Below are 54,806 nucleotides of genomic sequence, written 5' to 3'. Positions count from 1 at the left end.
GCCCGGATGGAGGCTCTCGGCATCCGCACCGGCCGGGACCTGCGCGAGCAGAGCCTTCCCTTTCTCACCGAGCACTTCGGCAAGGCCGGCGCCCACTTCCACGCCATCGCCCGCGGCGTCGACGAGCGGCCCGTCGTGCCCGACCGCCCCCGCAAGTCCTCCGGCTCCGAGACGACCTACGACCGCGACCTCGCCACGCCCGGAGAGGTGGAGGTAGGGCTGCTGGCGCTGGCCGATGAGGTCTGGGACTGGTGCGAGCGCAGCGGCACGCTCGGGCGCTCGGTGACCGTCAAGCTCCGCTACAGCGACTTCCGCCAGATCACCCGGAGCCGCACCCTGCCCGCGCCCGTCGCCAGCGGCGCCGACCTGCGCCAGGTCTCGTTGACCCTCCTCCGCGCCACCTTCCCGCTGGCCAGGCCGGTGCGGCTGCTGGGTGTCACCGTTTCCGGTTTCGCGGCGGATGCCGGCGATCCGGCCCAGCCGAGCCTGGACCTGGGCTGAGCGGTCCAGGTCCTGGCGGCGGCCCGGACCTTCTCCAGGCCCGGCTCCCGTTCCGCGTTCCAGCCCCGGATATCGGCGGGAAAGGTCTCATCGAAGGCATGGAGGACCGGCCGCTCCAGAGCGGGGGCGCTGAGGGGTGTTGCGACCAGGGCGTGCGACGCATCCCGTTCCAGGTAGCGGGACAGGTCGGGCAGTTCCGGTTCGCAGGCGGAGACCTTGCCGGCGAGGGCACGGATACCGGGCAGGCTCGCGATGCCGAGCGCGCCGCGCAGGAGGCTGCACGATTTCACCATCGGCCCATCATGCCGGCGCCGCCGCAGCACGGTCGGATGTTGACGAGGAAGAGAATGCGGGGGCTGTTGACCAATCGGCACGGGGTTGCCCCGGCGCCCTTGATCATCCGCGCCGGCCAGCCGATCCTCCCCCAAAATAGTCGGGGGAGGCGTTCATGCGGCGACTGGCCGTGCTGGCGGGGCTGCTCGCCGTTGCGACACCCGCGCTGGCCGAGGTGACCCGCTTCGAAGTGACGGAGGACGTGCCCGCTTTCGCGGGGCGCAGCTTCGGGGATGTGGGCGCCTATCGCCGCATCACCGGCCGGGCGACCCTCGCCCTCGACCCCACCGATCCGCGCAACGCCGTCATCGCCGATCTCGGCCAGGCGCCGCGCAACGCGGAGGGGCGCGTGGAGGCGACGGCCGATGTGGTGATCCTGCGCCCGGCCGATCCGGCGCGCGGGAGCGGAACCCTGTTGCTGGACGCGCCGAACCGCGGCCGGAAGCTCGCGCCGCAGCTCTTCGACGATGCGCCACAGCCCGGCGCCAACAATCTCGCCACCGCCGAGGATGCCGGGATCGGGTTCCTGGCCGGGCGCGGCACGACGATGGTGTGGGTGGGCTGGCAGGCCGACATCCCCTCCGCCCCAGGCCAGCTCGCCCTGGCCGCGCCCGTGCTGCGCGGCGTGACCGGGACGGTGCGGGAGGAGTTCGTCTTCGACAACACCCGCAACCCCGCCTCCGCCACCCTCTCCTGGCCGCTGGCGGATCCGGCGAGCCTGAAGGTGACCGTGCGCCAGGTCTGGTCCGACCCGCGCCAGATGCCGGAGGGGCTTTCCGCCCGGGCCGTGGACGAGCGGCGCATCGAGGTGTCCCGGCCCGCCCAGGGCTTCGACGCGGGCGCGCTCTACGAGGTGACCTACACCGGCCGCGATCCTGCGGTGCTGGGCACCGGCTTCGCCGCCGTGCGGGACGTGGTCTCCTTCCTGCGCCGCGACGGGTCTCCGGCCAATCCTCTGGCGGTTGGCGGGCGCCCGGCCGTGCAGCGGGCGATCGGCTTCGGCGTCTCCCAGTCCGGCCGCTTCCTGCGGGACTTCCTCCATCTCGGCTTCAACGAGGATACGGAGGGGCGGGTCGTCTTCGACGGGTTGATGCCACACGTGGCCGGGGCGCGGCGCATGGCAACCAATGTCCGGTTCGGCCAGCCCGGCCGGAATGCCCGCCACCCGCAGGACCCGGCCTGGCAGGCCGATACCTTCCCCTTCACCTATGCCGTGCTGGACGACCCGCTCTCCGGCCGCCGCGACGGGCTGCTGCTGCGCTGCCGCCTCTCCTCCACCTGCCCGAAGGTGATGCAGAGCGACAGCGAGCATGAGTGGTGGGCCTCGCGCGCCTCGCTCCTCGTGACGGACACGGCCGGACGCCATATCGACCTGCCGTCCGACGTGCGCGCCTACATGATCGCGGGCACGTCGCATTTCGAGGCGCCGGGCGGAACGGCCGGACGGATCGAGGCGGCCGCCCTGCCGACGAACCCGATGCATGCGGGCCCGCCCATGCGCGCGCTTCTGGCGGCGATGGAGAGCTGGCTCGCCGAGGGGCGGGAGCCGCCGGCGAGCCGCGTGCCGATGCGGGCCCACGGCACGCTGGTGCCTGCCGTTGCAGCGATGCCGGCGCCCATCCCCGGCCTGCCCTATGCGGGCATCCACACACCGGCTGCCTATTCGGACCAGTCCGTCATGCCGCCACGCGAGGTCGGGCGTTACCCCGTTTTCGTGCCCCGGCTCGATGTGGACGGCATGGCCGTGGCGGGGGTGCGGGCCCTGCAACTGGCCGTGCCGCGGGCGAGCTACACCGGCTGGAACCCGCGGGCCGAGGGCTTCGGCCCGGCGGCGCTCTACCCGCTGCAGGGCGCGGTGGTCCCCTTCGCGGCGACGAGGGAGGCCCGGACGGCAGCCGGCGATCCCCGCCCCTCCATCGCGGAGCGCTACGTGGACGACCCGGCCTACGTCGCCGCCGTGCGGCGCGCGGCAGCGGATGCGGTGGCGGAGCGGCTGCTGCTTCCAGCCGATGCCGAGGCGCTCATCGCGCGGGCTCAGGAGGGGCGGCTGGCCCAGTTGCGCTGACAGGCAGGTGGTCGCGCGCCCGCTCCTCACATCCCGATCGCTGGGCAGCCTTCCGGCGGCCAGGCAATGGGGTGGCGCTTCGCCGCCCCATGCCGACTCCCGCCAGGCCTGGCTACAGGTGGCGCCCGCCATCCACCACGATGTTGGTGCCGGTGCTCAACCGCAGATGCGTGATCGCGGAGAGGATCGCCAGCGCCACGTCGTCCGCCTCCGCCACGGTCCGCAGCGGCGTGGTGGCGGCCTGCTTCTCCACCGCCGCGCGCCCGCGCCCGGGCACGAAATCCGTTGCCACCGCCGCGGGTGAGACGCCCAGCACCCGGATCTCCGGCCCCAGCACGCGGGCCAGCGAGAGCCCCATCGTGTCCAGCGCCGCCTTGGAGGCGCAGTAGGCGATGCTGCTGCCAAGCCCGGTGCTGCCGGACAGGGAGGAGACGTTGACGATCACCGAATCCCCGCCGCGCCGGAGCAGCGGCGCGAAGGCGCGGATGGTGGCGAAGGGGCCGCGAACATTGGTGATGAGGATGCGGTCGAAGCTCTCGTCATCCATCGCCTCCAGGTCCGCGTGCGGCACAGGCTTGGTGGTGCCGGCGGAGTTCACCAGCACGTCGGCCCGCCCGAAGCGCCGCTCCACCTCGGCCGCCGCCGCACGAAGGGCCGCGCTGCTCTCCATCGGCAGGTGCAGCGGCAGGTGTTCCTCGCCCGGCAGCTCCGCCGCCAGCGCCTCTGCCCGCTCCCGCCCGGCGCCGTAACCGATCACGACCCGCGCGCCACCTTCCGCCAGGCGCCGCGCCGTCGCCGCGCCGATCCCGCTGCTGCCGCCGGTGACCACCGCCACCTTCCCGGCCAGCGGGTACACGCCCAGCCCACCCGCACGAAGCTCGCCCATGCCGTTTTTCCTCCGCTAATCCTTCTACGACTAGGAGGATTGCGGACGCGTCGGCAATCCCCCTATCCTTCCCGACATGAAAGGAAACGAGATGGTGCGGGCATGAGCGGGATCCCGCTCCTCAGCCCCGCCCCGGCCGAGCTGAGCCAGCATATCCCCCTCTGGTACCAGGTGGCGCAGCACCTGCTGCAGACCGTGCGCGGCCGCGCGGCCGACGCGCCCCTGCGCCTTCCCACGGAGGAAGCGCTGGCCCGGCACTACGGCGTCGGCGTCGTCACCCTGCGGGAAGCCCTGGCCTGGCTGGAAGGCCAGGGCCTCATCTCCCGCCACCGCCGCCGCGGCACCTTCATCAACCCGGACGCCGCGCTCGGCGCGCCGCTCGAACTCGCAGGCACGCTCGAGTCCCTGTTCGCGCAGCAGCAGGCCGAGGAATCGGAGCTGCTCGAACGCACCGAGGTGCCCGTTCCCGCCGAGCTCTCGGCGCGCTTCCCCGGCCTGGACCGGCTGGCGATGTTCCGCCGCCTCCGTCACCAGGGCGGTGCCCCGGTGAGCCTGGCCGTGAACTGGATGCCGCCGGAGATCGGCCGCCGCGTGCCCGCGCAGCGGCTGGCGAAATGGCCGATGACCCGCGTGCTGCGCGACGCCCTGAACCTTCCCGTCGCCCGCATCGAGGACACGGTGGAGGCAGGCCTCGCCTCGCCGGAGGCGGCGCGCCTGCTCGGCGTGCCGCTGCTCAGCCCGATCCTGCTCGTCACCGGCACCACCTTCGACGACACGGGCCGGGTGATCGACCTCGCGCAGATTCAGTACCGCGGCGACCGCTTCCGTTTCCGCGTCAGCTTCGACGTGCCGCCGCGCGAGGAACGCCGCCCGCCCTAGCCCAGCCGCGCCCAAGTCCAACAAGGAGGAAACATGAAAAACATCGTCATCACGGCCCTCGCGGCCGCCTGTCTCGCCATCGGCGTGGCCTCGGCCCAGCCCGCCGCGCAGCAGGCCTGGCCGGACCGCCCGGTCCAGATCGTCCAGGGTTTCGGCGCCGGCGGCAACGCGGACACCATCGCCCGCGTCATCGCCGCCCCACTCTCCGAGGCGCTGGGCAAGCCCGTGGTCGTGGAGGCGCGCACCGGCGCGGGCGGCAACATCGCCAGCGAGTACGTCGCCCGCGCGAGGCCGGACGGCTACACCCTCGGTCTTCTCACGGGCGGTCACGCCGTCTCCGCCGCCGTCTACCGCAACCTGCGCTTCGACCCGGTGAAGGACTTCGCCTTCATCTCCACCGTTTCCGTCTTCCCCTTCGTCGTCGCCACCCGTGCGGACGGTCCCATCCGCAGCATGGCCGATCTGATCGTCGCGGCGCGTGCCCGCCCGGGCGAGATCACCTTCAGCTCCGTCGGGGTCGGCTCCACGCAGCACCTCACGGGCGAGTTGCTGGCGCAGATGGCCGGCATCCGTCTGGCACATGTGCCCTACCGCGGCGGGACCCAGCCGCTGACAGACCTGCTGACCGGCCGCATCGACCTGATGGTGGATTCCATCACCGTGGCCGGCGGCGCCATCCGCGCCGGCTCTGCCCGGGCGCTGGGCGTCACCAGTGCCGCCGCCTGGCCCGGGCTGGATGCACCGCCGGTCGGTGAGGGCGTGCCGGGCTTCGAGGTCGTCTCCTGGGTCGGGCTGGTCGCCCCGGCCGAAACCCCCGCCCCGATCATCGAGCGACTCCATGCGGAGCTGACGAAGGTACTGGCGCTACCCGAGGTGCAGAAAACCCTGGCCACACTCGGTTCCCGCGCCAGCCCGAGCACGCCCGATGCCATGCAGTCCTTCGTGGCCGGCCAGATCCGGCAGTGGCAGCAGGTGGTCGCCGAGGCCGGCATCGAGCGGCAATGACGCCGATCTGACCCGGGTCGCCAGCGTGCTGGCGGCCCTTCAGGCCTCCCGGAACCGGCCGGGCTCCTCGATGCCGAGATCGGCCCCCTTGGCGTCGAAGGCCTCGTCGTAGATCTGCGCCAGACGGCCTTTCGGCACCTCTCCGGCCTCATCCCCTCCGATCAGTTTCTGCAGGGCGGGCACGCCCGCCTCGACGGCGACGGCCAGCAGGTGGGATGCCTGCGCCGCCAGGCCCGCGGAATGCATCGTCTCCACCGCGAGCTTCGCCTCGGCGATGGCGAGCTGCTGCTCGAACGCTGCCACCTGCCGTTCGAGGCCATCGGCCCGCAATCTCTGCTCGGCGGCAGCGGCCCGCAACTCGTCCATCCTCGCCGTGATGGCGAGCACCGCCTCCTCCAGACGGCTCACGGGAAGCGCGTCGAGGCTGACCTGAACACCTCCCGTCGATGGGGGGACTGCGGCTTGATGCTCGGGCATCGGAACCTCCTGGGCGGAACGGGCGCCAGCCATAGTGCGATCCCACCGTGCGGGAAATGCCGGCCGCGCCACCCGGTCGATGCGCCGGCCCGGCATCCACCGGCGTGATGGCGACGGGTGAGAGGCCGGAGGAGACCATCCCAGCCCGGCCGGCCCCTCAGCGCTCGAGCATGGAGCCGTGGATCCATCCCATCGGCTCGGTCTCCCCGACCTGGTACCACCCGCCTGGTGCCTCCGCGAAGACCCGGAGCCTCGTCCCTCTCGGCACCACGCGCAGCACCGCGCCGCCCCCGGCCGGGTTGCTCCGGAGGTTGACCGGGTGGGCGGCGGTCGTCGTGACCGATCCCTGCGCGGGCATGCTCCCGGCGGGCGAAGCCGGCTGGGCCGGCGGCGGTGCCGATCCGGCCGCCCCTGGCGCAGGCGGCGGTGGCGCGGCCGCGGGCGCCGTCGCCGCCGTGTCGGGCACGGGCGGGAGCGGCAGGACGGAACGGGCGGAGGTCGGTCCGCCTCCGTCGAAGCAGCGGGTGTTCGTCTCCACATAGGTTCGGGTGGCCTCCGCGCTGCCGGTGGCGACGAACTGCTCGATCCGTTCACCGTTCGCGCTGACGACGGAGACGAAGGGCAGGTACGGGTCCTCCATGGCGCCGGTGAGGTTCACCTGCCCGCAGACGGCGTAGCCGCCCAGGGCCTGCCGGTGCGCGGTCACGCCCCTGAGCCGGGCGGCCGGCGTGATGTTGCGGGCGGTCGCGCGCAGCCGCTCCTCCGCCGCCCGGCTCGCGGTCCCGGCCTCCGCTGCCACGCGCGCCGCCTGTTCGGCCTGGAGGCGCCTCCTCTTCGTCTCCGCATCGTCGCAGGCCGCCGTCAGCAGGGTCAGCAACAAGGACGCTACAAGCCTCAGGCGCATGCATCTGCCTTTCGCGGTGGGGATCGATACGAGGGAGTGGGCGAGATGGTGGGGCCGGGATATCTGATGATCTCCGCCGGCTTGTTCCACCCGGCGCCTTGCCGCTGCTCGGAGCCGGCGGTCCCGGCGTTTGGCGGAACCGCGGATGCCGCCGACCTGCGTGGCGGAGCATCCCCGGCCAGCCTTCGGCGCTGTTAGCGAGTTCGCCCACCGATCGGGAGCGTCTGCCATGACGAATGCGGGTTACCTCGAAAGCCTTTTCTCTCTGTCCGGCAAGACGGCGCTGGTGACGGGCGGCGGCACGGGCATCGGCCGCATCATCGCGGAAGCCCTGGTCCGCGCCGGGGCGACGGTGCTGATCGCCTCGCGTAAGGGGGAGACCTGTGCTGCGGTTGCCGAGGCGTTGAACGGCCTGGGGGCGGCAGGGCATGCCGAGGGCATGGCCGGGGATGTGGGAAGCGAGGCGGGCGTGCAGGCCCTGGCCACGGCCATAGGGGAGCGCGCGGCGCGGCTGGATATCCTCGTGAACAATGCGGGCCGGAGTTGGGGAGCGCCGATGGGGTCCTTCCCCTTCAAGGCCTGGGAATCGGTGATGTCCGTCAACGTCGCCGGCCTGTTCAGCCTGACCCAGGCGCTTCTGCCGATGCTGAGCGCGGCGGGGACCGCGGACGACCCGGCGCGCATCATCAATCTCGGCTCCGTCATGGGCACGCAGCCCATGGGGAACCGCGCCTATTCCTACGCCGCATCGAAGGCCGCCGTGCACCACCTCACGCGCATCCTGGCCCAGGAGCTGGTGGAGCGGCACATCACCGTCAACGCCCTCGCGCCAGGCCCCTTCGAGACCCGCATGATGGCTTTCGCGACCGCCAGCGCCGAGGCGCGCGCGCGCACGGAAGCCGGCGTCCCCATGCGGCGGCTTGGGCGGGCGGAGGATATCGCGGCCGCGCTGCTCTTCCTCTGCGGCAGGGGCGGCTCCTACACGACCGGGGCGGTTCTGCCGATCGACGGTGGAAAGCACGTCATGACCGGGCATCGCTACTACCTCGACGACGAGGGCTGAACGCGGGAAGCAAGGCGCATCGGCGACCGGCTGAAACCTTCTCCAGGCCGGCCGCCGGCGGTTCCGGTGCGCCGAAGCGCCGTTCCGAACCCTGGCTCCCGCCGTCTCCGCCGACCTACGGGGCCTGCAGCGCGCCGAGGACGAGGACCTGCGCCAGGCACATCTGTGCCACCAGGGAACGGAAGCCGAAGAGTTCCGCATCCCTGACGTCAAGGGAGACCGAAGCGGAAGCGAGGAGCGGGCTGAGTGGCCCGTCGGACAGCGCCACCACGGAAACGCCGTGCGCCGATGCCCAGGCCGCGGCGTTGATCGCCTCCTCGGAATAGGGGTGCAGGCTGATGACGACGAGCGCGTCGCCCGGGCGCATCGTCTCGACCTCGTCCCGGAGCATGCCGGCCGCACCGGACAGCAGCCGGGCCGCCTTGCCGGAGCGGGTCAGGCCATAGGCGATATAGCCGGCCACAGGATGGGAACGCCTCTGCCCGACGACGTGCACCAGCGGGGCGGCCGCCAGGATGGCGACGGCACGGTCCAGGGCGGCTGGATCGACCGTGTCGATCAGGTTCTGCAGCGAGATCTGGTTCAGCTCTCCCGCCTGTCGCAGCAGGCCCGTCGCGCCCTCCCCCGCCCCAGCCGCACGGAGCTGGTGCACCCTTTCGCCGTAGCTCGACGATGCGGTCGCCAGCGCATCCACCAGCACCTTCTGCATGTCGGAAAAACCGGGGAAGCCCAGCGCCTGGGCCAGGCGGATGAGGGTCGAGGGCTGCACCCCGGCCGCCGCGCTCAGCTCCGTGACCGTGCTCAGCGCGGCCTGGTTCGGATGGTCCAGGACATGCCGTGCGGCCTGTTGCAGACGGGGGCTGAGACCCGCGTGCCTTTGCCTGAGCTCGTCCAGCAGGCTGTCGCGCCGGGCATCCGGTGTCATGGCACGCCTCATCCTTCCCGCCCCGATGGAACCAATTTTCCATAAACCCAAAGTTGAAATATCTTCTTCATCGGTCTAGCCTCGGCGCCGGGAAGGAAACCAGGAAAGAATGGAGTACACATTCCAGTTCGGGGTGGTCTTCGCGAGCCTCGGCCTGCTCGCGAAGGGCGCTTGGCTGACCGTGCAGCTCTCGGCGGCGGCGATGGTGGCCGGGCTGGTCTTCGGCACCCTCTTCGCCGTGCTGCGCGGCTTCGGAGGGCGCTGGGCTGACCGGCTCATCGGCGCCTATGTCGAGGTGATCCGCAACACGCCCTTCCTGATCCAGCTCTTCCTCATCTATTTCGGCCTTCCCTCGATCGGCATCTCACTGGATCCGGTCACGGCCGCGCTGATCGGCATGTCCATCAACTGTGCCGCCTATACCACGGAGATCATCCGCGCCGGCATCATGGCGGTTCCGCGCGGGCAGATCGAGGCCGCGCGGGCGCTGGCCTTCTCTACAATGGACATCATCCGCCACATCGTCCTCTTCCCCGCGCTGCGCGTGGCGGCGCCGGCGCTGGGCAGCCAGTTCATCCTCGTCATGCTCGGCTCCAGCGTCGTCTCCACCGTCTCGGCGGAGGAGCTGACGGCGGTGGGCCACGTGCTGGAGACGGAGACCTTCCGGCCCTTCGAGGTCTATATCGTCGTCACCCTCATCTACCTGGCCATCGCCTTCGCGATGAAGCTGCTCTTCGCGTGGCTGGACATGGCCTGGTTCGCGCGCCGGGGGCGCCTGTGATGCGCAGCTTCGGCACCCCCGAATTCCTCTTCATGCTCCAGGCGGCGCGCTGGACGGTGTTCCTGTCGCTCATCGCCTATCTCGGCGGCGGGGCGCTGGGGCTGCTGCTCGCCTTCATGCGCGTCTCCGGCAACCGGCTCGCCAGCGGCTTCGCGCGGGCCTGGATCCTGCTGTTCCAGTGCACGCCGCTGCTGATGCTGCTCTTCCTCGTGTTCTTCGGGCTGGCCCTGACGGGGTTGGGCCAGAACGCCTACTTCGCCGTCACCGTCGCCCTCTCCTGCTATGCCGGCGCCTATTTCGGGGAGATCTGGCGGGGCGCGATCGAGGCGGTGCCGGGCGGCCAGTGGCAGGCCTCCGCCGCGCTCGGCTTCACTCGGATGGAACAGTTCCGCCACGTGATCGTGCCGCAATCCATCCGCATCGCGATTCCGCCCACGGTGGGCTTCATGGTGCAGATCATCAAGAACACCTCGCTCGCCTCGATCATCGGCTTCCAGGAGCTGACCCAGGCCTCGCAGTTCGTGAACAATCTCACCTTCCAGCCGATCAGCGTCTACCTCGTCGCAGCGGCCATCTACTTCATCCTATGCTTCCCCCTGACCCTGCTCAGCCGCCGGCTGGAGAAGAGGCTGCATGTCGATCGTCCAGGTCCAGTCACTGCATAAGCGCTACGGCAGCCAGACCGTGCTGGATGGCGTGTCGCTCGACATCGCCGCCGGCGAGGTCGTGGCCATCCTCGGCCGCAGCGGCTCGGGCAAGAGCACCCTGCTGCGCTGCATCAACGGGCTGGAGACGATCGAGGGCGGCAGCATCACCGTTGCCGGCCACAAGGTCAGCCGCGACCCGAAGGCCCTGCGGGCGCTGCGCCAGGACGTCGGCATGGTGTTCCAGAGCTTCAACCTTTTCCCGCATCTGACGGCGCGGGAGAACGTGGTCCTGCCGCAGACCGTGGTGCTCGGCCGCGGCAAGGCGGAAGCACAGGCCATGGCCCAGACGCTGCTGGAGCGCGTCGGCCTTGCCCCGCGGGCCGACGCCTATCCCTCCGCCCTGTCCGGCGGGCAGCAGCAGCGCGTGGCCATCGCGCGCGCGCTGGGCCTGAAGCCGAAGGTGATGCTCTGCGACGAGATCACCTCCGCCCTCGACCCGGAGATGGTGGGCGAGGTGCTGGAGGTGGTGCAGGACCTCGCCGCCCGGCACATGACCATGCTGCTGGTCACGCACGAGATGAGCTTCGCGCGCCGCGCCGCCAGCCGCGTGATCTTCATGCATGCCGGGCGCGTGCACGAGGAGGGCACGCCGGCCGAGATCTTCGAGCGGCCCCGGTCGCCGGAGCTCATCCAGTTCGTCCGGGCCGTCAGCGTCCGGGATTAAAATCGTACAAAGGGAGGATAGAACCATGAACCGCCGCAGCCTGCTGGCCCTCGCGCCGCTCCTGCCGTTTGCCGCCGTTCCAGCCCGCGCGCAGCCCGCCGCGGTGACGCTCGACGCCATCAAGCGGCGCGGCAAGCTGTTGATCGCGATGGACACCAACAACCCGCCCTGGGGCATGCTGGACACGTCCATGCAGCCGGACGGCTACGATATTACGGCCGGCAAAATGCTGGCCCAGGATCTCGGCGTGCCGATGGAGCTGGTGCCCGTCACCAGCCAGAACCGCATCCCGTTCATCCTAACGGGCAAGGCCGACCTGGTGATGGCCACGCTGACCATCACCCCGCAGCGCGCCGAGCAGATCCTCTTCTCCAAGCCCTACTGCGCGCAGGAGAGCGTGATCATGGCGCCGCAGGCTACTGAGATCCGCAGCTTCGAGGACCTGCGCGGCAAGCGCGTCTCCGTCGTGCGCGGCGCGATCCAGGACCCGATCGTGGTGGAGAAGGCGCCGGGCGCGGTCATGATGCGATACGACAACGACGCCAGCACCATCCAGGCGCTGATGTCCCGCCAGGTGGATGCCTGCGCGACCGGCTTCCTCATCCCCGCCCAGACCAACCGGCTGCAGCCCGGCCGGAACTACGAGAAGAAGCTCTCCCTCGGCACGCAGATGATCGGCATCGGTATGCGCCATGGCAGCGAGGAGCTGCACCGCGCCGTCAACGGCTTCATCGACAAGGCCAAGGCGGACGGGCGGCTGGCGGAAGCCTTCAAGCGCTACACCGGCGTGGACCTGCTGCCCCTGGCGGATGCCTGATCCGCATGGCAACGGTCGCCTGCGTCGGGATGACGGTGCACGACCGCATCCTGTCGGTGCCGTCCCTCCCGACCCAGGCGACGAAGCTCTATGCGACGGCGGTGGCGGAGGCCGGAGGCGGCCCCGCCGCCACCGCCTCCGTTGCCATCGCGGCGCTGGGTGGCGAGGCCCGGCTTTTCGGCCGCGTCGGCGCGGACGACACAGGGCGGGTCATCCGCGCGGAGCTGGCGCGCTACGGCGTCGACATCGCGGGAGTCGCGGAGCTTCCGGACGCGCAATCTGCCTGGTCCGCCGTGGCCGTGGATGCGGCGGGGGAGCGGCTGATCCTGAACTTCCCCGGCCGCAACCTGCAGGTGGCGCCCGACTGGATCGATCGGGAAGGGATCCGGGGCTGCGGCGCGGTGCTGGTGGACATGGGATGGCCGCTCGGCGGGGCCCGCGCCCTCTCCCTCGCGCGGGACCATGGCATCCCCTCCGTGCTGGACGCCGATCTCGCCCCCCTGCCCGAGGCGGCCGCGCTGATCGGCATGGCCGGGCACGTCATCTTCTCGGAACCGGCGCTGCGGCACCATGCCGGCGAGGAGGATCCCGAGGCGGGGCTGCGCGCGCTGCGGCGGCGCCTGCAGGGCGTGATGCTCGGCGTGACCGCGGGGCCGCAGGGCTACTTCTGGATGGATGGGGAAACGCTGCACCACCTGCGCCCGCCGGCGGTGGCGGTGGTGGACACGCTGGGCGCCGGCGACGTGTTCCACGGCGCCTACGCGCTCGGCCTTGCCGAGGGGATGAAAGTGGCCGAAGCGGCCCGCCTCGCCGTGGCGGCGGCGACGCTGAAATGCACCCGCCCCGGCGGCCGGGCGGGCGTCCCGTCCCGGCCGGAGGTCGAGGCCCTCCTGGCTCAGCCCTGGTAGGTCTGCAGGAAGTCCCGCCCGCCTTCCAGCGCCAGCCCCCCCGCGAAGGCGGGCTTGGTGGCCCAGGGCCGGCCGTGCTGCGCGAGCAGGGACTGCACCAGCGAGACATAGGGCAGGCCGTGCTCCCGCACCCGGGTGCGGAAGGCGTCCCAGTCCGGGTATTCCAGCGCGGCCGGCCACCAGATCGCGCGCCCCGCCAGATAGCCGCTGGCCCCCGCGCGGAAGGCGTAGGTGAGAATGCGACGGAAGGGCTCCATCGCCGCGCCTGCGGAGAGCATCACCCAGGGGCGGTCCAGCATGGCGTCGATGCGGTTGAACCAGTCCTGCGTCTGCGCCGCCTCCGCGCTGCCGTCGTCGGGATCGACAATCACCTTGGCAGCGATGGGCGTCTCCAGCTTGAAGATGTCCACGCCGTAGCGCTCCTTGCGGAACTCCTCGACGGTCGCGATCACCATCTCCGGCCGCTTGCCGGAATCCTCGTGGTAGGAATCACCGGCGGCGCTGCCGCCCAGCGGATAGACCAGCGGTTCCAGCAGGAAGGCGATGTCGTGCTCCCGGCACTCGCGCCCGACCTTCTCCACCAGGGCGTGCTGGTGGGCCAGCACCTCCGGGGAGGCGTCCGGGCGGTACCAGAGCATCAGCTTCACCCCATCCGCCCCCAGCCGCTTGATCTTGGCGACCGACCAGCCCGGGTAGATCAGCGTCTTCCGCCCACCTGGCCCTTCCTCGCAGGCGAACTGCTCCAGCGTGATGAGCAGGCCACGGGCGGGATCCACGGCCAGGTGCGCGTAGGGATAGGCGTATTGCGGATCCAGCAGCATGGCCGAGGCGTGGGGCGAGAGCTCCTCGATCAGCAGGCGCTTGATCTTGCCGATCTCCTCCCAGTCAGGGCTGCCATGGCGCTCGGCCACCAGCTGCTCGACGCCCGGGCGCTGGTCCACCGCGATCATCGTGAAGAAGCCGCGCCGGTCGGAAAGCCGCCGCAGCGACCAGAGCTTGCCTGCCGAAATCCGCATCGTTTCCCCCCGTGCCGGTCGCATCGTTGTGGCGCATATTTTCCAAATATGGAAGAATGGAATAAATAGTCCATATCCTTCGGGAGGGGTCCATGGCGAAGCGGGTCGGCTTCATCCACACCGTCGGTTTCCTGGTGGAGAGCTTCCGGGAGCGGATGCGCGCCGCCCATCCGGAAGCCGACAGCTTCCACATCCTGAACGAGAGCCTGCTGCAGGACCTGCTGCGCGGCGCGCCGAAGCCGCTGGTCTACCGGCGCGTGGTGTCCCAGGTCGTCCTCGCCGCGGAGGCGGGGGCGGACCTCATCGTCGTCACCTGTTCCTCCACCTCCCCGGCCGTGGACATCGCGCGCCAGATCGTCCCGCAGCCCGTGCTGAAGATCGACGATCCCATGGCGGCCGAGGCGGTCCGCCGCGGGCCGCGCATCGGCCTGCTCTGCACCGCCTCCAGCACGGTCGAGCCGAGCACGGCGCTGCTGCGCGCGCACGCGGCCGGCCAGGGGCGCGACGTGACGATCACGCCGCTGGTGAAGCCCGATGCCTATACCGCCCTCATGGCCGGGGACCGGGAACGGCACGACGCCATCATCCGCGAAGCGGCCCGCGAGCTCGGGCAGGGTGTGGACGTCCTCGTGCTCGCCCAGGCCTCGCTGGCTCATCTCCAGCCGGACCTGGACGCCGCGCTCGCCACGCCCGTCCTCGCCAGCCCGCCCCTGCTGATGGAAGCCATCGCGGCCGCACTGCGGGAGGACTAGCGGCCCATCTTCGGCGCCTGTCCCTCAAGAAGGTCCAGGCGAAGGGCGTGGCGGCGCAACCCGCCACGCCCGCCTTGAGACTAGTTCGTCACCAGCGAGCAGCCGCCCTCGGACAGGGGGCGGAAAGCCCGGTCTGCAGGGGTGGTGCCGACCAGCTTGAGGAGATCCCACGGCCCCGTGCTCTCGGAGGGCTTCTTGGCCTCGAAGAGATACATGGGGTGGATCTTGCGCCCGTCCGCGCGGACACTCCCGCGCCCGAAGCAGTCGTCTTCGGTGGGCATGGCCTTCATGGTGGCCACCACCGCGCGCCCGTCCGCCTTGGCGCGGGCGACACCCAGTTCCGATACGGCCTTCAGGTAGTGCAAGGTGGAGGAATAGGCGGCGGCATGGTCCATGTTCGGCATGCCCCCGTTCGTCAGGCGCGGCTTCAGCCGCTCCGTGAAGGCGCGGGTGCGGTCGTTCAGGTCCCAGTAGAAGCTCTCGCTGATCGTCAGGCCCTGTGCCACATCCAGGCCGAGCGCCTTGATGTCCTGGATGAAGGCGACCAGCGCCGCGGGGCGGATGCCGGAGCGCGCCAGCCCGAACTCGGCCGCCTGCTTCACGCAGTTCAGCGTATCCGCCCCGGCATTGGCGAAGGCGACCACGTTCGCCCGTCGCGCACGCGCCTGGACGAGGTAGGAGGAGAAATCGGTGGTGCCGGGGAAGGGATGCACCGCCGATCCCACGACCTGCCCGCCGCCCGCTTCCACGATCCGCGTGGCGTCGGCCTGCATGGCCTTGCCGAAGGCGTAGTCGGCCGTGACGAAGAACCAGCGGTTGCCGCCGGAACTCAGCAGCGATTGCGCGGCGGAGTTGGCGTTGGACCAGGTGTCATAGGGCCAGTGGATCGTGTTGGCGTTGCAGGACTTCCCCGTCAGGTCGGAGGAGGCGGCGCCGGTGTTCAGCTGGATCTTGTTTCGCTCCGTCACAAGGCCGCCGGCCGCCAGCCCGATGGCGGAGTTGCCGACATCCAGGATCACGTCCACGTCGCCGCGATCGAACCATTCACGGATGATGCCAATGCCGACATCCGGGCGGTGCTGGTGGTCGGCCACCAGCACCTCCACGCGCATGCCTTTCTCGGCAGCGCCGAAATCGGCGATCGCCTGGCGCGCGCAGATGGCGCCCGTCTCACCCGTGATGTCCTTGTAGGGACCGGACAGGTCCGTGAGGAAACCGATGCGGATGGCCGGTTGTCCGCCCTGGGCACGCGCGCGCCCGGCCGTTCCCGCCCCCGCCAGCAGCGCCCCCGCGCCCAGCCCCGTCCCCAGCAGGGCGCGCCGGCCAAGGCCCTGATCCCTTTCCACCATCTCTCCGTCTCCTCCGCTCGTGTTTCTTGCTTCTCAGGGCCGCATTGCCGGAGCGCGGAAGGGAGGAGGGTCCCGCCCCCGCCCCGCACGCGGCGCCCGGTAGCCCGGGCGACCCGGTCCGGGTGGAGCAGCGTGTCGGAAGATCAGCGGGCGGTGTAGCCCCCCATTTCGCTGGCAGGACAAGGCCGGTGGTTCAGGAGGGTCATGGAAGGCGAGCCGTGCAGCAGGATACCGTCAGGTCCGGACGGATCGCGCGGGCCAGGCAGAGAGCGCGAAGCGAGCCACCTTCATCAGTTTCTCGCGCGGCGCACCGTCGCGCGCCAATGTCGAGAGACCCTGGATGACGGAGGTGACGTAGGCGGCCAGGGTTACGGCATCGGTCTCCGCGGGCAGCCTGCCACACGCCATGTCCGCGAGAATCTTGTCCCTCAAAGCCGCCTCGACGCCCAGGCGGATAGCCGCCAGTTCGCGGCGCACGTCGTCCGCCTCGACGGAAACCGCGATGGCGGAACTGGCCAGGAGGCAGCCCGGTGGAGTCGCCTCGCCGGTGAACATCGCCGCCGCGCCCTCGAGCAGCCAGCGGGCCGCCGCGGTGGCGTCCTCGGCCTGCGCGACCATGTCGGCCGGTGGCAGGGGCTGGGCGAGGTAGCGTGCGACCGCTTCCCGGAACAGGCCCTTCTTGTCCCCATAGGCGGCATAGATGCTCGGCGATGTCACGCCCATGGCCCTGGTCAGCTCTGCCAGCGATGTCGCCTCGTAGCCGTGACGCCAGAAGAGGAGCATGGCCTGCTCCAGCGCGGCCTCACGATCGAAGGAGAGAGGGCGTCCCGTCCTCCGGCGCGACGGTGGGTCAGCGTCTTTCATATCGATCAATATGAAATTCTTGACCTTCCCGGGCAAGAGGTCCAAGGAGTTTCATATCGATCGATACGGAAAATCCCGGCATGTCCCTTGACGACTACCGCACCCTCGGCCGCTCGGGCCTTGGCGTCAGCCCTTTCGCGCTCGGCACCATGACCTTCGGGACGTCGCGCTGGGGCATGGACGAGCGGGGAAGCCGCGCGGTCTTCGACGCCTATGTCGAAGCCGGCGGGAACTTCATCGACACGGCGGATGTCTATGCCGGTGGCGAGAGCGAGGCGATGATCGGCCGTTTCCTCTCCGATCGGGGTCTCCGTGACCAGGTTGTCCTCGCGACCAAGTCAGGCTTCGCGACGGGCAATGGGCCGCATGCCGGGGGCAACGGGGCCAAGCACGTCCATGCCGCGATCGAAGGTTCGCTCCGCCGTCTCGGGACGGACAGCATCGATCTCTACTGGGTCCATGTCTGGGATGGAGTCACCCCCGCGGAGGAGCTGCTGGAAACGATGGCGGGCCTCGTGAGGTCCGGGAAGATCCGTTACTGGGGCCTGTCGAACACGCCCGCCTGGTACGTCGCCAAGCTCGCGACCCTTGCCTCCCTGCGCGGCCTGCCGGGGCCGATCGCCCTGCAGTACTTCTACTCCCTCGTGAACCGGGAGGTGGAGGACGAGCACATCCCGCTCGCGGCCGAGTTCGGCATGGGAATGGTGCCCTGGTCGCCGCTTGCCTACGGGCTGCTGACCGGCAAGTACGACCGTGCCGCCATCGAGGCGGCCCCGCAGCGCGGGGCGGGCCTGCCGAAGGACGCGGCCCGTGCCGGAGAGAAGCGGCCGGCCGGCGACAAGCGCCTGGACGGCGCCAACCCGTTCGGCGACAGCCTTTTCTCCCCGCGCAACTGGGACATCGTGGAGGCGGTGCGCCGGGTGGCGGAGGAGGTCGGGCAGTCGCCGGCCCGCGTCGCGCTGGCCTGGGTCATGGCGCGCCCCGGCGTTGCATCGACGCTGATGGGGGTCAGCCGGGCCGCCCAGGTGGCCGACAACGTGGCGGCGCTCGACCTCGCGCTCTCGCCCCAGCACCTCGCCGCACTGGACTCCGCCAGCGCACCGGCCGAGCCGCGCCTGATCTACGGACCCTCCCGACCGGCGATGCGGCAACAGGTCGTGTTCGGCGGCAGCAGGGTGCGGCGTTCATCGCAAGCAAGCCTCTGGGAGGGCTGACCGACACTTTCGCGCGCGCCTACGCGGCCCGTCACTCCCAGCGGCCCTTCGGAGAAGGCGTGCCCGGCCCAAACTTCTCCGTGATCTCGTTTTTCTGCAGACCGGAGCGAGCCGAGATCCCGCTGCAAAGGCGGGGTGGTTCGGTGAAGCGAATTCCTCACCAGCGTCCTGTTGCAAGATTTCAGGACCGGGACGCCCCTCTGTCGTTCCTGTCGAACAGATCCCTTCCGCCTGACAGGAGCAGCTTTCAGAAACCTTGGCCAAGGTATCTGAAACGACCGCCGGGCGCGTGCAGGTCTCCACGGTCCATCCTCGGGAAGGCCCGCCTCTTCGCGCCGTGCATTCCCTTGAATTGTTCGGGGAACAGCGGAAAACGGCGGCGATCCCGGTCGTCCACGATGGGCGCGGGGTAGGATGATCGCCACTTGTCTGCGCTGCCCGGAGAGGCGGCGACGTGAACGGAGGATTCTGTTTTGAACGTCACGAGACGTGCGCTCGCCGCGTCGGTCGCGGCCCTCGCCGCGCCCGCCCTGCCCCGGCCTGCCCTGGCACAGGGCAGCAACTGGCCGCGCGAGCGCCCGGTCACAGTGATTGTCCCGCACGCGCCGGGCGGCGGCGTGGACCAGATGGTCCGGATGATCGCGCCCCATGTGCAGCAGCAGGTCCCCGATCTTCGTATCGTGGTGGAGAACCGCCCCGGCGCGGCGAGCCAGCTGGGAACCGAGGTCGCCTACAATGCGCGGCCGGACGGCTACACGCTTTGCGCCTCGGTCATGCCGACGCTGATGAGCATGCCGCTCGAGCGCCGCGTCCGCTACGACGCCAAGCGCTTCGTCTACATCGCCAACGTGGTTGAGGATCCGGGCGGACTCTGGGTCAACGCCAATTCCCGCTTCCCGACCCTGGCCGCGATGCTGGAGGCCGCGAAGGCCTCCACGGGCGCCGTCTCCGTCGGCACAACCGGCATCGGCTCGGACGACCACCTGCTGATCGCGCAGCTGCAGCAGATGGCGCCGGGCACCGAGTTCAACCATGTGCCCTTCAACGGCTTCGCGCCCGTGCAGACCGCCCTCATCGGCGGCCACATCGATGTCGGCTGCTTCAATATGACGGAGGGCCTGCCCGGGCTGCGCGACGGGCGGCTGCGCGCCCTCGGTATCGGTGCGGCCGAGCGCATTCCCGTGATGAAGGACGTGCCGACCTTCAAGGAGCAGAGCTTCGACCTCGTGGCCGGATCCCAGCGCGGCATCATCGCCCCGCCGGGCCTGCCGGACGAGATCCGGGACCGGCTTGTGGCCGCCTTCGGCGCGGCGATGAGCTCGCCCGGTTTCCGGGCCGATGCGGCGCGCGTCGATCTTCCGGTGGTGCCCGTGCTGGGCGAGGACTTCCGCAAGCAGGTCATGTCGGCCGAGGTCTACCTGGACCGCCTCTGGGAGAAGGCGCCCTGGCGGAACGACTGATTCCCGTGCCGCCTCGCCCCTGCCGGGGCGGGGCGGTCCGGCCAGGCCCCGCGTGAGACAGACCGGACAAGGAGCTTGATGCGCCCCTGATCGCCGCCCAGAGTTCGTACACACGATGCCGCTGGCGCAGTCCGGTGCCGGCGGCCGTGAACGATAAGCGGGGAAACGCCGATGACGAATGGTACGGGGGCGCCGACGCGCCGTGATCTCATGGCCGGCGCTGCCTTGATGGCGGCAAGCCTGCCAGCATCGGCTGCCCTGGCCCAGCCCGCTTCCGGCGGGGCCCCGCGCGGAGCCGGATTTGCCTATGTCGGGTCCTTCACCACCGAGCAGCGCAAGGCCCGGGGCGACGGCATCAACGTCTATTCCATCGATGCCGGAACGGGGGCGTGGCGGCATGTCCAGCGGCTCGGCGACCTGACGAACCCGTCCTTCCTCATCCTCAGCGCGGACGGGCGCTTCCTCTATTCCGTCCATGGCGACCTGGACTACGCCACGGCCTATGCGGTGGACGCCGCCACGGGCGAGATCCGCGTGCTGAACCGCGCCGCGACCGGTGGGCGCAACGGGGTGCGGCAGGCGATCGATCCGTCGGGCCGCTTCATGGTGGTGGCCAACTACGCCAGCGGCAGCGTGGCGGTGCTGCCGCTGCGGCCCGATGGCGGCCTATCGGACCAGCACCAGCTTCTTCCGCTGGAGGGCACGAACGGCCCCCATCGCGCGGAGCAGGCGAGCTCCCACCCGCACGACGTGGTCTTCGACCCGACCGGCCGCCACGTCATCATCCCCGACAAGGGATTGGACCGCGTCTTCGTGTTCCGCTTCGACCCGCAGGCCGGCAAGCTGACGCCGGTGAGCTCGGTTGCCAGCCGGACGGGTGCGGGCCCCCGCCATCTGGCCTTCCACCCCCGGCTGCCCGTGGCATGGGTCCTGAACGAGCTGGACAGCAGCGTGGCCACCTATCGCTGGGACGCCGCGGCCGGCACGCTGACGCCGATGCAGGTGCTCACCACCCTGCCCGCGACCTTCTTCGGCGCGAGCGTCGCGGCGGAGATCGCGGTCACGCCGGATGGCGCCTACGTCTACTGCTCCAACCGCGGCGATGACAGCGTGGCGGCCTTCGCGGCCGACAGCGGCACCGGCGCGCTGACCCCGGCCGGCTGGACATCGACCGGGGGCCGGGATCCGCGCTTCATCGCCGTGGACCCGACCGGCCGCTTCCTACTGGCCGCGAACGAGCAGGGCGATACCATCGTTCCGTTCCGGCTGGATGGCGCGAATGGCCGGTTGTCGCCGAACGGGCCGCCGATCCGCAATGGCAGCCCGGTGACGATCGCCTTCTCCACCACCCGGAGCTGAGAAGCCCAGGCGCCGGGAGGAGCGAGCCTCCCCCGGCGCTTGCCTCAGCCAAAGACCTTGTTCAGCTCCGCCACGTCCTGACCCTGCAGCATGCGGACCGGGGCGCCGCGCAGGGTGACCAGCAGCTTCGCCGTCTCCTCCAGCTCCTCGGCCGCGTAGACGGTGGAGATGAAGTCCTTGCCACTGACGACCGGCCCGTGATTGGCGAGGAGCGCCGCCGCGTAGCGGCCTTCCAGCGCACGGATCAGGTCCCCGCCGCGCGCATCCCCCGGGCGGAAATAAGGAACCAGCTTCACCCGCCCGACGCGCATGACGACATAGGGCGTGAGCGGCGGGATGCAGTCATCCGGATCCACGTCCGAGAGGCAGGACAGGGCGGTGGCGTAGGTAGAGTGCAGGTGCACCACCGCGCCCGTGCCGGGGCGCGTGTCGTAGAAGGCGCGGTGCAGGAACACCTCCTTCGACGGCTTGTCCCCGGCCACGTGGTGGAAGTCGTTGTCCAGCTTGCTGATCCGTGCGGGATCGAGAAAGCCGAGGCAGGAGTTGGTCGGCGTGATCAGCACCCCGTCCTCCACCCGCGCGCTGATGTTGCCGGCGGAGCCGACGGAGAAGCCGCGGTCGAAGAGCGACTTGCAGAGCCGCGCCATGTCCTCGCGGAGCTGGTTCTCGTTCATGCCGTCCCTGCTAGGCGCGCCAGCGCCTTCTCGAAGAAGTCCACGCTGCCGAAATTGCCGGACTTGAGCGCGAGCCCAATGGCGGGCGTTCCCTGGGAGACGAGCACGGGGACGCCCGGATCGATCTCCTGCCCGACCGCGAGCGCGCCGAGGTCGAGCGCGCTGACCACGGCCCCCGAGGTCTCGCCCCCGGCGACGACAAGGCGGCGGAGGCCGGCATCGATGAGCCGCCGCGCCAGGCGGCCGAAGAGCCCTTCCAGGGCCTCGGCCACCTCGTTGCGGCCGTAGCGCTGCTGGGCGGCGGCCACCACCGCCGGATCAGCGGAGGAGTAGATGAGCGGCGCACGCCCCTCATTCTCCAGGACGAAGGAAACAAGGTCCTCCAGCCCGGTCCGGCCGGCCATGACGTCGTCCGCATCCACCATCAGCGCGGGATGGCCCGCCGCGTGGTGCGCGATCTGACCGCGCGTCGCGCGGGAGCAGCTGCCGGCGAGGATCGCCTCCGGCCCCTGCACGGCGGCCGCGGCCGCGGTGCCGCCCCGGGCCTCCCCGCGCGCGATGAAGTTGTGGGGCAGCCCGCGCGCGATGCCGGACCCGCCGGTGACCAGCGGCGCGCCGTCCAGCGCCCGCCCGATCGTGCTTAGGTCGTCATTCTCCACGGCATCGACGATCACCAGCACCTCGCCGCGGGCGGCGGCCTCGGCCAGGGCCTCCGCCACGGCCGCGTGCCCGGCGGCGACGGTAGCGCGGCCGACATGGCCGACCGGCGCCGCGGTCTGCGCCCGCAGCACGCGGCGGATATCCGGATCCGTCATGGGCGTTAGGGGATGGTTCTCCATCCCGGATTCGTTCAGCAGCCGGTCGTTCACGAAGAGATGGCCCTGGAACACCGTCCGCCCCGCGCCGGGAAAGGCCGGGCAGGCTACCACGCCGGAGACGCCCAGCGCCTTCGCCAGCGCCTCGCCCACCGGGCCGATATTGCCCTCCGCCGTGGAGTCGAAGGTGGAGCAATATTTGAAGACGAACTGCCGCGCGCCCTGCGCACGCAGCCAGTCCAGCGCCGCCAGGGACTGCCGCACGGCCTCCGCCGCCGGGATGGACCGGCTCTTGAGGGAGACGACGCCCGCCTCCACCCCGGCCGGCGCCGGGCCGTCGGGGATTCCCAGGAACTGGGCGGTCCGAAGACCGCCTTCCCCCTCCAGCCCCTTCGCCAGGGTGTTCGCGACGTCGCTGGCACCGGTGAAGTCGTCCGCGATGACCCCGAGAAGCATGGTCAAGCCCCGACCTTGCTGCGGGCCATGACCAGCTCGCGCATGGCGTCCACCGCGGCATCGGGGGCGGTCAGCACGGGCACCTTCACCACGGCCCGCACCGCCTCCGCCGCGCGGGAGGTGGAGAAGTGCGCGAGCATGATGGCGTCCTGGTCGGCCAGCTCAGGGGCGCGCTCGGCCACCAGGCGGTTGTGGGTCTCGGCGTCGCCGCCCTTCAACAGGGCAATGGCGCGGTCCACCAGCACGGTCTTCAGGGCGGCCGGCCGGTTGCTGCCGGCGACGAACTCGTCGAACTCGTCCGTCATGGTGCCCACGGCGGGGCCGAATGTGGCGAGCATGCCGATCCGCTGCCCCTGCGCGATCGCCGCGCGGAACATCGCCTCGTTCGGCTTGAGCACGGGGATCGGGAGGGAGGCGGCAAGCCGGTCGATCGCCGGGCCGAAGGCGGAGCAGGTGACGAGGATGCCGTCCGCGCCCATCCGGTAGCCATAGGTGCCGAAGGCCACGAAGCGCTCGATCAGGGCCTCGGAGAGTTCGTCCTCGCGCGCCCGGTCGATGGAGAGCCCGTCGTCCAGGAGGTTGACCGTCTCCGCCTCGGGCCAGCGGGCAGCAAAGGCGGACTGGATGGGCCCCATGGCCACGGGCGTGGCGTGAAGCAGGACGATGCGGGGGGCCATGTTCTCGACCTCGGCTCTGGGACGTTCGGGCTTGTCTTGGCGGGCCTGGCATGGCGGCCACCCCGGGGAAGGGTGGCCAGGTCCGGTTCGCCCGCAGACATGCTCCTGTTGGAAAAATCTTGCAACCGGTTTCAGGCCGGGCATCCCACCTTGCCGGGCGGGCCCGTGCTGCCCCGCAGGATCAGTTCCGCGTCGATCTCCGTCAGCCGCACGGCGGGGCGACCGGACATCCGGGCCACCAGGTGCTCGGCCGCGGCCCGCCCGATCTCGGCCGGGTGGATGCGCAGGGTGGTGAGGGATGGCTCCAGGAAGGGGGCGTAGTCGGCATCGTTGAAGCCGATCACGGAGAGGTCCCGGGGCAGCACCATCCCTCGGCCCCGCGCCTCGATCATGGCGCCGAAGGCGATCTGGTCCGTGCCGCAGATGATGGCCGTCGGCGGCGCCTCGTCCGAGGCCAGCATCTGCCGCAGCGCGTCCCGGCCCGCCGCGATGCCGTAGGCATGCACCTCCACGTCGTGCGCGGGATGCAGCGCCAGCCCGCGCGCCGCCAGGGCGTCCATGATGCCCTGCAGGCGCGCCCCGCCCCGGTCGTTGTCCCGCCGCGTCCCCGTCACGGCCCCGATCCGCCTGTGGCCGAGGTCGAGCAGGTAGCCGGCGGCACGGGCGCCCGCCGCCCGGTTGTCGAAGCCGACACAGGCCCTTTCCCGGGACAGGCTGAAGGTCTGCACCAGGGGGATGCGCTGGCGGTCCACCCGGTCCAGCAGCGCCGGACGGTGGATGTCCCCCACGAGCATCAGCCCGTCGATCCCGCGGTCCAGCAGGAACCCGGCCTCGCGCTGCTCGTCGTCCAGGTCGTAGCCGGCATGGCTGAGGAGAAGCGTGTACCCCGCCCGGCGCAGGCCCTCCTGAAAGGCGGAGAGCGCGCGGATGAACACCTCGTTCTCGATGTTGGGGATCACCGCGCCCACGGCCATGAAACGGCGCATCGATAGGGCGCGGGCGGCGCCATTGGCCACGAATCCCAGCTCCCGCGCGGCGCGGATCACCGCCTCCCGCTTGTCCGGCCGCACGCTGGCCGTGCCGTTGAACACCCGGGACACGGTGGATGTGGAAACCCCAGCCAGCCGCGCCACGTCCCTGGCGACCGGCGACCGCGCGTCCTCGTCCTGCTGAAGCCCCGACATGGGAACCGCCTCCCTGGCGGGCGCTCGGGCGTGTTGACGCTGCCGGGCCCGCATGCTTCCTTGAAAGCACTTTCAGAGAGGCTTGGAAACAGCTTCCTGAAAATCAGAGCATCGAGCGAAGGCGCCCCAGCGGCGCCGGAAGGGCCGGCCGGAGCCTGGGAACAGGCTCGGCCCTGGCTTCTTCCCCGGGGAGGTTCCGTGTCCACGTCCCAAGACCACCCGTCCGGCACCGTGCTGGATCACCGCGCCCCGCCCGCCCCGGCCGGGGAGGCGCGTGAGACGGCCGCGGTGGACCGTGCCGATGCCACGGCAGCCGGTATCGAGGCGTCGCCCCCCGCCCTGTCGACGAGCGTGCAGCGCGGCGCGGATGCCACGCCACGGCGCTTCCGGGACCTCCTGGCCCTGGACGACTTCGAGCGCCACGCGAGGCGCCGGCTGCCGCCCATGATCTTCCAGTACGTCTCGGGCGCGGTCGAGACGGGCTCCGCGCTGCGCGGCAACCTCGCCGCCTACCGGGAATACGCCCTGGTGCCGCAGCTGATGCGCGACACGGCGGCCCGCAGCCAGGCCGTGACCCTGTTCGGCCGGCGCTACGACGCGCCCTTCGGCGTGGCCCCGCTCGGCGGCGCGGCCTTCGTGGCCTACCGGGCGGACCTCGTCCTCGCCGGGGCGGCGGCCGAGATGAACGTGCCGATGATCCTCAGCGCCTCCTCGCTCATCCGGCTGGAGGAGGTGCAGGCCCGCAACCGCGATGCCTGGTTCCAGGCCTACCTCGCCGGCGACCAGGCACGGATCGACAGGCTGGTGGATCGCGTGGCCCGCGCCGGCTACGGAACCCTGGTGGTGACGGCGGATACGCCCGTGCTGGGCAACCGCGAGCACAACACGCGCAGCGGCTTCAGCATGCCCATCCGCATCACGCCGCGCGTGGCGGTGCAGAGCGCGCTGCATCCGCGCTGGCTCCTCGGCACGGTGGCGCAGACCTTTCTGCGGCACGGCCCCCCGCATTTCGAGAACACGGAGGCGGAGCGCGGCCCGCCGATGATGTCGCAGAACTCCCTGCGCAACACCACCGCGCGCGACAGGCTGGCCTGGAGCCATCTGGAGGCCATCCGGCGGCGCTGGAAGGGCACGCTGCTGGTGAAGGGCCTGCTTGCGCCGGGCGACGTGGCCATGGCGCGGGAATGCGGCGCGGATGGCGTGATCCTGTCCAACCATGGCGGACGGCAGCTGGACCACGCGGTGGCGCCGCTGGACGTGCTGCCCGAGGTGGTGGCGGCCAAGGGCGGGATGAAGGTGATTGTGGACAGCGGCATCCGCCGCGGCACGGACGTGATCAAGGCCATGGCACTGGGCGCGGATTTCGTGCTGCTCGGGCGCCCCTTCCTCTATGCTGCCGCGCTGGGCGGCCAGCATGGCGTGCTGCACGCCATGCGGATCCTGAAGGAAGAGATCAACCGCGACATGGCCCTGATGGGCCTGAACAGCCTGTCGGAGCTCACGCCCGACATGCTGCGGCGTCGCACGGCGCCGCTGTGAACGGGCGGCCGGACCGGACAGGCAGGGAAGAGGAAACAGAGCAGATGGCGGATGCGAGCCAGACCTTGCGGATGAAGTGCGCGCTGGTGCTGCGCGAGGCCTTCGACCGGGTCATCGGCCCGGCCTTCGCGGCCGAGAACGGCTACGCGCCGGAGATCGACTGGACCCCCACCACCGTCATCATGCAGAAGATCGCGGCCGGCGAGAGGGTGGACGCGCTGGTGCTGATCGCGGATTCCATGGACCGGCTCGTGGAACAGGATCTCGTGGACCCGGCCACCCGCATCGAGGTGGCGGATTCCCGCGTCGGCATCGCGGTGCCCAAGGGCGCGCCGCATCCCGACATCTCCACGCCCGAGGCCTTCACCGATGCCCTGTTGGCGGCCCGTTCCGTCGCCTATTCCAAGGCCGGGGCCAGCGGCATCTACTTCGAGAAGATGATGGCGCGGCTGGGCATCACCGAGGCGATCAACGCCAAGGCCACGGTGATCCCCGCCGGCTTCACCGCGGAGAAGCTGACCACCGGCGAGGCCGACCTCGCCGTGCAGCAGCTCAGCGAGCTTCTTGTCGTGCCGGGGATCGAGATCGTCGGGCCCTTTCCGGGCGACCTGCAGAACGTCACCCACTTCTCCGCCGCGATCATGCGCGAGGCGAGGAACCGCGAGGGCGCGGAGCGGTTCCTGGCGATGCTGACACAACCCCGGGCGATCGAGGCCTACCGCGCCAGCGGCCTCGATGCCGCGACGCGCTGAGGGGGGACCGGCCATGCCGAGGTTCTGCGCCAACCTGAAGTGGCTTTTCACGGAACTGCCGCTGCTGGAGCGCTTCGACGCGGCGGCACGGGCGGGGTTCGAGGCCGTGGAGTATCCCACGCCCTACGAGGAGCCCGCCGGGATTTTGCGCGCTCGCCTGAAGGATTCCGGCCTGCGCCAGATCCTCATCAACACCCCGGCAGGGGATCCGACAAAGGGTGAGCAGTCCGGCATCGCCTGCCTGCCCGGCCGGCAGGCGGCTTTCCGGGACGATTGGCGCAAGGCACTGGACTACGCGGCGGCGCTGGACTGCAAGCTGGTTCACCTGCAGGCCGGCATCCTGCCGCCCGACGTGTCACGCGACCGCGCGCAGGCCGTTTACATCGGCAACGTCTTCTGGGCGGTGGAGCTGGCCGCCTCGGCCGGCGTGCGCGTCGTCCTGGAGCCGATCAACCAGCGCGACATCCCCAACTTCTTCCTGCGCACGCAGGAGGAGGGCGCGGCGATCGTGGAGGCGGTGGGCCGGGACAAGATCGGCCTGCAATTCGACCTCTATCACTGCCAGGTGCAGCAGGGCGATCTCGTCCGGCGCATGGAAACGCTGATGCCGGCGATCGACCACATGCAGATCGCCGACAATCCCGGCCGCCACGAGCCGGGAACGGGCGAGATCGCCTGGGACTTCGTGTTCCGCCGCATCGAGGAACTCGGCTACCAGGGCTGGATCGGGTGCGAGTACAAGCCCGCCCGCGAGACGGTGGAAGGCCTGGCCTGGCGGACCCGCTACGGCGTCTGACCCACGGGTTCGCTGCGCGCCTGTCCTGGTTCAGGGCGGCGCGCAGCGCGAAGCCCCTGCCTACTCCGCCTGGATGCCAAGGCGCTGGATCAGCCCGGACCACCGGGCCAGCTCGGAGACGGTGAAGGCGGCCAGCTCAGCCGGGTCCATGTAGGCGGCGTAGGTCCCGCTCTCCTCGCAGCGGCGGCGGAATTCCGGCGTCGCGACCACCCGCCCGATCGTGGCGGAGAGCCGCTCCACCGCCGGCTGCGGCGTGCCGGCAGGCGCATAGACGGCGAACCAGGCCTCCAGCTCGAAACCGGGGAAGCCCGCCTCCGCAGTGGTCGGGACATCGGGCAGCAGGGGGTGGCGGACCGGCCCCGCCATCGCCAGGGCCCGCACGGACCCGTCCCGCACGAGGCCGGCCACGGCGGGCGGCGTGGTGATCATCAGGTCGATGTTCCCCGCCACCAGGTCGTTCATCGCCGGCCCCGCGCCGCGATAGGGCACGTGCACCATGGGGGCGCCGACGAGCCGGGCGAACTGCTCCCCGCCGATGTGCTGGATCGTGCCCGCGCCGGAGGAGGCATAGTTCAGCCGCCCGGGGCTGCGGCGCGCGTATTCCGCCAGTTCCCCCAGCGTGCGCGCCGGCAGGTCCTTCCGCACGACGATGACGTGCGGCGCCCGCAGCACCAGGGCGACGGGCGCGAAGCTGCGCACCGGATCCCAGGCCAGGTTGGGGAAAAGCGCGGGATTGGCGACATGGGTGCCGGAATAGGCGAGCAGCAGGGTATAGCCATCCGGCGCGGCCCGGGCCACGGCGGCGGAGGCGACGTTGCCGCTGCCCCCCACCCGGTTCTCGACGACGAAGGGCTGGCCGAGCGAGCGGGTCAGCGCCTCGCCGAGGAGGCGGGCCGTGAAGTCACCGCCCCCGCCCGGCGCCGCTGGCACGACCAGGGTCACGGAACGCTCGGGATAGCGGCTCTCGGGATTGCGGCTGTCCTGGGCAAGGGCGCGGCCGCCCACGGCCAGGACGCCCAGCACCATCACGCCGCGCCTCGTGCTGCCCGCCATGACCATTCCCCGCCTTCTTCCCGGCCCCGTTCTGCCCCGGCGCCTTGCGGGCGGCACCGTAGCGCGCCGGTGCGGGAGCGCCTATGCGCCGGGCCGGTCGAAGGCGCGGGACCGGCGCCAGCGCAGGCGGCTGTGCCGCAGGTGAAGCCCCGCGAGCATCGCCGCAAGCCGCAGCGGCGCGCCGATCCCCTCCACCACGGGCACGCCGACCTCGCGCTCCACCACCGCCGGATCCAGGAGCACGGGGCACTGGGTGACGCCCATGGCGAGGATCACGTCGCAGCCCTGCTCCCGCACCAGGCGTCTCGCGCCCTCGATGAAGTTCTCCGCCATGACTGCTGCATTGGCGCTGAGGTCCGGCAGGTCGAACCCCGTCGCCCGCCATCCCACCACCTTCTCCTCCATCCCGTAACGGCGAACGATGGGCCGGAGCAGGGGGATGAGGTCGTCGTGATAGACGATCGCCCCGAAGCGGTCGCCGAGGAAGCTTGCCACGTGCAGCATGGCCTCGGTGGGCGCGATGACGGGAATGTCCACCACCGAGCGCCCGCCATCCACGCCGAGGTCGAGCGTGCCGAGCGGCACCACGGCGTCGTAGCCCTCCTCCTCCGCCTGCCGGAAGGCGGCGATGAAGGCGGGAGCGGCAAGCTGGACCTCGGCGGGCGTAAGGCCGTGCACGAAGGGCGAGGCGGGCGTGCGGACGATGCCGATCTCGACCTCCGGGGATGCATAGGCCAGGGCGGCCCGCTCCCGCCGCCGGAACTCCTCCTCGGGGTAGTCGCCGATGACGAAGGCGACCCGCACGGGGCATCGCAGGCCGCGTCGTGTCTCGCTCATTCCGTTTCCTCTCGCCGTGTGGAGGGACCCTAGACCTGGAGTGAACCGGCCCCAAGGCGACGCGGCCGCGCCCCCCGCCTCGGAGGCGGCCGTTGGCATGGGGGCCCTTCTTCGATCTACCCTGGCCGCCAACGAGAACCATCCCGGGGGAACGACCAAGGTGACAGACCGCCGCGCCATCCTGCTCACCGCGCTGGCCGCCCCCTTGCTGCCGGGGACGGCGCGCGCCCAGGGACATGCGGCGGGCACGCCCCCCTTCCCCAACCGCCCGGTCCGCATCGTCATGCCCTACGCGCCCGGCGGGCAATCCGACACCGTGGCGCGCCTGATCGCCCCGCGCATGGCGGCCGTGCTCGGCCAGTCCGTCGTCGTGGAGAACCGGACGGGCGCGGGCGGCTCCATCGGCGCCGGCATCGTCGCCGGTGCCCCGGCGGACGGGCACACCCTGCTCTTCGACACGCCCTCCATCCTCATCGTTCCCTTCGCGGTGAAGGACCTGCCCTTCGACTACGAACGGGATTTCCTCCCGCTCGGCATGGCGGTGTCGCAGCCATACGTGCTCGGCGTCACCTCGGCCTTCCCGGCGCAGGACATCGCGGGCCTGGTCGCGCATGGACGCACCGGCAAGTCGATCGGCTTCGGCACGCCGGGGGTCGGCAGCATCGGGCACCTTGCGGGGGCCCTTCTCGGCCACCGGGCCGGGATCGCCATGGAGCACGTCGCCTATCGCGGTGGCGCCGATGCCGCGCGCGACCTGGCGGCCGGCAACCTGGAGGCCGCGATCATCACGCCCAACTCCCTGGACGTGGTGGTGCAGACCGGACGCGCCCGCGCCCTGGGGCAGACGAGCGAGCGGCCGAGCCCGCTGCTGCCGGGCATCCCGACGGTCGCCTCGGCCGGCCTGCCGGGCTTCGACCTGACGAGCTGGAACGCCGCCTTCGTCCGCGCGGGCACGCCGGAGCCGGTGGTCGAGGCGCTAGACCGCGCCTTCCGCGCCGCCGTGGACGACCCGGAGGTGCAGGACGCGTTCCGCCGCATGGGCGGCGAGCCGGGCCGGGAGAGCCGCGCCGTCTTCGCCGAGCGGGTGGCGCGGGAACGAACCCTGGTCCGCGACATCGTCCGGCAGACCGGGATCACCTTCTGATGGCGGCCCCCCTCTCGCTCCGGATCGCTGAATTCGTCGCCGGAATCTCCCTCGACCGGCTGCCCGACACCGCGCTGCACGCCGTCAGGCGCCTCGTCCTCGACACGCTGGGCTGCGCGCTCGGGGCGGTGGGGGCGGAGCCGGTGCGGCGGCTGGAGGCGATCCTGCCCCCGCCCCCTGCCCCGGGCACCGCTGGCGGTGCGGGCAGCTCCTATGCGGGTGCCGCGCGATGCCTCGGCAGCGGCCGGCCCACCACCGCCGAGGGAGCGGCGGGCGTGAACGGCGCCATGGTGCGCTACCTCGACTTCATGGATGTCTACTGGTCGCGCGACATCTGCCACCCCGCGGAGAACATCCCCGTCGCCCTCGCCTGCGTGGAGGAGGCCGGCGGAGGCGGGCGCGCGCTGGTCGAGGCCATCGTGGCCGGCTACGAGGTCCAGATCCGCCTCTGCGATGCCTTCTCCTTCCAGGATCGCGGCTTCCATCACGTAAGCGCCGCGGGCTTCGTTGTGCCCTATGTGGCGGGCAAGGCCTGGGGGCAGCCGGCCGGCGCCATGGCCCATGGCAGCGCGCTGGGCGGGATGCGGCACCTGACCCTCGGCGCGCTGTCCCACGGGAAGCTGAGCATGGCGAAGGCGATCGGCTATCCGGCGAACGCGGCGGCGGCGATCACGGCGGCGCGCCTGGCCGGGGCCGGCTTCACCGGCCCGCTGGAAGCCTATGAGTGGCTGTTCGAGAGGACGGCCGGACCCACGGAGGATCCGGCGGCTCTCGCGCTCGACTTCGACGCCTGGCGGCTCGAGCAGGTGAGCCTGAAGGGGTATCCCGTGCAATACGCCCTGCAGGCACCGGTGGCCGCCGCGATCCGGCTTCATGCCGCGCTGCGTGGGCGCCTGGGCGAGGTGACCGCGATCCGCGCCCGGGTCCGGCCGGAAACCCTCGCCCGCGCGGCCGATCCGGCGAAGTTCCGGCCCATGGATCGGGAGACCGCCGATCACAGCCTGCCCTCCTGCGTGGCCATGGCGCTCTGCGACGGGGTGCTCACCGAGCACCAGTTCGCGGCGGGCCGCTTCCGCGACCCTGACGTGATGCGCCTGACCGCCCTGGTGGAGCCGGTCGGGGATGCAGGGTTCGAGCAACGCTTCCCGACCGGCCGCCCCGGTGCCGTGGAGGTGCTGCTGCGGAGCGGGGAGAGGCTGGACGCCGTCGAGGAGGTGCCCTTGGGCGACCGCGAGCGCCCGATGGACGATGCCGCCGTCCAGGCCAAGTTCCTCGCCCTGGCCGAGCCGGTGATCGGCGCTGGCAAGGCGCGCCAGGTCATGGAGTTCGTCGCGGGGCTCGAGCGCCAGCCGCGCATCGACGCGCTGCTGGACCTTTGCAGCATTCCCACCGCCCGATGATCCGGCCGCAGCCGCTCGCGGTGGCGCGGAGCCGTATCGACGGCGGTGAGGTTCTTATCGGAGAGGCGACATGAAGATCATCGTCACCGGCGGCGCCGGCTTCCTCGGCAGCCGTGTCATCCGGGCCCTCCTGGCCGGAGCCGGGCGCCAGGACGGACTGCCCGGGTTCGATGCCATCGTCTCGGTCGACCTCTCGCCATGCCCGGTGGAGGACCCGCGCGTCGCCTCCGTCGCCGGCGACATCGCGGACCCGGGCTTCGTGCGACAGGTCGTCGGCGCGGATACCGCCGGCATCTACCACCTCGCCGCCGTGCTGAGCGGCGGGTCCGAGGCGGACTTCGATCTCGCCATGCGCGTGAACCTCGACGGCACCCGAGCCCTGCTCGAGGCCGCCCGTGCCGCCGGCACCGTCCCGCGCTTCGTCTTTACCAGCTCACTCGCCGTGTTCGGCGGCCCGATGCCGAAGGTGGTGCCGGAATCCCTGGCGACGATGCCGGCCTCCACCTACGGCGCGCAGAAGGCGATCGGGGAGCTGCTCGTCAACGACTACTCGCGCAAGGGCTTCGTGGATGGCCGCGTCTGCCGGCTGCCCACGATATCCGTGCGACCAGGCCGCCCCAACTCCGCCGCCTCCTCCTTCGCCAGCGGCATTATCCGGGAACCGCTGGCCGGCATTCCCGCGGACTGCCCTGTCCCGCTGGACACCCGGATGTGGCTCTCCTCGCCCGGCGCGGCTGTGGCCAACCTCGTTCACGCCATGGCCGTGGAGGGCGGACGGATCGGGCCGTGGCGAACGCTGAACCTGCCCGGCCTCTGCGTGACCGTCGGCGAGATGCTGGCGAGCCTGGAGCGGGTTGGCGGCTCCGGGGCACGCGCGCTCGTCCGCGAGGCGCCGGACCGCCGCATCATGGACATCGTGTGCTCCTGGCCCGGTGCCTTCGACACCTCGCGGGCGGCGGCGCTGGGTTTCGTCGGGGACAGCGACTTCGACTCCGTCGTCCGCCAGTACCGCGACGAATTCTCCGGGGTTCGTACCGCGTGAGATGCCGGTGCGTCCCGCAGGCCGGAGATGCTGGCACGCCGGGCACAGGGCTCGCCGGACCCGGTGAGCACCCGGTAGCGCTTCACCTCGGCCAGCCGCCGCCGTGGCGCCACGACAAGGCCGCCTAATCCAGGGTCATTCCCGCCAGCACGCGTCGCCAACGCGCCCCTTCCTTCGTGACGGTTTCGGCAAAGGCCGGTGCGCCGCCCTCCATCGGGACCGTTCCCTGCGCGGCAAGCTTCGCCCGCACATCCGGCAGGCCGATCGCGCGGGTGAAGACCTCCTCCAGCGCGGCGCGGATCGGCTCCGGCGTGGCCCGCGGCACGACGATGCCGGCGGCGGAGCCGTTGACGAAGCCGGGCATGCCGGCCTCCGCCGCGGCCGGGGTATCCGACAGCAGGGCGAGCCGCTCCGGCGCGGCGGCGACCAGGGCGCGGAGCGTGCCGGCGCGGATGTGCTCCACCACCACGGGCGTCGCCTCGGCGGTGGCGGAGACCTCGCCCGTGAGGACCGCCTGCACACCGGCGGCACCGGACCGGTAGTGGACGGCTGTGAGCTCCGCCCCGCCCAGAGATTGCAGGAGGGCAAGGGTCTGGTGCGGGGAACTGCCGGCCCCGGCGGTGCTCCAGGTCAGGCGGCCGGGTTCCGAGCGGGCGAGGGCAAGGAACTCGCGCAGCCCCGCGCCTTCCGGCAGCAGGCCGGGACGAACGACCAGCACATGGGGCGTGTCGGTGAGCGGCGCGACGGGCGCAAAGTCTTTCCCAGGATCGAAGGGCAGGCGGCGGTAGAGCACGGGGTTCACTGCCAGCATGCCGACGCTGCAGAAGAGAACGGTATAGCCGTCCGGCTGGGCGCGCGCCGCCGTCTCCGCCGCGATGTTGCCGCCGGCGCCCGTGCGGTTCTCCACCACCACCGGCTGGCCGAGGATGGACCCCGCCGCCTCCGCCACGATCCGGGCGACGAGGTCGCTGATCCCGCCGGGGCCGAAGGGCACGATCATCCGCACGGGGCGCGCGGGGAAGGCCTGCGCCAAGGCCGGACGCGCGAGGGTTGAGACGGCCGCCGCCGCGAGGGCGGATGCACCGAGGAGGATGCGGCGCCTCACCGTGCGGCCCGCCGGATGCGGAGCATCATGCTGTCGAAGGAATAGTCCGCCACCTGATGGTAGCCGTAGGAACGGTCACGGAAGGCGACCTGGCTCTCCAGCAGCTCCTTGAAGCGCGGGGACTGCGCCGACATCTCCGCGAAGACGTCCTGGGTGGTGCGGTAGAAGGCGTCCAGCACCTCGTTCGGGAAGGCGCGCAGCTGCGTCCCGTTGGCAACCAGGCGGTACAGCGCCTCCACGTTCTTCCAATCGTACTGCGCGAGCATCCACTGCGTCGCCGCGCCGGAGGCGGCGGTGAGAACGGCCTGATAGGATTTCGGCAGCTCGTTCCAGCGATCGAGGTTGACGAAGGCGTGGAACACCGCGCCGCCCTCGCCCCAGCCCGGGTAGTAGTAGTACCGCGCCACCTTCTCGAAGCCGAGCTTGGAGTCGTCGTAGGGGCCGATATACTCCACGCCGTCGATCGTGCCTCGCTCCAGCGCCGCGTAGATGTCGCCCGGCGCGATCTGCTGCGGCACCACGCCCATCTTCGCCATGACGTTGCCGGCAAGCCCCGCCACGCGGAACTTCAGCCCGCTCAGGTCGGAGACCGCCTTGATCTCCTTGCGGAACCAGCCGCCCATCTGGTTCCCCGTGTTCCCCAGCGGCAGGCCGTAGACGTTGTAGTCCTTCAGCAGCCGGTTGAGCATGTCGTTGCCGCCGCCATGGTACAGCCAGGCCGCCTGCTGCCGCGGGTTCAGCATGAAGGGCACGGTGGTGGTGAAGGCGAAGGCCGGGTCCTTGCCCGTGAAGAACAGCCCGCCCGTATGCGCCATCTCCACGCTGTTCTGCGTCACCGCATCCAGCGCTTGAAGCCCCGGCACGATCTCGCCGGCCGCGAAGGGCGTGATGCGGAAGCGGCCGTCCGTCATCTCGGAAACCAGGCGGGCGAAGTATTCCCCCGTGGAGTAGGTGACGTCGAGCACCTTGGTGAAGGAGCTCGTCATGCGCCAGCGGATCTCCGGCGCGGATTGCGCCAGGGCGGGGCGGGCGAGCGTGGGCAGGGCAAGGGCAGGCGCCGCGCTCCCGGCAGCCATGAGGTGACGACGACGCATCGGGGGGTCTCCTGGCAGGTGCTGGGCATGGGTATTGCAACACCGATGCCAGGTCTGTTGTCCAGGAATCATACGGGACAACACTTGCTGCAACTTGCCCGGCCGCCGGGATTCGGGCAGTTCTTGGACAACCGGGCAACAAGTTGCCCACGACGGGAGCAGAACAAGATGAGCGCTTCGACTGGCTGGAACGGCGTGGTGTCCCACCTCCACATCACCCCGCGCGCCTTCCTGCCCATGCGCGCGCAGGAGGCGATCGAGCTGGTGGCCGGAGAAGGCATCGTCGGCGACCGCTATCGGATCGGCACGGAGACCGGCTTCTACTCCGAGAAGCCCGAGGAAGGCCGGCAGGTCACGCTGTTCGAGGCCGAGGTGCTGGAAGCCATCCTGCGCGACTACAAGATGGAGATCCTGCCGGAGGAGCATCGCCGCAACGTCACCACGCGCGGCGTGCCGGTGAACCACCTTGTCGGCCAGCGCTTCCGCCTCGGCGATTGCGTGGTGGAGGCGACGCGCCTCTCCATCCCCTGCCGCCACATCGAGGAGATCCTGGGCAAGCCGGTCTTCGATCCGCTGGTCCATCGCTCCGGCCTGAACTGCAAGATCCTGGAGGGCGGCACGCTGCGCATCGGCGACGCCATCCGCCCCCTCTAGCGCCCCCATGCCCCGCCACATCGAACTGCGCGTCGCGGGGGCCAGCCCGGCGGGCCCGGGCATCCTGCGCGTGACGCTGCGCGACCCGGATGGCTGGCCGCTGCCGCGCGTGAAGCCCGGGGCGCATCTGGACCTGCACGTGCCGGGCGTGGGGCCGCGCGCCTACAGCCTGTGCGGCGACCCGGCGGTGCAGGATGCCTGGACGGTGGCGGTGAAGCGGGAACCGGAATCGCGTGGCGGCAGCGCCTGGGTGCACGGGCTGGCGCCGGGCGATTCGGTAGCGGCCTCCATGCCCCGCTGCACCTTCCCGCTGGCCGAAGGGGCGGGGCGCCACGTCATGATCGCGGGCGGGATCGGCGTCACGCCCTTCCTCGCCATGGCGCCGGTGCTGGAGCGCGCGGGCGCGGACTGGACTCTGCACCTGCTGCACCGGGGCGCCCTCCCCTGTCCCGCGGATCTCGCGCCCTTTCTGAAATCCGGCCGCGCTGTCGCGCATGACACGGCCGCCCAGCCGCGACCGGCCCTCGAATCCCTTCTCGGCCCGCACCGGCCCGGGCTTCAGGCCTATTGCTGCGGCCCCACCGCGATGATCGAGAGTTTCGAGCGCGCCACCGCCACCTGGCCCACGGGCAGCGCGCGGGCGGAGCACTTCGTGCCGCCGGTCCTGCCGCCGGACCCGGATGCGCGGCCCTACACGCTCGTTCTGGCAGGGAGCGGCGCCTCGGCGGACGTGCCCGCGGGCGGCAGCATGCTGGTTGCGCTGCGCGCGCTCGGCGCGAAGGTCGAGGCCTCCTGCGAGGGCGGGATCTGCGGCGCCTGCAAGCTGCGCTGGCTGGAAGGCGTGCCGGTCCATCGCGACCGCGTGCTGACACCGCAGGAGCGGGAGAGCCACCTGATGGCCTGCGTGGCCGGCTGCGCCTCCGACCGGCTGGTGGTAGAGGCATGAGCGCCAGCATCCGCAGGCCAGCACCCGACCGGGACGCCGCCCGCACGGCGGAACTGGGCGCGCGGCTGCGCGCGCTGCGCCAGGCCCGAGGGCTGACGCTGGACACGCTGGCCGAGTCCGCCGGCCTGGACAAGGGTTACCTCTCTCGGCTGGAGCGGGGGCTGAAGAACCCTTCCATCGCCACCGTGCTGCGCCTGTCCGAGGCGCTGGAGGTGCCTGTGGCCGAATTGTTCGGGGAGCGGCTGGCCGAGCACGCCGTGCGCGTCACCCGCGCGCCGGACCGCCTCGCTGTCTCAGCGGTGCAGGACGGCGCGCACGGCATCGAGGCGCTGAGCCGCGACGGCGCCGCGCTGGAGGCCTTCGTGCTGCACCCGGCCGCCGAGTTCAGCCCGGACGGCCACGCCGAGCACGCGGGCGAGGAGCTGTTCTTCGTGCTGCGCGGCACGGTGGAGCTGCGCTTTGCCGATCGCGGCTTCGTCCTGGAAGCCGGGGATTGTGCCCAGTTCCCCGGCCACCTGCCGCACCGTATCCGCCGCGTCGGGCCGGAGCCGGCCTCCGCGCTCGTCGCCGTGGCGCGCCCGGCGCAGGGGCGTAAAGGTCAGCGGTAGGGTTGACGGCCGGCGTGGAGGCGAAGCCTTCGCGCCGGGCGAAAGCGTCCGGATCGGGTGCAATGCGGCCCGTTTGGCCAGATCACCGCTGCCCGCCCGGCGCCTCCTCCGTCCTGGACATCCGTCGCAGCCGCGTCGTGTAGGAGAATCGCGCCGCCGGATGCAGGCTCACGGTGACCGCAAGGGCCGTCCCGGCGGAGTCGATGTAGCGGCGCGTGATCTCCAGCGCGTGCTCACCCGGCCCCGCCTGCAGCGCCTCAGCAACCGCTCCCTCGGGAACGCCCGATGCCCGGATCTCCTGGATGACCTCGTCGATCGGCCGCCCCGATCCTTCCGCGAGCAACGTCGCGATCAGGCCGCGGTAGGACCCGTCCCGCAGGCGCTGCTCAAGGTCGTGCGGCACCGCTTCCGCGTCGGCATAGCTGTCCGTCCAGCAGAGCGGCAGGCGATCTCCCTCCGGAGGGACGCGCAGGCTGGACACCTGCAGCCAGCGGCTGCCCGGGCGCACCGCCAGCCGCGCGGCGAGAGCGCGGTCTGCTACAACCGCCCTCACCCGCAGGATCTGGCGCTCGGTCTCGGCCGCGTATTGCAGCAGGTCATCGATGCCGGCGAGCGACTGGGCGTAGGCGCCCGGCTGCCGGGCTGCCCCGGCGGTCACATGCGTGCCGGACCGGCGCCGGCGCGACACGAGGCCCAGCTCCTCAAGCCGCAGCAGGGCCGCCCGAACCGTTGCCCGGCTCACGCCCCGCTCCGCCGAGAGCTCCACCTCGGTTGGAAGCCGCGATCCCGCGGGATGAAGGCCTCGCGCAATCTCCTCGGCGAGGTCACGGGCGAGGGCCGCGTAGCGGGGCGGGGAGGCGGCTTCAGCGAGGGACATCGGCCGTAACGGTACGGACCATTTCGTCGTTGACAAGCGGGATCGCACTCGGCTTAAGGTTCGAACCAATAATAAAGTACGAACCTTGACGGAGGATCGTCATGCTCTCTCGCCGCCCTTTGCTCGCCGCGGCCGTCTTCTCCGGCGCGATGCCAGCTCTTCTGCCCTCACGCGCTGGCGCGCAGGGAATGACGGGCTACCCGGACAAGCCGATCCGGCTGATCCTGCCTTTTTCCGCGGGCGGGCCGACCGATACGCTGGGACGCGTCTTCGCCGAGCAGCTCTCGAAGCAGATGAAGGCCCGCGTGCTGGTCGAGAACCGCACCGGCGCGGGCTCCACCATCGGGGCCGAGGTCGTCGCGAAGTCCGGGCCGGACGGCTACACGCTGCTCTTCAACAACCTCTCCCATTCCATCAATCCCACCCTCTACCGCCGCGTGCCCTACGACACCGTCGCGGACTTCGTGCCGGTCAGCGTGCTGATGGAAGGGCCGGTGGTGGTGCTGGTGGGCGCCAGCTCGCCCTACCGCTCACTGAAGGACCTTATCGACGCGGCCCGTGCCCAGCCCGACCGGCTGGACTACGGTTCGGCGGGCAACGGCTCGGCCGCTCATGTCTCCATGGTGCAGATCCTCGCCAGGACCGGGGCGCGGATGAACCATATCGTCTATCGCGGCGTGGCGAACGCGATGACGGACCTGCTCTCCGGCACGATCGCCTCGGTGAACGACACTTCGACCACGGCCCTCGGCAGCATCCGTGGCGGCCTGGTGCGCCCGCTCGCGGTCACCTCGCCCGCCCGCGTGCCCTTCCTGCCGGACCTGCCGACGGTGCGCGAGAGCGGCATCCCCGAACTGGCGGATTTTCAGATGTCGACCTGGAACATGCTCCTCGCCCCGGCCGGGACACCGCGACCCATCGTGGAACGCCTGCACGACGAGGTGCGGTCCGCGATGAAGGATCCCGCCTTCGTCGCGAAGCTCGCGGAGCTCGGCAACGTGCCCATGCTTGAAGCGGACCTGGCGGGAACCCGCGCCTTCCTCGTCTCCGAGGTGGAGCGCTGGCGCGATGTCATGACACAGGCCGGCGTGCGCCCGGAATAGCAGGAACCCCCATCATGCCCAGCACCCCGCTCGACTCCGCTCTCTTCCGCGACATGTTCGGCACGCCCGAGATGCGCGCCGTCTTCTCCGACGAGGTCCTTGTCGGCCGCTACGTGGAGGTGGAGGTCGCGCTCGCCCGCGCCGAGGCGCGTTGCGGCATCATCCCTGCCGAGGCGGCGGAGGCCATCGCTGCCGCGGGTGCCAGCCCGGCCTTCGACTGGGCCCGGCTGAAAGCCGAGACCGACAATGTCGGATACCCGATCCTCGCCATCGTCCACCAGCTGGCCGAGCAGGCGGGAGAGGCCGGGCGGTACGTGCACTGGGGCGCCACCACCCAGGACATCATGGACACGGCGAGCGTGCTGCAGGTTCGTGCGGCCCTCGATCTGGTGGGGGCCGACATCGAGGCGCTGCGCGGCATCCTGGCCGGACTCGCCGCGCGGCACCGGGACACGCCGATGGCTGGCCGGACCCATCTGCAGCAGGCCCTGCCCGTCACCTTCGGCTACAAGGTGGCGATCTGGCTGGCGGCCATGGACCGCCATGCCGAGCGGCTGGCGCAGCTTCGCCCGCGCGTGCTGGTGGGCCAGTTCGCGGGCGCGGCCGGCACGCTCGCCTCGCTCGGGGAGGACGGCTTTCCCGTGCAGGCGGCCTTCTGCGAGGAGCTGGGCCTGGGCCAGCCCGTCGCCACCTGGCACGTGGCGCGGGACGGGCTGGCGGAGGCCGTGTCCTTCCTCGGCCTCGTGACCGGCACGCTGGCGAAGGTGGCGACGGACATCATGCTGATGATGTCCACCGAGTTCGGCGGCGAGGTGATGGAGCCCTTCGTGAAGGGCCGTGGTGCCTCCTCCACCATGCCGCAGAAGCGCAACCCGATCTCCTCCGAGATCATGCTGGCTACGGCCAAGGCCGTGCGGCAGCAGGTCGCGCTCATCCTCGACGCGATGGTCCAGGATTTCGAGCGCGCCACGGGTCCATGGCACCTCGAATGGCTCGCCCTGCCCGAGAGCTTCCTCCTGGCCGCCTCCTGCCTGCACCAGGCGAAGTTCGCCCTCTCCGGCCTGACGGTCGACACGGACCGGATGCGGGCCAACCTCGATCTGTCCGGCGGCCTGATCGTGGCCGAGGCGGTGATGATGGCGGCCGCGCCAGCGCTCGGGCGCCAGCACGCCCATGACGTGGTCTACGATGCCTGCCGCGCCGCGATCACCTCCGGCCGTCCGCTCGCCGAGGCCCTGATGGAGGTGCCCGAGGTGGTCCAGGCCCTGGGCGGCCCCGACGGTGTGTCCCGCCGCTGCGATCCATCCAACTATCTCGGCCTCGCGCCCGCCATGGTGGACCGGGTGCTTGGGGGGCGTAGCCGCTCCTGACACGGCCCTCGCCGCGCAGCGCCTGCCGGTTGGGCGGGATCGCGGCTTACAGCCCCATTGTGGCGATCCCTCAGCCCCGCCGCACGGCTCCTCTCCGCTTGTTCGGTGATGACCACCGGCCACCGGTCATCGCCGGATGAACTCGATGAAGGCCCGGAGCGGCGCGGGCACTAGGCGTCGGCCTGGGTAGTAGAGGAATGGCCCGGAAAAGGCCTGCCACCACGGCTCCAGGATCGGCTCCAGCTCGCCGCGTTCCAGATAGGGCCGGAGCCAGTCCTCGAAGAGATAGAGGATGCCCGTGCCGGCCACCGCCGCATCCACCGCGAGGTCGGTCGCGGCCCCCACGCCCACGAGCAGCGGCCCCCTGGGCTCAACCCGCACCAGCTCGCTCCCCCGCTCGAACTCCCAAACCATCATCGTCCCGCTGCTGAAACGCCCGCGCAGGCAGGAATGGCCGAGCAGCTCGCGCGGATGCTCCGGCCGGCCATGGCGGTTCAGATAGGCGGGGGCGGCCGCCAGCGCGTATCGCTGCACCCGGGGCCCGATCGGCACCGCGATCATGTCCCCTTCCAGCCGCTCGTCGTAGCGAATGCCGGCGTCGCAGCCGGCGCTCAGCAGATCCACGAAGCTGTCCTCGGCCGTCACCTCCAGTTGGATGTCGGGATAGGCGGCAAGGAAGGGCGGCACGATGGCGGGCAGCACCAGCCGCGCCGCGCTGACCGGCACGTTGAGCCGGAGCGTGCCCGCCGGCCGGTCGCGGAACCCGTTCACCACGTCGAGCGCCGCCTCCACCTCGCCGAGCGCCGGTCCCAGCCGCTCCAGCAGCCGCGCCCCCGCCTCGGTCGGCACCACGCTGCGCGTCGTCCGGTGCAGCAGCCTGACGCCGAGCCCGGCCTCGAGCCGGCGCACCGCCTCGCTGACCCCCGAGGCGCTCGCGCCGATGGCCCGCGCCCCGTCCCGGAACCCGCGGGCGCGGGCGACGGCGAGGAAGGCATTCAGGTCGCTGAGATCCGCCCGCATTGTCCGCCGTCCCGCACAGGTCGTACGGATTGTGCCGGGTTATCGCGCAAAGCCAAGGGGCCTACCTAGGGGTTCCCAGGAGAACGACCATGACCCGCATCGAACAGGCCGGCACCTTCCGTCTCGGCAGCCGCACCGTGAAGCGCTTCGGCTACGGCGCCATGCAGCTTGCAGGCCCCGGCATTTTCGGCCCGCCGAAAGATCACGGCGCCGCCCTCGCCGTGCTGCGCGAGGCCATCGCATCCGGTGTGGACCACATCGACACGAGCGACTTCTACGGGCCGCATGTCACCAACCGCCTCATCCACGAGGCCCTGTCTCCCTATCCCGCCGACCTCACCCTCGTCACGAAGGTCGGCGCACGGCGCGACGAGAAGGGAGCCTGGCTGCCGGCCTTCTCGCGCGAGGAGCTGACCCAGGCCGTGCATGACAACCTGCGCAACCTCGGCCTGGAGGCGCTGGACGTCGTCAACCTGCGGATCATGCTGGACGTGCACGGCCCCGCCGAGGGCTCCATCGAGGCGCCGCTTACCGTCCTCGCCGAACTGCAACAGCGCGGCCTGATCCGCCATATCGGCCTGAGCAACGTCACCCCGACCCAGATCGCCCAGGGCCGCGGGATCTGCGAGGTCGTCTGCGTCCAGAACCAGTACAACCTTGCCCATCGCGGCGACGACGCCCTGATCGACAGCCTCGCCCGGGACGGCATCGCCTATGTGCCCTTCTTCCCGCTCGGCGGCTTCAGCCCGCTGCAATCCTCGGCTCTCTCCGGGGCCGCGCAGCGCCTGGGCGCCACGCCGATGCAGCTCGCCCTCGCCTGGCTGCTCCGCCGCTCGCCCAACATCCTGCTGATCCCCGGAACCTCCTCGGTCGCCCATCTGCGGGAGAACCTCGGCGCCGTCGAACTCCACATCTCCGACGACATGATGGCCGAGCTGGACCGGATCGCGTCGGAGGATGCGACGGGCTGACGCGGGGCGGCCCGGTCGCCGCTGCCAAGCGGACGAGGAGCATCACCCCGCTTTGGACCGGCGCGTCGCCTGCGCGCGTTCCAGGGATGCCGCCCTGCGCCGTTCCTCCCGCAGCACCTCGATTGTCGGCTGCCACCAGCCCCGCGCCAGATCGGCCGGGCTGGGCGGTGTCCGTGCGGGCCAGGCCTCGACCAGCTCGGCATGCCCGGGCCGGCGCCAGTGCGCCCAGATCAGCGCGGCGGGTCCGGCATCGATCCCGGGATAGAAGCGGGTGGCGATCATGGGCTCGACAAGCTCCCCGGTGGCCGCCTCGAACACCACGCATCCCGCATGGGTCATCACCACGCGGCCGAGTGGCGGCAGCGCATCCTCCGGCACGGGATAGCGGCGTCGCCGGCGCTCGGCGGCCTCGGCCTGCCGGTCCTCGTGATCCGGGGAAGCCTTGAGACTTGCCTGGCGCTTCCTCCGCTCCCCCGGTTCGGCCAGGCGGGCAGCGGCCTCGATGGCCGGCCAACGGCGGCGCAGTTCCTCGAGGGAGCGGAACGGCACGCGCCAGGCCTTCACTGCCGGGTCCCACCGGGCCCAGGGCACCTCCCGCAACTCGCCGATGACCGTACGGGAGTATGGCGTCCGGACCACGAAGCCGTCGGCGACCTCCAGGTAGGGGCTCGTGATCGGCTCGAAGTCGAAGGCATCCCGGCCGCGCTGGTCGGCATAGGCGAGCACGCCCGACCACTCGCGGCCCATCCATGCGGTCAGGCGCTTTTCTGCCCGCGCGCCCGGCACGAACCAGGCGCCCAGGTCCTCCCGCCACCGCGCCCGCGGGAAAGCCTCGCGGAAGCGCTCCACCGTCATGCGGTCATAAGGGAAGGCGGCCGTCGCTCCGGGCGCGCCGCCCTCGTCATCACGCTGCGCCGCGCTGAATTCCACCGTCCCGTCCGTCACAGCACCTTCCCTCCGGGGCAGCACAGGGCGCCGCCCGCCCGCGACCGGACCTCTTTCCCCGTCCCGCCGCCATCCTCGCCGGGGCTGCGAGCCAGCGGTTCAGGACGGGAGCGGCCTGGGGCCATTCACGCGGCAGTTCGGCACTCGAAAAGCGGACGCTCCATCCCGGAGTTGCAGCCCGCGGCTGAGTGCTCCTGCGACCGGGAGCAACTGCAGTTTGCGTCGCCGGCGACCTGAGAGCGGAAATTTGCATCGGCCACGGCGCCATACTCGGTTCCGAGGTCCTGATGGCCGAGGAGCCTTCCTCGAGCCCTAGGTGCCCGTCCTGCCCGGCCTGTAGCCAAGGGCGCTGGAGGCGCTCTCCCCGGCAAGGCGGAGGGCTCCGGCCGTCGGGCCTTCGAGCGACGTGTCGAGGTGCCCGGCGGCACCGAGGGTCGTCACAGCCCCCGCGATCTCGCCCAGGTGATCGAGGACGGGAACGGAGATCGCCGCGAACCCCGCATTCAGCAGGCCATCGGTCACTGCCATCCCGTCGGCAAGAACTTGATCGACCGTCTCACGGAGCTGACGGCGGACCCTCTCATCCGCCTCCTCCAGAAAGGCCAGGAAGATACGCCCGGAGGCGGAGCGCTCCAGCGGCAGCATGGTGCCGATCCGGATCGAGAGCGAGCCCCCTCGCCTCCCGTCCAGGCGCGACACGATGACGGGCGCCTGCCCCGCCCAGACGGAGAGATGCACGGCTTCCCCCGTCGCGTCGCGGAAGCGGCGCATCGCGGGAAGCGCGGCATCCCGGACCTCGAGGCGGCCGAGCGCGGCGAGACCGAGCGACAGGGCACGGGGCCCCAGGTCGTAGCGCCCGCCCTCCTCGTCCTGGCTGACGAGCCCCACGGCCCGCAGGCTGGCGAGGTAGGCATGGGCGCGGCTGGGCGGCATGCCCGCGCCGGCGGCGAGCTCCTTCAGGGAGACGGGGCCCGGCGCGGCCTCCAGCACCTCGATCAGCCGGAAGCCGATGACCACCGACTGGATGGAGCGCTGCTCCGATGTTGCCCCGGCCTCGGTCTCCGGTCGGGTGGTTGGGCGTCGCGTCATCGCCGAACTAAGCGGCGGGTGGCCGCCACCGTCAAACCTCCGGCCTCGCTTGCGCTTGCGGACCGGCTCAGACGGCGACCTCGTCCACGCGGTAACGGAAGAGCCAGTCATACCGCTCACGCACCCGCTCCTCCGCCCATTCGCGGTCCACATAGGCCTGGGCGCCGGCGGCCTCGGCCAGGGCCGGGTTGTGGAAGCGTGCGGCATTCTCGGCGGAGGCCACCACCATGCGGTTGGTCCGCTCGCGCCGTGCCTCCTCGTAGCGCAGCAGGGCGGCGGGGATGTTCTCCGAGCCCGCCTCCAGCGCCCGGCCGAGCACGAAGCCGTCCTCGATCGCCTGCACGGCGCCCTGGGCCATCATCGGCAGGGTGGGATGGCAGGCATCGCCGAGCAGGGTGACGCGCCCCTCCGTCCAGCGCTCCAGCGGTGGGCGCAGCATCAGGGCCCATTTGTACGGCACCTCGATCGCGCGGATCATGGCGTGCACGTCCTCGTGCCAGCCCGCGAAGTCCGCCGCCAGCTCCTCCGTCGTGCCGCGCTCGGTCCAGGATTCCACCTGCCAGTCGCTCCGCTCGACGATGCCGACGAAGTTCATCAGTTCCCCGTGGTGCAGAGGGTAATGAACCACGTGCCGCCCCGGCCCGATCCAGTTGGTGGCAACGGTGCGGCGCATGTGGGGGGGCAACGCGTCCATCGGGATCACGCCGCGCCAGGCCAGCATGCCGGAGAAGCGGGCCCGGTCCTCGCCGAACAGGCCGTGCCGGATGCGCGAATGGATGCCGTCCGCACCGATCAGCGCGTCACCCCGCACCTTGCTCCCATCGGCCAGGTCGAGCGTCACGCCCTCCCCGTCCTGCGCGAAGCTGGCGACACGGGCACCGAGACGGATAGTGTCCGGCGCCGCCCGCCGCACCGCCTCCGCCAAGGCGCCGTGCAGGTCCGGACGATAGACGGTGTAGTAGGGGTGGCCGTAGCGGGCGACGGACTCCGCCCCGAGGTCGAAGAGCTTCCAGGTCTGGCCGGAACTCCAGAGGCGGATCTCCTTGCCGCTGGCCTCGCAGGCCTCCCGCTCCACGGCCTCTCCGATGCCGAGCGCGTGGAGGGCGCGGGACCCGTTGGCGCTGATCTGAACGCCCGCCCCCACCTCACGCAGTTCCGAAGCCTGCTCGAAGACCTGCACCTCGAAGCCGCGCTGGAGCAGGGCCAGGGCAGCGGTGAGCCCCCCGATGCCGCCGCCCGCGATCAGGATCCGCAACCTCCGCCCATTTGCCGTCATCGATCCCTCCTGCAGGCCCGCTTCGCCAGCCCTGCCGTCATTCATAAAATGCGAATCCTTTTCGTCAATGCTGAATCCAGCTTGTCACGACGCCGCATATGCGGAAGATCCCCGCCAAGAACTGCGGTGAGCGCGGAGGAGGAAGCATGGTCACGATCACCCGGCGCGGGCTTGGCGCGGGCATGGCGGCCCTCGTACTGGCCCGTGGCGCCCAGGCGGCCGCCTATCCGGACCGGCCGGTGACGATCATCAGCCCCTTCGCGGCCGGCGGGCAGTCCGACCCGCTGGGGCGGGCGGTTGCGCTGCACCTGCAGCGCAAGCTGGGCCAACCCTTCGTGCTGGAGAACCGCACCGGCGCTGGCAGCACCATCGGCGCGCAATACGTGGCGCGCGCCGCGGCCGACGGGCACACGCTGCTGTTCGGCACCACCAGCACCTTCGTGATCGCGCCCTTCGTCTATGGGAACGCGGGCTACGATCCTGCCGCCTCCTTCGCGCCTGTGGCAGTGGCATCCGAAGGGCCTATGGTGCTGACCACCCATGCCCGCAGCGGCTACGCCTCGGTCGCGGATGTGGTCGCGGCGGCGAAGCGCAGCCCAGGGCGTATCACCTACGCCTCCGCCGGCAGCGGCAGCCTGCCGCATCTGCTGGGCGAGGTCTTCGCCCGCGTGACCGGCACGGAACTGACCCATGTGCCTTATCGCGGCGGCGCGCCGGCCATGAACGACCTCATCGGCGGCCAGGTGGACCTGTTCTTCGAGGCGGTGGCCAATGTGGTGCCGCACGTGGAGAGCGGCAGGGCCGTGGCCCTGATGAGCACGGGCCCTGCCCGCTCCCCGCTGCTGCCCACCGTGCCGACGGCCGCGGAGCTGGGCCATCGCGACCTGACCCTGACCTCCTGGACGGGCTTCGCCGCCCCCGCCGGAACGCCCGCCCCCATCGTCGAGAGCCTCAACCAGGGGATCAATGAGGCGCTGCGCCTGCCCGAGGTTGTCGCGCTGATGGAGCGGATCGGGATCAGCGGGATCGGCGGCGGTGCCGCCGACATGGCCGGGCGGATTGCCCGGGAGTCCGCGATCTACAAGGGCATCATCACCGCCGCGAAAATCTCGGCGGAATAGCTGCAGCGGTCCGGGAGGCGTCTCCACACTGACGGACACCGCCTGACCGGGTACGAACACCGTGATGCTGCGTTGCACCATTTTACTTGCGGATGGGGAACCCGGGCGTATGCTCTCTTTCGGCGGGCCCGACTGGCCCGCCATTCTTGGACGTTTCCTCCCTAAACTCGGCGGCACCCTCGGGTGCCGCCTTTTCTTTGCGCTCGCGTCCGGAATCGCCGGGATGGGAGAGGTGGCCGAACCCCACCTCGGCACAGGCCTTTACGGAAACGTTGTGGTCACTGCACACGCGCATGTCGCCCTCTGCACCCGTCTCATCTCCAGGGCCGACCCGCCGGATTCGCCGTTGCGCACTGACTGCCGCAGGTGCTGCGGCGATCCCCAGCCGCCAGCAAGCCTCGCGCGCTGACCGGAAGGCGATACACTGCGCGCCATGGGCGCCGGTACCACCGCGACGCCACCCAGGACCGGCATCCCAACCCTCCCTGCCGGGACGGCACTTGCCGGGGCAGGCAAAACCACCGCAAGGAGGCATGACGCATGACCGCAACCACCCCGCCGCGCTGGCGCTCGCTCCTCTTCGTGCCCGCGAATGCCGAGCGCTTCATCGCCCGTGCGCATGAGCGCGGCGCGGACGGCGTCATCCTGGACCTGGAGGATGCACTGCCCGCGGAGAGGAAGCCGGAAGGGCGCGCAATGCTCCGGGACTCCATCGCCAGCATCACCCGCAATGGCACGGCCGCCATGGTGCGCGTGAATCACCACCTCCGGCATGTCGGGCCGGATCTTGAAGCGGCGGTGTTGCCGGGACTGACGGCGCTGGTGTTGCCGAAGGTGGAAGATGCGGGTTTCGTGCGCGACGTGGCCGATACGGTGACGGAACTCGAGCGGGAACGCGGCCTGCCGGTCGGCGGCATCCGCTTCATCCTGCAGATCGAAACGCCAGGAGCCCTGTTCGGGCTGCCGGCCATCGCCGGGGCGCATCCGCGCATCGCGGCAATGACGCTGGGACCTGAGGACTACTCGGCGGCCATGGGCGGCGTGCCGGATCCGGATACGCTGCTGACGCCGAACTATGCTGTGCTCTGCGCGGCGCGCGCGGCCGGAATCCTGCCGCTCGGCTTCGTCGGAAGCATCGGCGCCTATTCGGACATCCCCGCCTTCGCCGAGATGGCGCAGCGCGCGCGCCGCCTGGGCTTTCGCGGCGCCTTGATCGTGCATCCCTCCCAGGTCGGGCCGTTGAACGAGGCCTTCACCCCAACGGCGGAGGAGCTGGACTGGGCGCATCGCGTGGTGACGGCCGATGCTGCGGCCCGCGCGGAGGGACGCGGCGCCTTCCCCATCGACGGAAAGATGGTCGACGCACCGGTCGTCCGCCGGGCCGAGGAAATCCTGACCCTGGCAGGATAGCCGCCCCACCGGGAAAAGCCGCACAGACGGCGCCCCGCACAAAAAGCGAAGGAGGAAACGATGAACCTGGCATTCCGGCGCCGCAGCCTGCTCTCAGGTCTGGCCGTGCTCGCCCCCACCGTTCCCGCCGCTTGGGCACAGGGCAGGTGGCCGCAACGGCCTATCCGCATCGTCCTGCCCTATGCGCCGGGCGGCAGCACGGATGCCTCGGCAAGGCTGATCGCGACACCGATGACGCAGTCGCTCGGCCAGCCCGTGGTGGTGGAGAACCGGCCCGGCGCCACGGGGACGATCGGCGCCGCCGAGATCGCGCGCGCGCCGAAGGACGGCTACAACCTGCTGGTGGACGCCGCGGCCCACGGGTCGAACCACGCGCTCTATCGCAACCTGCCCTTCGACTATACGAGGGACTTTGCCCCGATCACGCAGCTGACCGTCTCGCCGCAGATCCTGGCCGTGCATCCCTCCCTGCCCGTGAACACGGTGGCGGAGCTGGTGGCCCTGGCGAAGAAGCAGCCGGGCACGCTCTCCTACGGCACGCCGGGAAACGGTTCGGCGGGACATCTCGCCTGCGCTTCCCTGGCCTGGCATGCGGGGGTGGAGGTCACGCAGGTCGCCTATCGCGGTGGCGGGCCGGCGGTGCAGGACCTGCTGGCCAACCAGATCAGCTTCACCTTCGCCTCCGTCTCGGCCGTGCTGGCACTGGTGCAGGACGGAAAGCTTCGTCCCCTGGCGGTCTCGAGCCTGGCCCGGATCGCGCCGCTTCCCGAGATCCCAGCCATTGCCGAGACCTATCCCGGCTTCGACATCAACGAATGGGCCGGGCTCTATGCTCCGGCAGGCACGCCGGATGCTGTGCTCGACCAGGTCGGCGAGGCGGCCCGGACCGCACTCGCGGTGCCGGAAGTCCGGCAGCGGCTGGATCAGCTGGGGGCGCAGACCATTGGCAGCGGCCGGGCAGAGTTCACGGCCTGGCTGACCCAGCACCGTGCCCGGATGGGCGAGCTGGTGCAGGTGGCCGGCATCAAGCCGGATTAGAAGGCCAGACCGGCCGGGCGCCTTGTCGGGGCGTCCGTGCATGGCTCGGGCCTCCGGCCCGGGTGCCAGGCCTCCCTTCCGCTTTTCGGAAGGCTGCTTCACGAGTTCCCACCTTCACCAATGCCATGCAGGGGTCAAAGCTGCACGGGAATCCCGGCCAGAGAGCCGGAATGCCTCAACGAAAAAAGCAGAACACGGAGGGCGTCATGAGGAAGTTGGTCCTTGCTGTCCTGGCGATCATGGCCTGCGCCATTCCCCTGGAAACCGCCTCGGCGGCCCGGGCGCGGTTGGGCCACGTCTTCGCACAGGGCAATGCGGCGGATGAGGCCAGCCAGATCTTTGCACGGCTGGTGAAGGAGCGCACCAACGGCGAGATCGACATCACCGTCTTCCCGAACAGCCAGCTTGGCGGCGACGAGGCGCTGGGCCGGGACCTCAGCCGCGGCGGGCTCGACTTCGCCTTCCTGAACATCGGGTCGCTCTCGGGGCTCGATCCGCTGCTCGACATCCACTACCTGCCCTATATCGCGACGACGCCACAGCAGGTCGACCGGATCTTCTACAACCTCGAGGGAATCCTCCAGCGCACGCTGACCGGCACGCTGGCCCGGCACAACATGGTCGCCCTGGCCTATTTCGAGTTGGATTTCCGTGCAGTCACCAATTCGCGCCAACCGGTCAACACCGCGGCTGACCTGCGCGGGCTGAAGATCCGCGTGCCCGGCTCCGCCGCCATCCGCAGCTTCTTCGAGGCCGCCGGCGCCCAGGCCGTGACGATGCCGATGCCCAATCTTTTCGTCGCGCTGCAGCAGGGCACGGTGGATGGCCAGGATAACGGCGCGAGCATCACCTACAATTCCCGCCTCTTCGAGGCGCAGCGCTACATGACGCTGACCAACCATGTCTATGCCATGGGCTCCGTCACCGTCAGTTCCCGGTTCTGGAACAGCCTGGCCGAGGACAAGCGCGCGATCGTGCGGCAGGCGGCGCTGGATGCGGCGCGGCAGGGCAATGCGCTGAACCGCGCGGCGAATGAGGAGTTCCTGCAGAAGCTCCGCGCCGGCGGCGTCAACATCGTTGTGCCCGGCCGGGAGGCGATGGCCGAGTTCGCGCGCATCGGGCAGGTCGGCTGGCAGAAGCTGGAATCCGTCTATGGCGCGGACCGCCTGGCCGAGCTGCGGCGGGAAATGGCCGCGGCGGCCAAGGCGGAGTGAGGCGGTGGCGGTGGACGAGGTGTCGCCCGTGATCGGCACCGGCCTGCAGCCCGACACCGATGTTTCGCCGGGCCGCCTATCCCTGCTCGATCGCGTGATGCTCGGTGAGCGTGCGCTGGCCCGCGTGGAGGTGGTGGTGGTGATCGCGGCCATGGCGGTCGCCATCGCTGCGGTCGGCCTGTCCGTCGTCATCCGCAGCTTCAATCTTCCCTTCAGCGACACGGGGGAATGGGCCATGGTGGCCATGGCGCCGCTCACCTTCGTGGGTGGAGCCCTCTGCAGCCATCTCCGCCGCCACCTGACAGCCGATATCGTCGAGATGTTGCAGCCCGGGCCCCTGCGGCGCGGGCTGGAGGCCATTGCCGCGCTGCTGACGCTCGCCTTCGGCCTGATCTTCATCGCATTGGCCTGGGACCTGTTCGACTACGCGCGCAGCTCCGGTGAGAAGCTGATCGACTTCGGCACGCCGGTCGCCGTCCCCGCCGGCTTCATGCTCCTCGGCGCCGTGCTCCTGGCCTTCCATGCCGGCATGGACATCTGGCGGGCCCTGGCCGGGCGGCCTCTCGGAGGGCTCGACCCGTGGCGCTGACCTTCGGGCTGATGGCCCTGTTCCTCGTCCTCGGGGCGCCGCTCGCCGTCACCTTCGGGCTCGTCGTCTTCCTGCAGATGGACAGCTTCGGCGTCTCCGTCTCCGGGCTCAGCAACATCCCCTATGAGGAGATCTCCAGCTACCCGCTGGTGGCAATCCCGCTCTTCATGCTGACTGGGGAGCTGATGAACTGCAGCGGCATGGCCGCCGAGCTCATCGCGCTGGCGGATCTGGCGCTGCGGCGCATCCGGGCGGCCTTCGGCTACATCACCGTCGCCGCATCCGCCATGATGGGCGCGATCACCGGCTCCTCCGTGGCGACGGTGGCCGCGGTGGGCGGGATCGTCAGCCCGGAGATGGCCAGGCGCGGCTACCCGCCCGCCTATACGGCCTCGCTCACCTCCTCTGCCGGGTTGCTCGGCGTGCTGGTGCCGCCCTCCATACCGCTCATTCTCTACGGCGCGACCGTCGGCGTCTCCATCTCGCAGCTCTTCACCGCGACCATGCTGCCGGCGCTGCTCATGGCCGTGCTGTTCCTGGTCGTCCACGCCGTCCTGTCGCGCCGGCTGCTGAAGAACGGGCAGGAGGCGAGGGTTCAGGACGGGGGGCCGCTGGAGCGCCAGGCGCCTTCCCGCGTCCTGCTGAACTCGCTCTCGGCGGTTCTCCTGCCCGTCGTGATCCTCGGCGGCATCTACGGCGGTATCATGACGCCGACCGAGGCCGCCGCGGTCGGCTGCATCTATGCCATCGCCGTCTCGCTGGCCCGGCGGCTGATCGACGGGCCTGGCTTCGCGCGCTCCTTCCGCGCTGCGGCGGTCACCGGATCCAGCATCCTCATCATCATCGCCATGACCGGCGTCTTCAACCGCGCCATGGTGCTGAACCAAGTGCCGCAGGACATCGCGGTGTGGCTGGCGACCTATATCGAGAGCCCCATCGCCTTCCTGCTTACGGTGAATGTCGTGCTGCTGCTGGTGGGCACCTTCATGGAGACGAATGCCTCCATCCTGCTGATGGGCCCGCTGCTGGCGCCGGCGGCCGAGCGCTTCGGCATCGACCCCGTGCATTTCGGCATCATCATCGCCACCAATCTCGAGATCGGGCTGCTCACCCCGCCCATGGCGGCGAATCTCTACGTTGCCGCGCGGGCCGCGAAGGTGCGGCTGGGCGACATGCTGCCCTATCTCGGCTGGTTCTTCGCCGCGGCGCTGATCGGACAGGCCATCATCACCTTCGTGCCCTTCGCTACTCTCTGGTTCCGTCATCTCTGACCTGCCTGGACACATTCACCATGAACGGCGACACCACCCTTCCCGAGTTCTCCCGCGCGGCCGTGGTCCGGCAGATGGGGAGGCCGGTGAAGATCGAATGCGTGCCGGTCCCCCGCGGGCCGGAACCTGGTGCGCTGATCGTGCGCACCACCGCCTGCTCCATCTGCGGCACGGACGTGCACCTCTCCCGCGGCAATCTCTCGCTGGCCGTCGATCTGCCGGTCATCCTCGGGCATGAGATGGTCGGCCGGATCGTCGCCATCGGCAGCGGGGCAGACCGCGACAGCGTGGGCCAGCCGCTCTCGATCGGCGACCGCATCCTGTGGACGCACACGGCCTGCGGCAGCTGCTACTGGTGCACCGTGGCGCGGCAGCCGACGCTTTGCGAGAACCGCCGCGCCTATATGTACGAGAACATCGAGAAGCCGCCCTACCTGCTCGGCGGGTTCTCGGAGTACGGCTATGTGCTGCCGGAATCCGGCCGCATCCGCGTTCCCGACAACCTGAGCGACGCCGTCGCCAGCCTGTGCAGCTGCGCCTTCCGCTCGGTGATGAACGCCTTCGACAACCTGGGCGGCATCGATCCCTCGGAGCATGTCGCCATCCAGGGCGCCGGGCCGTTGGGTATCCTGGCGGCCGCGGTGGCCCGCGTGGCGGGGGCACGCAGCGTCAGCGTGATCGGCGCGCCCGACGACCGGCTGGCCTTGGCGAGGGAGTTCGGTGCCACCCATACCTTCAGTATCCAGGGCAGCACCCACGCGGAGCGCGCGGCCGAGATCCGGGCGCTGACGGACGGGCGCGGGCCGGACGTGGTGATGGAGTTCACCGGCCATCCCGATGCCTTCGGCGAGGGAATCGATCTCGTCAGGAAGGGCGGGCGCTATGTCACCGTCGGGCAGCTGGGGGCCGGGACGACCACCTTCAGTCCTTCCACCATCGTCAAGAAGAACATCCGCATCACCGGCTCCTTCTCGGGCGATGCGAAATCCTACTGGAAGGCGCTGCAATTCGCCTCGGCGCATGTCGACCGCATCCCCTTCGAGCGAATGATCACCGGCCGCTACACACTGGACGAGGTCAACACGGCCCTGGAACGCATGCACCGGCTTGAGGAGATCAAGCCCTTGATCGTGATGGGCTGAGGCGAGGCGCATGGCAGGAGTGGTGCAGTTCGCGCCGGACGGCCGGGGGCCGCTCAACGGGGTGCGTATCCTCGACATGTCGCGCCTCGTGGCGGGCAACATGACGACGCACGTGCTCGCCGACTATGGCGGCGACGTCATCAAGATCGAGCGTCCCGGCAAGGGCGACGACCTGCGGAGCTGGCGCGTCGAGGGCATCGAGGTCTTCTGGAAGGTCTATTCCCGGAACAAGCGCAGCGTGGCGCTGGACATCCATGAGGCCGAGGGACGCGAGCTGCTGCTTCGCCTGATCGACAGCAGCCAGGTCCTTGTCGAGAACTTCCTGCCGGGCACGATGGAGCGCTGGGGACTGGGGCCGGAGGTTCTGCACGGGCGGAACCCCGGCCTGATCATCCTCCGCATCTCCGGTTGGGGGCAGACCGGTCCCTGGCGGCTGCGGCCGGGCTTCGGGACGCTGGTGGAGGCCATGTCCGGCTGGGCCTTCATGAACGGCCACCCGGACAAGCCGCCGACCCTTCCGCCGCTGGCCATGGCCGATATGGTCGCCGGCCTCTATGGCGCCTCCGCCATCCTGGCGGCACTTCGCGCCGTGGAGCAGGGCACGGCCCCGGGGCAGGTGATCGACCTCTCGCTTTTCGAGCCGATCCACGCGATGGTCGGGGCCG

Annotated in this window: 54 protein-coding genes (2 of these 54 only partly in view); 34 read left to right on the top strand and 20 right to left on the bottom strand. The window is 70.8% G+C overall.

Annotated features, from left to right (window positions below; genetic code table 11):
• Window positions 1-501 carry the 3' portion of a DNA polymerase IV gene (gene dinB / locus J5Y10_RS22165; protein ID WP_209376307.1) on the top strand. Its footprint begins 570 nt before the window's first position, so 501 of the gene's 1,071 nt are visible here — the last part of the coding sequence; the start codon falls outside the window, past its left edge; it ends in the stop codon at window positions 499-501.
• 448 nt (window positions 502-949) lie between these two features.
• Window positions 950-2,899: an alpha/beta hydrolase domain-containing protein gene (locus J5Y10_RS22160; RefSeq protein ID WP_209376300.1), complete on the top strand. Its 1,950-nt coding sequence runs from the start codon at window positions 950-952 to the stop codon at window positions 2,897-2,899.
• A gap of 112 nt (window positions 2,900-3,011) precedes the next feature.
• Here the strand turns inward: J5Y10_RS22160 and J5Y10_RS22155 are convergent, their stop codons facing one another.
• Window positions 3,012-3,785, bottom strand: coding sequence for an SDR family NAD(P)-dependent oxidoreductase (locus J5Y10_RS22155; RefSeq protein ID WP_209376299.1), 774 nt, complete (start codon window positions 3,783-3,785; stop codon window positions 3,012-3,014).
• A 102-nt stretch (window positions 3,786-3,887) separates the two neighbouring features.
• On the opposite strand from J5Y10_RS22155, the gene J5Y10_RS22150 reads away from it, so the two are divergent.
• Window positions 3,888-4,664, top strand: a complete 777-nt coding sequence (locus J5Y10_RS22150; protein WP_209376298.1) for a GntR family transcriptional regulator — start codon at window positions 3,888-3,890, stop codon at window positions 4,662-4,664.
• Between the two features lie 33 nt (window positions 4,665-4,697).
• Window positions 4,698-5,669: a tripartite tricarboxylate transporter substrate binding protein gene (locus J5Y10_RS22145; protein WP_209376297.1), complete on the top strand. Its 972-nt coding sequence runs from the start codon at window positions 4,698-4,700 to the stop codon at window positions 5,667-5,669.
• 39 nt (window positions 5,670-5,708) lie between these two features.
• Here J5Y10_RS22145 and J5Y10_RS22140 read toward each other — a convergent pair whose 3' ends face one another.
• Both J5Y10_RS22140 and J5Y10_RS22135 read right to left on the bottom strand, forming a co-directional pair.
• Window positions 5,709-6,146, bottom strand: coding sequence for a hypothetical protein (locus J5Y10_RS22140; protein WP_209376296.1), 438 nt, complete (start codon window positions 6,144-6,146; stop codon window positions 5,709-5,711).
• A gap of 157 nt (window positions 6,147-6,303) precedes the next feature.
• Complete coding sequence (locus J5Y10_RS22135) at window positions 6,304-7,050, bottom strand: SH3 domain-containing protein (protein WP_209376295.1); 747 nt, start codon at window positions 7,048-7,050, stop codon at window positions 6,304-6,306.
• A gap of 229 nt (window positions 7,051-7,279) precedes the next feature.
• Between J5Y10_RS22135 and J5Y10_RS22130 the strand changes: the two genes are divergently transcribed.
• The gene (locus J5Y10_RS22130) at window positions 7,280-8,113 is read left to right on the top strand and encodes an SDR family oxidoreductase (protein ID WP_209376294.1); all 834 of its coding nucleotides are present in this window, start codon (window positions 7,280-7,282) and stop codon (window positions 8,111-8,113) included.
• A 115-nt stretch (window positions 8,114-8,228) separates the two neighbouring features.
• On the opposite strand, the gene J5Y10_RS22125 is transcribed toward J5Y10_RS22130, so the two are convergent.
• The gene (locus J5Y10_RS22125; protein WP_209376293.1) at window positions 8,229-9,038 is read right to left on the bottom strand and encodes a MurR/RpiR family transcriptional regulator; all 810 of its coding nucleotides are present in this window, start codon (window positions 9,036-9,038) and stop codon (window positions 8,229-8,231) included.
• A gap of 109 nt (window positions 9,039-9,147) precedes the next feature.
• Here J5Y10_RS22125 and J5Y10_RS22120 point away from each other — a divergent pair, with 109 nt between their 5' ends.
• Genes J5Y10_RS22120 through J5Y10_RS22100 form a run of 5 tightly spaced genes read left to right on the top strand, consistent with a single transcriptional unit; the run spans window position 9,148 to window position 12,915 of the window.
• Window positions 9,148-9,819 (top strand): amino acid ABC transporter permease, encoded by a 672-nt coding sequence (locus J5Y10_RS22120; RefSeq protein ID WP_209376292.1) that lies wholly within the window; start codon window positions 9,148-9,150, stop codon window positions 9,817-9,819.
• Window positions 9,819-10,484, top strand: a complete 666-nt coding sequence (locus tag J5Y10_RS22115; protein WP_209376291.1) for an amino acid ABC transporter permease — start codon at window positions 9,819-9,821, stop codon at window positions 10,482-10,484. Before J5Y10_RS22120 ends, J5Y10_RS22115 begins: the two co-directional genes overlap by 1 nt.
• Entirely contained in the window at window positions 10,453-11,190 is a 738-nt protein-coding gene (locus tag J5Y10_RS22110) for an amino acid ABC transporter ATP-binding protein (protein WP_209376290.1), read from the top strand. The genes J5Y10_RS22115 and J5Y10_RS22110 overlap by 32 nt, the downstream gene beginning before the upstream one ends.
• A gap of 25 nt (window positions 11,191-11,215) precedes the next feature.
• On the top strand, window positions 11,216-12,007 hold the full coding sequence (locus J5Y10_RS22105; RefSeq protein ID WP_209376289.1) for a transporter substrate-binding domain-containing protein: 792 nt from the start codon (window positions 11,216-11,218) through the stop codon (window positions 12,005-12,007).
• Between the two features lie 5 nt (window positions 12,008-12,012).
• On the top strand, window positions 12,013-12,915 hold the full coding sequence (locus tag J5Y10_RS22100; protein WP_209376288.1) for a PfkB family carbohydrate kinase: 903 nt from the start codon (window positions 12,013-12,015) through the stop codon (window positions 12,913-12,915).
• On the opposite strand, the gene J5Y10_RS22095 is transcribed toward J5Y10_RS22100, so the two are convergent.
• Window positions 12,903-13,931, bottom strand: coding sequence for a tagatose 1,6-diphosphate aldolase (locus J5Y10_RS22095; protein WP_209376287.1), 1,029 nt, complete (start codon window positions 13,929-13,931; stop codon window positions 12,903-12,905). The genes J5Y10_RS22100 and J5Y10_RS22095 overlap by 13 nt on opposite strands.
• A 92-nt stretch (window positions 13,932-14,023) precedes the next feature.
• Here J5Y10_RS22095 and J5Y10_RS22090 point away from each other — a divergent pair, with 92 nt between their 5' ends.
• On the top strand, window positions 14,024-14,683 hold the full coding sequence (locus tag J5Y10_RS22090) for an aspartate/glutamate racemase family protein (RefSeq protein WP_209376286.1): 660 nt from the start codon (window positions 14,024-14,026) through the stop codon (window positions 14,681-14,683).
• A gap of 80 nt (window positions 14,684-14,763) precedes the next feature.
• Here the strand turns inward: J5Y10_RS22090 and J5Y10_RS22085 are convergent, their stop codons facing one another.
• Together J5Y10_RS22085 and J5Y10_RS22080 are read right to left on the bottom strand one after the other, a co-directional pair.
• Window positions 14,764-16,032: an ABC transporter substrate-binding protein gene (locus tag J5Y10_RS22085; protein WP_209376285.1), complete on the bottom strand. Its 1,269-nt coding sequence runs from the start codon at window positions 16,030-16,032 to the stop codon at window positions 14,764-14,766.
• Between the two features lie 234 nt (window positions 16,033-16,266).
• Window positions 16,267-16,941: a TetR/AcrR family transcriptional regulator gene (locus J5Y10_RS22080; RefSeq protein WP_209376284.1), complete on the bottom strand. Its 675-nt coding sequence runs from the start codon at window positions 16,939-16,941 to the stop codon at window positions 16,267-16,269.
• Between the two features lie 35 nt (window positions 16,942-16,976).
• Here J5Y10_RS22080 and J5Y10_RS22075 point away from each other — a divergent pair, with 35 nt between their 5' ends.
• From J5Y10_RS22075 to J5Y10_RS22065, 3 genes are all read left to right on the top strand, one after another.
• Window positions 16,977-18,110, top strand: coding sequence for an aldo/keto reductase (locus J5Y10_RS22075; RefSeq protein WP_209376283.1), 1,134 nt, complete (start codon window positions 16,977-16,979; stop codon window positions 18,108-18,110).
• A 473-nt stretch (window positions 18,111-18,583) separates the two neighbouring features.
• A complete protein-coding gene (locus J5Y10_RS22070) occupies window positions 18,584-19,570 on the top strand; it encodes a tripartite tricarboxylate transporter substrate binding protein (protein ID WP_209376282.1) in 987 nt (328 codons plus the stop codon).
• 171 nt (window positions 19,571-19,741) lie between these two features.
• Window positions 19,742-20,929, top strand: a complete 1,188-nt coding sequence (locus tag J5Y10_RS22065; protein ID WP_245214964.1) for a lactonase family protein — start codon at window positions 19,742-19,744, stop codon at window positions 20,927-20,929.
• A 44-nt stretch (window positions 20,930-20,973) separates the two neighbouring features.
• Here J5Y10_RS22065 and otnC read toward each other — a convergent pair whose 3' ends face one another.
• The 4 genes from otnC to J5Y10_RS22045 form a co-directional block, all read right to left on the bottom strand.
• Entirely contained in the window at window positions 20,974-21,603 is a 630-nt protein-coding gene (gene otnC, locus J5Y10_RS22060; RefSeq protein ID WP_209376281.1) for a 3-oxo-tetronate 4-phosphate decarboxylase, read from the bottom strand.
• Complete coding sequence (otnK, locus tag J5Y10_RS22055) at window positions 21,600-22,874, bottom strand: 3-oxo-tetronate kinase (RefSeq protein WP_209376305.1); 1,275 nt, start codon at window positions 22,872-22,874, stop codon at window positions 21,600-21,602. Before otnK ends, otnC begins: the two co-directional genes overlap by 4 nt.
• A 2-nt stretch (window positions 22,875-22,876) precedes the next feature.
• Window positions 22,877-23,551, bottom strand: coding sequence for an aspartate/glutamate racemase family protein (locus J5Y10_RS22050; RefSeq protein WP_245214963.1), 675 nt, complete (start codon window positions 23,549-23,551; stop codon window positions 22,877-22,879).
• Between the two features lie 131 nt (window positions 23,552-23,682).
• The gene (locus tag J5Y10_RS22045) at window positions 23,683-24,735 is read right to left on the bottom strand and encodes a LacI family DNA-binding transcriptional regulator (protein WP_209376280.1); all 1,053 of its coding nucleotides are present in this window, start codon (window positions 24,733-24,735) and stop codon (window positions 23,683-23,685) included.
• Between the two features lie 198 nt (window positions 24,736-24,933).
• Between J5Y10_RS22045 and J5Y10_RS22040 the strand changes: the two genes are divergently transcribed.
• The 3 genes from J5Y10_RS22040 to J5Y10_RS22030 are packed head-to-tail and all read left to right on the top strand — an operon-like array spanning window position 24,934 to window position 27,822.
• The gene (locus tag J5Y10_RS22040) at window positions 24,934-26,274 is read left to right on the top strand and encodes an alpha-hydroxy acid oxidase (protein ID WP_342452989.1); all 1,341 of its coding nucleotides are present in this window, start codon (window positions 24,934-24,936) and stop codon (window positions 26,272-26,274) included.
• Window positions 26,275-26,318: 44 nt separating this feature from the next.
• Complete coding sequence (locus J5Y10_RS22035; protein WP_245214962.1) at window positions 26,319-27,026, top strand: molybdate ABC transporter substrate-binding protein; 708 nt, start codon at window positions 26,319-26,321, stop codon at window positions 27,024-27,026.
• Window positions 27,027-27,039: 13 nt separating this feature from the next.
• Window positions 27,040-27,822: a hydroxypyruvate isomerase family protein gene (locus tag J5Y10_RS22030; RefSeq protein WP_209376279.1), complete on the top strand. Its 783-nt coding sequence runs from the start codon at window positions 27,040-27,042 to the stop codon at window positions 27,820-27,822.
• A 60-nt stretch (window positions 27,823-27,882) separates the two neighbouring features.
• Here the strand turns inward: J5Y10_RS22030 and J5Y10_RS22025 are convergent, their stop codons facing one another.
• Together J5Y10_RS22025 and J5Y10_RS22020 are read right to left on the bottom strand one after the other, a co-directional pair.
• Window positions 27,883-28,875, bottom strand: coding sequence for a Bug family tripartite tricarboxylate transporter substrate binding protein (locus tag J5Y10_RS22025; protein WP_209376278.1), 993 nt, complete (start codon window positions 28,873-28,875; stop codon window positions 27,883-27,885).
• Between the two features lie 81 nt (window positions 28,876-28,956).
• The gene (locus J5Y10_RS22020; protein ID WP_209376277.1) at window positions 28,957-29,712 is read right to left on the bottom strand and encodes an aspartate/glutamate racemase family protein; all 756 of its coding nucleotides are present in this window, start codon (window positions 29,710-29,712) and stop codon (window positions 28,957-28,959) included.
• A gap of 160 nt (window positions 29,713-29,872) precedes the next feature.
• On the opposite strand from J5Y10_RS22020, the gene J5Y10_RS22015 reads away from it, so the two are divergent.
• The 3 genes from J5Y10_RS22015 (at window position 29,873) to denD (ending at window position 33,298) form a co-directional block, all read left to right on the top strand.
• Entirely contained in the window at window positions 29,873-30,856 is a 984-nt protein-coding gene (locus J5Y10_RS22015; RefSeq protein WP_209376276.1) for a Bug family tripartite tricarboxylate transporter substrate binding protein, read from the top strand.
• Window positions 30,856-32,256, top strand: a complete 1,401-nt coding sequence (locus J5Y10_RS22010; RefSeq protein WP_209376275.1) for an MmgE/PrpD family protein — start codon at window positions 30,856-30,858, stop codon at window positions 32,254-32,256. Before J5Y10_RS22015 ends, J5Y10_RS22010 begins: the two co-directional genes overlap by 1 nt.
• 70 nt (window positions 32,257-32,326) lie before the next feature.
• The gene (denD, locus tag J5Y10_RS22005; protein WP_209376274.1) at window positions 32,327-33,298 is read left to right on the top strand and encodes a D-erythronate dehydrogenase; all 972 of its coding nucleotides are present in this window, start codon (window positions 32,327-32,329) and stop codon (window positions 33,296-33,298) included.
• 124 nt (window positions 33,299-33,422) lie between these two features.
• Here the strand turns inward: denD and J5Y10_RS22000 are convergent, their stop codons facing one another.
• Together J5Y10_RS22000 and J5Y10_RS21995 are read right to left on the bottom strand one after the other, a co-directional pair.
• Window positions 33,423-34,403 (bottom strand): Bug family tripartite tricarboxylate transporter substrate binding protein, encoded by a 981-nt coding sequence (locus J5Y10_RS22000; protein WP_209376273.1) that lies wholly within the window; start codon window positions 34,401-34,403, stop codon window positions 33,423-33,425.
• Window positions 34,400-35,497, bottom strand: coding sequence for a TRAP transporter substrate-binding protein (locus J5Y10_RS21995; RefSeq protein WP_209376272.1), 1,098 nt, complete (start codon window positions 35,495-35,497; stop codon window positions 34,400-34,402). Before J5Y10_RS21995 ends, J5Y10_RS22000 begins: the two co-directional genes overlap by 4 nt.
• Window positions 35,498-35,665: 168 nt before the next feature.
• Here J5Y10_RS21995 and J5Y10_RS21990 point away from each other — a divergent pair, with 168 nt between their 5' ends.
• From J5Y10_RS21990 to J5Y10_RS21980, 3 genes are read left to right on the top strand one after another with little or no spacing between them, the layout of a single operon-like run.
• Entirely contained in the window at window positions 35,666-36,151 is a 486-nt protein-coding gene (locus J5Y10_RS21990) for an MOSC domain-containing protein (protein WP_209376271.1), read from the top strand.
• A gap of 7 nt (window positions 36,152-36,158) precedes the next feature.
• Complete coding sequence (locus J5Y10_RS21985) at window positions 36,159-37,097, top strand: PDR/VanB family oxidoreductase (protein ID WP_209376270.1); 939 nt, start codon at window positions 36,159-36,161, stop codon at window positions 37,095-37,097.
• A complete protein-coding gene (locus J5Y10_RS21980) occupies window positions 37,094-37,705 on the top strand; it encodes a helix-turn-helix domain-containing protein (protein ID WP_209376269.1) in 612 nt (203 codons plus the stop codon). The genes J5Y10_RS21985 and J5Y10_RS21980 overlap by 4 nt, the downstream gene beginning before the upstream one ends.
• 82 nt (window positions 37,706-37,787) lie before the next feature.
• Here J5Y10_RS21980 and J5Y10_RS21975 read toward each other — a convergent pair whose 3' ends face one another.
• On the bottom strand, window positions 37,788-38,582 hold the full coding sequence (locus tag J5Y10_RS21975; protein WP_209376268.1) for a GntR family transcriptional regulator: 795 nt from the start codon (window positions 38,580-38,582) through the stop codon (window positions 37,788-37,790).
• A gap of 101 nt (window positions 38,583-38,683) precedes the next feature.
• Between J5Y10_RS21975 and J5Y10_RS21970 the strand changes: the two genes are divergently transcribed.
• Window positions 38,684-39,685, top strand: coding sequence for a Bug family tripartite tricarboxylate transporter substrate binding protein (locus J5Y10_RS21970; RefSeq protein WP_209376267.1), 1,002 nt, complete (start codon window positions 38,684-38,686; stop codon window positions 39,683-39,685).
• Between the two features lie 14 nt (window positions 39,686-39,699).
• The gene (locus tag J5Y10_RS21965; protein ID WP_209376266.1) at window positions 39,700-41,055 is read left to right on the top strand and encodes a class-II fumarase/aspartase family protein; all 1,356 of its coding nucleotides are present in this window, start codon (window positions 39,700-39,702) and stop codon (window positions 41,053-41,055) included.
• Between the two features lie 126 nt (window positions 41,056-41,181).
• Here the strand turns inward: J5Y10_RS21965 and J5Y10_RS21960 are convergent, their stop codons facing one another.
• Entirely contained in the window at window positions 41,182-42,075 is an 894-nt protein-coding gene (locus tag J5Y10_RS21960; RefSeq protein ID WP_209376265.1) for a LysR family transcriptional regulator, read from the bottom strand.
• 89 nt (window positions 42,076-42,164) lie between these two features.
• Here J5Y10_RS21960 and J5Y10_RS21955 point away from each other — a divergent pair, with 89 nt between their 5' ends.
• On the top strand, window positions 42,165-43,046 hold the full coding sequence (locus J5Y10_RS21955) for an aldo/keto reductase family oxidoreductase (protein WP_209376264.1): 882 nt from the start codon (window positions 42,165-42,167) through the stop codon (window positions 43,044-43,046).
• A 42-nt stretch (window positions 43,047-43,088) separates the two neighbouring features.
• On the opposite strand, the gene J5Y10_RS21950 is transcribed toward J5Y10_RS21955, so the two are convergent.
• From J5Y10_RS21950 to J5Y10_RS21940, 3 genes are all read right to left on the bottom strand, one after another.
• Window positions 43,089-43,991: a hypothetical protein gene (locus J5Y10_RS21950; protein WP_209376263.1), complete on the bottom strand. Its 903-nt coding sequence runs from the start codon at window positions 43,989-43,991 to the stop codon at window positions 43,089-43,091.
• Between the two features lie 312 nt (window positions 43,992-44,303).
• Window positions 44,304-45,080 carry an IclR family transcriptional regulator gene (locus J5Y10_RS21945; RefSeq protein ID WP_209376262.1) on the bottom strand — a complete coding sequence of 259 codons (777 nt, stop codon included), beginning with the start codon at window positions 45,078-45,080 and terminating at the stop codon, window positions 44,304-44,306.
• Window positions 45,081-45,147: 67 nt separating this feature from the next.
• A complete protein-coding gene (locus J5Y10_RS21940; protein ID WP_209376261.1) occupies window positions 45,148-46,356 on the bottom strand; it encodes an FAD-dependent monooxygenase in 1,209 nt (402 codons plus the stop codon).
• Window positions 46,357-46,502: 146 nt separating this feature from the next.
• Here J5Y10_RS21940 and J5Y10_RS21935 point away from each other — a divergent pair, with 146 nt between their 5' ends.
• The 8 genes from J5Y10_RS21935 to J5Y10_RS21900 all read left to right on the top strand — a co-directional run.
• On the top strand, window positions 46,503-47,477 hold the full coding sequence (locus J5Y10_RS21935; RefSeq protein WP_209376260.1) for a Bug family tripartite tricarboxylate transporter substrate binding protein: 975 nt from the start codon (window positions 46,503-46,505) through the stop codon (window positions 47,475-47,477).
• 540 nt (window positions 47,478-48,017) lie between these two features.
• Window positions 48,018-48,887 (top strand): HpcH/HpaI aldolase/citrate lyase family protein, encoded by an 870-nt coding sequence (locus J5Y10_RS21930; RefSeq protein WP_209376259.1) that lies wholly within the window; start codon window positions 48,018-48,020, stop codon window positions 48,885-48,887.
• A 60-nt stretch (window positions 48,888-48,947) separates the two neighbouring features.
• Window positions 48,948-49,925 carry a Bug family tripartite tricarboxylate transporter substrate binding protein gene (locus tag J5Y10_RS21925; protein ID WP_209376258.1) on the top strand — a complete coding sequence of 326 codons (978 nt, stop codon included), beginning with the start codon at window positions 48,948-48,950 and terminating at the stop codon, window positions 49,923-49,925.
• A gap of 206 nt (window positions 49,926-50,131) precedes the next feature.
• On the top strand, window positions 50,132-51,139 hold the full coding sequence (locus tag J5Y10_RS21920; RefSeq protein WP_209376257.1) for a TRAP transporter substrate-binding protein: 1,008 nt from the start codon (window positions 50,132-50,134) through the stop codon (window positions 51,137-51,139).
• 4 nt (window positions 51,140-51,143) lie between these two features.
• Complete coding sequence (locus tag J5Y10_RS21915) at window positions 51,144-51,728, top strand: TRAP transporter small permease (protein ID WP_209376256.1); 585 nt, start codon at window positions 51,144-51,146, stop codon at window positions 51,726-51,728.
• On the top strand, window positions 51,719-52,999 hold the full coding sequence (locus J5Y10_RS21910) for a TRAP transporter large permease (RefSeq protein WP_209376255.1): 1,281 nt from the start codon (window positions 51,719-51,721) through the stop codon (window positions 52,997-52,999). Before J5Y10_RS21915 ends, J5Y10_RS21910 begins: the two co-directional genes overlap by 10 nt.
• Before the next feature lie 20 nt (window positions 53,000-53,019).
• Complete coding sequence (locus J5Y10_RS21905; protein ID WP_209376254.1) at window positions 53,020-54,141, top strand: zinc-binding dehydrogenase; 1,122 nt, start codon at window positions 53,020-53,022, stop codon at window positions 54,139-54,141.
• A gap of 10 nt (window positions 54,142-54,151) precedes the next feature.
• On the top strand, window positions 54,152-54,806 hold the 5' portion of the coding sequence (locus J5Y10_RS21900) for a CaiB/BaiF CoA transferase family protein (RefSeq protein WP_209376253.1). Its footprint extends 548 nt past the window's final position; the window shows 655 of its 1,203 coding nt (coding positions 1-655); its start codon is at window positions 54,152-54,154; its stop codon lies beyond the right edge, outside the window.

Source organism: Roseomonas indoligenes (assembly GCF_017813365.1).
Taxonomy (GTDB): Bacteria; Pseudomonadota; Alphaproteobacteria; order Acetobacterales; family Acetobacteraceae; genus Roseomonas; species Roseomonas indoligenes.
The sequence above is the reverse complement of the archived record's forward strand: the minus strand, read 5'-3'. Positions and strand labels throughout refer to the sequence as shown.

Bases quoted from the DNA above. Each gene is read 5' to 3' on its own strand.
- J5Y10_RS22090 (WP_209376286.1), top strand. From the start codon at position 14,024: ATGGCGAAGCGGGTCGGCTTCATCCACACCGTCGGTTTCCTGGTGGAG.
- otnC (WP_209376281.1), bottom strand. From the start codon at position 21,603: ATGAACGAGAACCAGCTCCGCGAGGACATGGCGCGGCTCTGCAAGTCG.
- otnK (WP_209376305.1), bottom strand. From the start codon at position 22,874: ATGCTTCTCGGGGTCATCGCGGACGACTTCACCGGTGCCAGCGACGTC.
- J5Y10_RS22020 (WP_209376277.1), bottom strand. From the start codon at position 29,712: ATGAGCGAGACACGACGCGGCCTGCGATGCCCCGTGCGGGTCGCCTTC.
- J5Y10_RS21985 (WP_209376270.1), top strand. From the start codon at position 36,159: ATGCCCCGCCACATCGAACTGCGCGTCGCGGGGGCCAGCCCGGCGGGC.
- J5Y10_RS22160 (WP_209376300.1), top strand. From the start codon at position 950: ATGCGGCGACTGGCCGTGCTGGCGGGGCTGCTCGCCGTTGCGACACCC.
- J5Y10_RS21945 (WP_209376262.1), bottom strand. From the start codon at position 45,080: ATGACGCGACGCCCAACCACCCGACCGGAGACCGAGGCCGGGGCAACA.
- J5Y10_RS22150 (WP_209376298.1), top strand. From the start codon at position 3,888: ATGAGCGGGATCCCGCTCCTCAGCCCCGCCCCGGCCGAGCTGAGCCAG.
- J5Y10_RS22100 (WP_209376288.1), top strand. From the start codon at position 12,013: ATGGCAACGGTCGCCTGCGTCGGGATGACGGTGCACGACCGCATCCTG.
- denD (WP_209376274.1), top strand. From the start codon at position 32,327: ATGAAGATCATCGTCACCGGCGGCGCCGGCTTCCTCGGCAGCCGTGTC.
- J5Y10_RS22065 (WP_245214964.1), top strand. From the start codon at position 19,742: ATGACGAATGGTACGGGGGCGCCGACGCGCCGTGATCTCATGGCCGGC.
- J5Y10_RS22035 (WP_245214962.1), top strand. From the start codon at position 26,319: ATGGCGGATGCGAGCCAGACCTTGCGGATGAAGTGCGCGCTGGTGCTG.
- J5Y10_RS21935 (WP_209376260.1), top strand. From the start codon at position 46,503: ATGGTCACGATCACCCGGCGCGGGCTTGGCGCGGGCATGGCGGCCCTC.
- J5Y10_RS21995 (WP_209376272.1), bottom strand. From the start codon at position 35,497: ATGCGTCGTCGTCACCTCATGGCTGCCGGGAGCGCGGCGCCTGCCCTT.
- J5Y10_RS22110 (WP_209376290.1), top strand. From the start codon at position 10,453: ATGTCGATCGTCCAGGTCCAGTCACTGCATAAGCGCTACGGCAGCCAG.
- J5Y10_RS22045 (WP_209376280.1), bottom strand. From the start codon at position 24,735: ATGTCGGGGCTTCAGCAGGACGAGGACGCGCGGTCGCCGGTCGCCAGG.
- J5Y10_RS22010 (WP_209376275.1), top strand. From the start codon at position 30,856: ATGGCGGCCCCCCTCTCGCTCCGGATCGCTGAATTCGTCGCCGGAATC.
- J5Y10_RS21980 (WP_209376269.1), top strand. From the start codon at position 37,094: ATGAGCGCCAGCATCCGCAGGCCAGCACCCGACCGGGACGCCGCCCGC.
- J5Y10_RS22125 (WP_209376293.1), bottom strand. From the start codon at position 9,038: ATGACACCGGATGCCCGGCGCGACAGCCTGCTGGACGAGCTCAGGCAA.
- J5Y10_RS21925 (WP_209376258.1), top strand. From the start codon at position 48,948: ATGAACCTGGCATTCCGGCGCCGCAGCCTGCTCTCAGGTCTGGCCGTG.
- J5Y10_RS21965 (WP_209376266.1), top strand. From the start codon at position 39,700: ATGCCCAGCACCCCGCTCGACTCCGCTCTCTTCCGCGACATGTTCGGC.
- J5Y10_RS22085 (WP_209376285.1), bottom strand. From the start codon at position 16,032: ATGGTGGAAAGGGATCAGGGCCTTGGCCGGCGCGCCCTGCTGGGGACG.
- J5Y10_RS22120 (WP_209376292.1), top strand. From the start codon at position 9,148: ATGGAGTACACATTCCAGTTCGGGGTGGTCTTCGCGAGCCTCGGCCTG.
- J5Y10_RS22135 (WP_209376295.1), bottom strand. From the start codon at position 7,050: ATGCGCCTGAGGCTTGTAGCGTCCTTGTTGCTGACCCTGCTGACGGCG.
- J5Y10_RS22025 (WP_209376278.1), bottom strand. From the start codon at position 28,875: ATGGCGGGCAGCACGAGGCGCGGCGTGATGGTGCTGGGCGTCCTGGCC.
- J5Y10_RS21960 (WP_209376265.1), bottom strand. From the start codon at position 42,075: ATGCGGGCGGATCTCAGCGACCTGAATGCCTTCCTCGCCGTCGCCCGC.
- J5Y10_RS22095 (WP_209376287.1), bottom strand. From the start codon at position 13,931: ATGCGGATTTCGGCAGGCAAGCTCTGGTCGCTGCGGCGGCTTTCCGAC.
- J5Y10_RS21990 (WP_209376271.1), top strand. From the start codon at position 35,666: ATGAGCGCTTCGACTGGCTGGAACGGCGTGGTGTCCCACCTCCACATC.
- J5Y10_RS21905 (WP_209376254.1), top strand. From the start codon at position 53,020: ATGAACGGCGACACCACCCTTCCCGAGTTCTCCCGCGCGGCCGTGGTC.
- J5Y10_RS21970 (WP_209376267.1), top strand. From the start codon at position 38,684: ATGCTCTCTCGCCGCCCTTTGCTCGCCGCGGCCGTCTTCTCCGGCGCG.
- J5Y10_RS22105 (WP_209376289.1), top strand. From the start codon at position 11,216: ATGAACCGCCGCAGCCTGCTGGCCCTCGCGCCGCTCCTGCCGTTTGCC.
- J5Y10_RS22140 (WP_209376296.1), bottom strand. From the start codon at position 6,146: ATGCCCGAGCATCAAGCCGCAGTCCCCCCATCGACGGGAGGTGTTCAG.
- J5Y10_RS22050 (WP_245214963.1), bottom strand. From the start codon at position 23,551: ATGGCCCCCCGCATCGTCCTGCTTCACGCCACGCCCGTGGCCATGGGG.
- J5Y10_RS22075 (WP_209376283.1), top strand. From the start codon at position 16,977: ATGTCCCTTGACGACTACCGCACCCTCGGCCGCTCGGGCCTTGGCGTC.
- J5Y10_RS22115 (WP_209376291.1), top strand. From the start codon at position 9,819: ATGCGCAGCTTCGGCACCCCCGAATTCCTCTTCATGCTCCAGGCGGCG.
- J5Y10_RS21975 (WP_209376268.1), bottom strand. From the start codon at position 38,582: ATGTCCCTCGCTGAAGCCGCCTCCCCGCCCCGCTACGCGGCCCTCGCC.
- J5Y10_RS21930 (WP_209376259.1), top strand. From the start codon at position 48,018: ATGACCGCAACCACCCCGCCGCGCTGGCGCTCGCTCCTCTTCGTGCCC.
- J5Y10_RS22155 (WP_209376299.1), bottom strand. From the start codon at position 3,785: ATGGGCGAGCTTCGTGCGGGTGGGCTGGGCGTGTACCCGCTGGCCGGG.
- J5Y10_RS21920 (WP_209376257.1), top strand. From the start codon at position 50,132: ATGAGGAAGTTGGTCCTTGCTGTCCTGGCGATCATGGCCTGCGCCATT.
- J5Y10_RS22030 (WP_209376279.1), top strand. From the start codon at position 27,040: ATGCCGAGGTTCTGCGCCAACCTGAAGTGGCTTTTCACGGAACTGCCG.
- J5Y10_RS21955 (WP_209376264.1), top strand. From the start codon at position 42,165: ATGACCCGCATCGAACAGGCCGGCACCTTCCGTCTCGGCAGCCGCACC.
- J5Y10_RS22145 (WP_209376297.1), top strand. From the start codon at position 4,698: ATGAAAAACATCGTCATCACGGCCCTCGCGGCCGCCTGTCTCGCCATC.
- J5Y10_RS21940 (WP_209376261.1), bottom strand. From the start codon at position 46,356: ATGACGGCAAATGGGCGGAGGTTGCGGATCCTGATCGCGGGCGGCGGC.
- J5Y10_RS22130 (WP_209376294.1), top strand. From the start codon at position 7,280: ATGACGAATGCGGGTTACCTCGAAAGCCTTTTCTCTCTGTCCGGCAAG.